A 55,468-nucleotide genomic window follows, 5' to 3' on the forward strand; every position below is an offset into this window, starting at 1 on the left:
GGGGGAGAAGGAGTGGGCGGAGGGAGAGCGGTGACGACAGAACGTCGTCACCGGAAGCTTGGGGCCAGCTAGTTAGTTTGCTTCAGTTGGAATTAATCCAGAGTGAACTATCCTGCCCCGATTCAGCGCGATGTTGGCACCTAGAACTTGAAGTTGCCCGTCAGCGCAAAGGCGCGTGGAGCGCCCGGTGTGTAACGGTAGCCGCTCTTGTTGATGGAAGCCGCGTAGTCCTTGTTGAACAGATTGGTGACGTTGAACTGCAGGTCCACCGTCTTGTTGATCGCGTAGCCGGCCATGGCGTCGGCCACCAGGTAGGCCTCGGTCCCGGTGGGTGTGCCGATCGCGCCGTCACGTCCGCGCTGCAGACCGCCCGAATAGCGCAGGCCACCGCCCACCACGAAGCCCTGCGGCAGGCGCCAGCTGGCCCAACTGGTGAAGGATTGCCGGGGCGTGTAGTTCAGGATGTTCTCGCCGCTGGCGGTGACGATCTTGCCGCTCTCGACGCTGCTGTGCATGCGGCTGTAGCCGGCCGTCACCGACAGGTTGGGCGTCAGTTCGCCGCTCACGCCCAGTTCCACGCCCTGGTTGCGCTTCTTGCCGGTCTGGAAAAAGACGCCACTCTGCTCATCCTTCTCGATTTCGTTGCTGACCTCGGTGCGGAACAGGGCGGCGGTGAGCAGCAACTTGCGATCCAGGATTTCCCATTTGCTGCCGACTTCGGCGGTGCGGGTCTTCTGCGGCGCGTAGTCGGGGTTGGATGCGCTGTCCTTGCTGGCACTGAGGTTGAAATTGGCGCCGCCCGGCGGCTGCTGCGAAGTCGCCATCAGGGCGTAGAGGCTGCTGTTGCGGGTCGGCTTGAAGACGCCGGCCAGCTTCCAGTTCAGCAGCTTGCCGGAGGTCTTGAGTTCGCTGGGGCCGTTCTGGTTGAGGTTGAAGAAGCGGGTGCGATAGTGATCTTCGCGCAGGCCGACGGTGACGGAGAAGCGTTCATCGAACTTGACGGTGTCCAGCAGGTACAGCGAGGCAGTGTCGGTTTCGCCCTTGTTGCGGCCGCTGACGTTGATCCTGAGCTTGCTGTCGTCGAAACGCGGATCGGGCGCATACAGGTTGGCGTCCGGGCGCGGGCCGCCGCTGGCGGTGAAGGAAAGCGCATCCTGGCGTTCGCTGCTCAGTTCCAGTCCGCCCACCAGGGTGTGCTGCAGGGGGCCGGTAGCGAGCTCCGTGCTCACATGGGTCTGGTTGCTGAGGATGTGATTGGCCTGATCGCGCCGGTTGATCAGCTGGCGGCCCAGTAGCCAGGTGGAACGGTCGTTGATCGACGGCGTCTTCAGACCGGTGTCGAAGCGGCTGCTCTTCGCGCCCGTGGCGAGGAAGGAACTGAGGCGATAGTCCTGGTCGGTGCGGGCATAGCGGGTGCTGTTCTGCAGCTTCAGTCGGGGTGAGAAGTCATGCTCCACGCGCAGCGTGTACATGTCGGCGTTGACGCGGTCATAGTCGTCGATATGGCCGTAGAAGTTGCGCGGATTGACCTTGGGCGCCTGGCTCAGGAAGGGGCGCGCCGGGTCGGGCGAGCTGTAGCCGGGCAGGCCGATGGTGGAGACGCCGCCATCGGGGCGGTTGTCCTGCTGCATGTGGAGGTAGTTCAGGAAGATGCGGGTCGGGCCGTTCAGGCCCCAGGCCAGCGAGGGCGCGATGCCGTCGCGGCTGCTGTGGACTTCATGGCGACCCGGTACGCCGCTGTTCTGCTTCATCACATTCAGGCGCAGCGCCAGGCCGCGGTCGTTGTCCAGCACCCGGTTCCAGTCGACCGTGGCGCGCTTCTGGTTCCAGCTGCCGTAGGTGGCGGAGGCGCTCACCGCATCGGCCAGTTCGGGCTGCTTGGTGATCAGGTTGATGGAGCCGGTCGGCGAGCCACGCCCGTTGTCGGTGCCGGCCGGGCCTTTCAATACTTCCACCTGCTGCAGGTTGAAGACATCGCGCGAGATGGCGCCCAGGTCGCGCACGTTGTCCACGAAGATCGCGCCGGAGGCATCGAAGCCGCGCATGTAGACCGTGTCGCCGGTGCTGGTGCTGCCGTTCTCGCCGAGGAAGAACGTACCCACACCGGGCGTGTTGCGCAGCGCCTCGGTGAGCGAGGTGGCGCCTTGCTGTTCCATCAGCGGGCGCTTGATGATCTGCAGGGTTTGCGGGGTATCGACCAGCGGCTGGGTGTATTTGGGGGAGGCCGAACGCTCGGCCTTATAGGGCGATTCCCGGACGGCATCGACCTGCAGACCAGGTAGCTGGCTGCCGCCGGCCTGGGCATGGGCAGCCACGGCGGGCAGCAGCAGGGCGCCGGCGACGGCGGCGCGCAGGCGGGTAGGGGGGGGGGTGGGGTGTTTGCGACTCTTGATCAGGCTCATGTCAGGTTCCGAGAGAAGGGTTGCGAAATCTCTTGGCTGGCGATGAGGGGCGTGCGGGCGAGGCAGGCGTCGACGCCGCTCCTGCGCGCTTGCCGACGTGTGGCTGGCGATCAGATATCAGGGATGTCCGGCCGCTGGCTGGGAGACCTCATGGGTCATGGCAAGCCGGAACGGGCGAGTATAGGAAGCGGGGAGGGAAAAGGAACTCCTGCAAATTTCGATTTTTTGCAGGAGTTTTTGCGGGGTTTCTTGCTTGGCGAGATGAGATTGCCAGCTTCGTTTTTTGCAATCAGATTCGTCTGAAAGCACGAAGAAAATCCTGACGCGCCATGGCGATCAGAAGTGGTATTCCACCCGCACCATCGGCGTCTTGGCCAGCGAGCCGGGGACATTGGAGGGATTACCGAACTTGTTGCGCCAGTACTGGTATTCCAGCCCCAGGCGCAGGCTGTTCTTGCCCATGCCCAGGCGGCTGCCGAGGTCATACATCAACTGGGTATCGATGTTGAATTCGGGGGCGGTGGCGCCGCCGAATTCATTCCTGCCTTTGGCGGCGATGTAGTTCAGGTAGCCTTCGAAGCCCCAGCCGGAACTGCCCAGCGGGATGCCCCAGGCCAGGTTCAGCATGGGGTGCGTGTCATAGCTGTAGCGGCTGCTGATGCCCTTGGGCTGGTTGCTCTCGAACAGGGCCAGCAGGCTCACGTTGAGAAAACCGGGGACATCCATCATCAGGGTCGGGCCGATGACCCACATGCGCTTCTTGGAGGCGTAGCTGTTGTCGTTCTTGGTATTCCAGTCCAGGCCCAGGGTCAGGCCGACGCCGCGTGCCGGGCCGAAAGCCAGATCGCGGCCGCTGATCTTGCCCAGGTCCAGGGTGTGGCGGTAGGTGAGATAGGCTTCCTGGGCATTGTCGTCCTTGCGGTCGGACATCAGCAGGTCGATGTTGAGGAAGTTGGTGCCGTACCGGTAGCCGCTGCTGTGGGTGAAGTTGAGGATGTTCTTGCTGATGTCCTGGTTGTTGTAGGGTTCGGCAAAGCGGGTGCCGTAGCGATAGCCGATGGCATTGTCGGACCAGTCGGCGGCGTGGGCGGCGGTGGCCGACAGCGCCAGGAAACAGGCCAGTGAGGTGCGCCGGGGCAGGAATGGGATGGGCATGAAGTCTCCTCCAGTAAGTGGATAAAATTTTTATAGAGATATTGTCGTCGTGAGGTACGGCACCGGCATGGATGGGCCGGCAGGCCGGTCTGGCAGGGCGCTCCTGTTGGGAGCGTTGGCATGGCGGCGGGGTGGATCGGCGCTGCGGCCTGCATCGGGTGTCTTCCCCGATTTGGCGGCGGCAGCGCGGTAAGGCATTATGTCCGCTGCATCGATGGCGGGTATAAGCGCACTCGTATAGGCATCGCCGCCGGTCGGTATATCATCGGCCGGCATCGCAACATCCAATCAGACAGGGAAAGGACAGCAACATGGGCAAACTGAGCACGCACGTGCTGGATATCACCAGGGGCAAGCCCGGCGCGGGCGTGAAGCTGGTGCTGTATGCGGTCGAGGAGGGACGCAAGACCCTGCTCAGGCAGGCCGTCACCAACAGCGATGGCCGCTGCGACGAACCGCTGCTGGCCGGCGACGCACTCAAGGTCGGCAAGTATGAACTGGTGTTTGCGGCCGGCGATTACTTCGCCGCCCAGGGCGTGGAGCTGCCGCAACCGCGCTTCGTCGATGAGGTGGTGATCGCCTTTGGCATTGCTGACGTGACGCAGAACTATCATGTGCCGCTGGTGGTGTCGCCGTGGGCGTATTCGACTTATCGCGGGAGTTGATCGGCACAAGCTGATGCATCAATGCGGTCGATAAAAAATCCGGTCTTCGCAAGAAGCCGGATTTTTTGTTGGGCGCGTGGTTCCGAGGGAGACCAGCGCGCCGAGAGCGCGGAAATCAGAACTCGTTCTGCAATTTCTTGTAGCCCAGCACCAGTTCATTGTTGGTGCGTGCCACGTCTTCCGAGAATTCCGATGCCGCCACCGTCACGCGGGGGATGGTGGAGAGGTCGGTCTTGGGACCGATGCGTTCGGTGGAGGGGACGTAGAAACCCGGCGGCAGGTCGCAGCCATCGACCACGGCGTTGTGACGCACCACGCAGCCGGCACCGATGCTGCAATTGAACAGCACGCTGTTGAAGCCGATGAAGGCATCGTCGCCCACCGTACAGGGGCCATGCACGATGGCACGGTGGGCGATGGAGGTGCGCTCGCCGATGGTGACGGCCGCACCCGATTTGGAGTGGATCACCACGCCATCCTGGATGTTGGAGTGGGCGCCGATGATGATGGGCTCCATTTCACCATGGGCATCGACCTCGTCGGCGCGGATCACGGCGTAGGGACCGATGAAGACATTCTCATGCACGATCACCTTGCCGCACAGGATGGCGGTGTGGTCGACATAGGCGGATTCGTGGACTTGGGGCCGGTGGCCGGATGGGTTGCGGCGAAGCATGGATCGGTTTCTCCTGGGGATGCGGTGGTGCGGGGCGCCGGCGCAGTCGGGGACAGAGGCATGCGCGGCGACGCGTTCAAGCGGGGAGCGATCATACCCTGTTTGTTTCGGTCCGCCCACCGCCTCACGGGGCAGGACTTGTCCTGCGGCATCGGACGCAATATAATTGATAATCATTCTCAAATAATAATCAATCCTGTCGGGCCATCACCCGCGCCAAATGCAAGGGCGAACGGCAGCTGTTTGCGCAGCACGCTGATGCTCGTTTTTGATGTCCATGCTCCGCTTGCCCACCTACACAACATCACTCGAAAGGAATTCCTTCATGAAGCGTTTGGCGATCGTCTCCGGCCTGTTCACCTCCCTGTTGCTGGCCCTGCCGGCGGGGGCGCACCAGGTCTGGCTGCAGCAGGACGGCAAGCAGGCGAAACTGTATTTCGGCGAATTCGGCGACAACCTGCGCGAAGTCTCGCCCGGGCTGCTGGACAAGTTCGTCTCGCCCAGCGCAGTGCTGATCGGCCCGCAGGGCGACCGTACCCTGGAACTGAGCAAGGCGGCCAATGCCTTCAATCTGTCGGCCAGCGCCGGCAAGGGCGAATCCATCGTGGCCGAGGATGCCCACTACCCGGTCTTCGAGAACAAGCACGCCACCCCGCCCACCCGCACTGCCTGGACCCCGGCAGCACGTCTGGTGACTTCCCAGCAGGCCCAGGAGCCGCGCCTGGCGCTGGACATCGTCCCCACCGGCAAGCCCGGCCAGTTCAAGGTCAGCTACAAGAACGCCGCGCTGCCCAAGGCCAAGGTCGGTCTGGTGACGCCCTCGGGCTGGATGAAGGAAGCCCATTCCGACGCCGAAGGCCTGGTGCAGTTCGACCTGCCCTGGCAGGGGGTGTACGTTGCCGAGGTGCACCACACCGACAAGACCGCAGGTGAACGCGACGGCAAGCCCTATGACATCGCCAGCTTCGTGACCACCCTGTCGCTGGTCCAGCCCAAGGGCCTGAAGGCCTTGCCGGCGGCACCTGCGGCCACGCCCAACAAGTAAGCCGGGCGTCCTCCTTCCATGGCAAGCATGAAACCGATTTCTTCCAGCGGCCCGGCCTTGCGTGGCCCGACCTTGCGCTATCGCCTGGCCGTGTTCTCCCGCGCCTTGGCCGCCGTCGGTGGCGGTTATGGGGTCAGCACGCTCAGTACGATGGTGTTGGCGCGCCTGCTGCCGATGGCGCCGGCCGACGCGGTGATGACGGCGACCATGCTGTCCTTCGCCATCTTCACCTGCGCCGTGATCTGGGTCTTTGCCGCGCGTAGCGCTGCGCAGTCCTGGCTGGGGCTGGCGCTGCCGGCGCTGTTGCTGGCCTTGGTGGCCTGGCTGACCGGAATCAGGAGCGTGCTGCCGTGAGGGAGGGGTTCCGACAATCGATGGCCTGGCTGCATACCTGGTGCGGTTTGCTGGTGTGCTGGGTGCTGCTGCTGGTGTTTGCCGGCGGCACGGCCAGTTATTACAAGGAAGAGATCAGCCTGTGGATGATGCCGGAGCTGCACGGCACCCGTTCGGCACCGGTGCCGCAGGCCCAGGCCATCGAGCATGCGGTGGCCTATCTGCAGCAGAAGGCGCCCCGGGCCGAGCGCTGGTTCATCACCCTGCCGGCCGAGCGCAGCGTGGCCATGCGGGTGGGTTGGGTGGCGCCGGCTGGCGATGGCATGGGCGGCCAGGGCGGCAGCGCGCGCAGCCGCTTCAAGAGCGAGCGCATCGACGCCGCCACCGGCCAGCCACTGGCGCAGGTGCGCGAGACGCGGGGTGGCGAGTTCCTGTACCGCCTGCATTTCGACCTGCACTACATGCCGGTGCAATGGGCGCGCTGGATCGTGAGCATCTGCGCGCTGTTCATGCTGGTGGCCATCATCAGCGGGGTGATCACGCACAAGCGCATCTTCAAGGATTTCTTCACCTTCCGCCCTCACAAGGGGCAGCGCTCCTGGCTCGACGCCCACAATGCCACGGCGGTGCTGGCGCTGCCGTTCCATCTGATGATCACCTATACCGGGCTGGTCACACTGATGTTCATGATCATGCCCTGGGGCGTGCAGAGCGCCTATCGCGACAAGGGCGGCGAGACCGCCTTCTTCGAGACCGTGTTCCCCGGCACCGCCGGTCGCGTCAAGCCGGCCGGGGTAGCGGCGCCGCTCACCGCGCTGGCACCGCTGGCGGCCCAGGCGCAGCAGCACTGGCAGGGCGCGCCACTGGCCGTGCTGGTGGTCAACAACCCGGGCGACGCCAAGGCCACCGTGGTCATCACGCGGCAGAAGATGAGCACGCTTTCCTCCCTGCAACCGGGGCTGATGTACCAGGGCGTCACGGGTGAACGGCTGGCCGCCTACGGCGACGATCCCAGTGCCACCGCCGTCACCCGGGGCGCACTGTATGGCCTGCATCTGGCGCATTTCGCCGATCCGTGGTTGCGGGCGCTGTTCTTCCTGTGCGGCCTGTCGGGCTACCTGATGGTGGCCAGCGGCGCCTTGCTGTGGGCGGTCAAGACGCGCCAGAAAGAGGCCAAGGCCATCGCCGGCGGCGCACGCGCCAGCATCGGCCTGCGACTGGTGGAGGCGCTCAACATCGGCGCCATCGCCGGCCTGCCGATCGCCTTGGCCAGCTACTTCTGGGCCAACCGCCTGCTGCCGCTGGAGTTGCACCAGCGCGCGCAGATGGAAATCAACCTCTTCTTCGCTGCCTGGGCGGTGGCGGCGGTGCTGGCGCAAGTGCGACCGGACCTGCGCATGTGGCGCCTGCAACTGGGGCTGGGTGCGGCACTGTTCATCGGTCTCCCGCTGCTCAACGTGTTCACCACGCAATCTCACCTGGGGGTGACGTTGTTGCTGGGCCGTGGTCCCTGGCCCGTGGCGGGGTTCGATCTCACCGTGCTGGCGCTGGGGATTGCCCTGGCAATGGCAGAACGGGTACTGGCGCGGCGCCAGCGCAAGCGCCAGGATGGCCTGCAGGCCGCGCCGGTCAAGTCCAGGGTCGAGCGCGATCCCGTGGAGGAAACAGCATGACGGCCTTCGGATTCCTGCTCGCGCTGGGCCTGGCCTACTGCGCCTGGAGCGCCCTGGCACTGGCCATGGACCGGCACTATGCCGAGCTGCACGGACGCGGCGCCGAGCCCGCACCGCCGGTGCGTCGTCGCCTGCGGCAACTGGGTGTGCTGGGTCTGGTGGCGAGCCTGGCGGTGACGATGCGCATGCAAGGCTGGAGCGTGGGGATGGTGGCTGGCCTGGGGGTGTTGACCCTGTCGGCGCTGCTGCAGGTACTGGCCCTGACCTACTGGCCTACCCGCGGACCGGCGTTGACGCGGGCGGTCCTGTTTGGGCTGCCGGTCCTGCTGCTGTTGTGGGTGATGGAAAATCTGTTTTGATGTGCTGCCCGGGACGGTGCTCCCACGCAGGTGTGGAGCGTATTGCGCGCAGCCGGTTTGATTTGGATTAAGGGTCGGCTTGCCAAATTCGGGTCCAATCTCAACTCCTCTCTGTTGTATTTGCGGGCTGCGGCAATATGTCGCAGCCCTTTTTTTTCGCCATGCGCTGTTGCTAAGGTCTTGTGCGGAAAGGACATTTGCGTCGCCCGTACAGCTTCTTTCCGGCCGGCAGCATGGCACTGGTGCCGCAGCAGGCGGGCTGCGTGATAGATTCCGGCGATGAAAAAAAGGGGAGTGCGAACGCCGAGGCGGTCGCGGGTGCGACTGCGCGTACTACCCCGACAATCAGATCGACCTCGCCATGAACTCACCACACCTTCGCCCTGCCCGGTCACGCCTGCAGCGCCATCCACTGATGCTGGCCATCCTCTGCGCCTGGAGCAGTACCGCCCTGGCCCAGCAAGCCGACGGCGACAACGCGGGCCTGCCCACCGTCGAGGTGCGCGGCAGTGGCTCGGTGGCCGAACGCAAGCAATTGCCGCAGACCAGTTCCAGTGTCACCGCCGACACCGCCGCCGAGAGCATCAACGTCACCGACAGTTCCGATGCCTTGAAATACCTGCCCAGCCTGTCGGTGCGCAAGCGCTACATCGGTGATACGCAGTCGCCGCTGGCCACCCGCACCACCGGCGTGAATGCCAGTGCGCGCAGTCTCATCTATGCCGACGGCATCCTGCTCTCGGCCTTGGTGAACAACAACAACGGCAACGGTTCGCCCCGCTGGTTCATGGTGGCGCCGGAAGAGATCGCCCGCATCGATGTGATGTATGGCCCCTTCGCTGCCGAGTATCCGGGCAACTCCTACGGTGCCGTCACCGAGATCACCACCCGCATGCCGGAGCAGTTCGAGGCCAGTATCAAGGCGCAATATGCGCAGCAGGATTTCAGCCACTACGGCGCCTCCGGCACCTATCGCGCCCAGGAATACAACGTCGGGCTGGGCGATCGCAGCGGCGCGCTGGCGTGGCGCTTCTCGGTCAATCATCTGGACAGCTATTCGCAGCCGGTGACCTATGTCACCGCCACCAGCGCGCCGGCCGGCACCAGCGGCGCCGTGCCCACGCAAGACCGCACCGGCAAGAACCTCTACATCCTGGGGGCGTCCGGCCTGACCCACACGGTGCAGGACACGGCGCACCTGAAGCTCTCCTACGATCTCACGTCCACGCTCACGGCGACCTATACGCTGGGCTTCTGGCAAAACCAGGCCAACGCCAATCCGCAGACCTTCCTGCGCAATGCTGCCGGGGCGCCCGCGTACACCAGCGGATTTTCCAGCAATGACGTGGACCAGCAACAATGGATGCAGGGACTGGAACTGCGCAGCAAGACCGGTGGCCAATGGGATTGGCAACTGGCGGCCTCCACCCTGTCGGCCTCGCGTGACCTGACCCGCACCTCCACCGCGACCTTCCCCGCTGGCCAGAGCGGTGGCGCCGGCACCATTGCCGATGCCAGCGGCACCGGCTGGAGCACGCTCGATGCCAAGGGCATCTGGCGCCCCGAAGGCAGTGCGCAGGTGATCAGCTTCGGCGGCCACTACGACCGTTACACCCTTGCCACGCCCACCTGGAACACCAGCAACTGGATCAGCGGCGGCAATGCCGCACTGTTTTCCGATTCGCGTGGCAAGACCGAGACCTCGGCGCTGTGGGCGCAGGATGTCTGGCGCTTCGCACCGGCCTGGAAAGCCACGCTGGGTGCGCGGTATGAATGGTGGCGTGCCTTCGATGGCTACAATTATTCGACCTCGGGCAGCACCGGTTTCGGGTTCAATCAGCCGCAGATCAACCACAGCGGTCTCTCACCCAAGGCCTCGCTGGCCTGGGCCTTTGCCGACGACTGGCTGGCCACGCTGTCGCTCGGTCGCGCCCTGCGCTTCCCGACCGTGGGTGAGCTTTACCAGAACGTCCAGCAGGGCAGCATCTATCTGCAGGCCAATCCCAATCTCAAGCCCGAGAAGGTCTGGTCCAGTGAACTGGCCATCGAAAAGCAGCTGCAACAGGGGCTGGGCAAGTGGCGCGTATCGCTATTCGAAGAGCGGGTGGCCGATGCCCTGATCTCGCAGACCTCGACCATCGGCAGTGGCGTGGCCTCCTTTACGCAGAACGTCGACCGCACCCGCCAGCGCGGCATCGAAGCGGCCTTCGAGCGCAACAACCTGCTGCTGCGCGGCTTTTCCCTCAATGGCAGCCTGACCTGGGTCGATGCCCGGATCCTGGAAAACAAGGGCTACGTCGCCACCACCCCGGGCGCCAGTTCGGTGGGCAAGCGCACGCCCTATGTCCCCGAGTGGCGCGCCACGCTGGTGGCCAGCTACCAGCCTGACGACCGCTGGACCTATACGCTGGCCGGGCGTTACAGCGGCCGCGTCTACGCCACGGTGGACAATACCGACATCAACACCCATACCTATCAGGGTTTCGATGGTTATACCGTCTTCGATGCCCGGGTGCGGTATCGCTTCGACCAGCACTGGAGCGGGGCCTTGGGGGTGGATAACCTGACCAACCGGGACTATTTCCTGTTCCACCCGTTCCCGCAGCGCACGGTCTTTGCCGAGCTCAAGTATGACTTCTGAGGGGAGGCGTATGGCTGTGTACGGGATCTGCTGCGGGCTAGGGCGGGGCCGATGTCTTTATTGGCCGGCTGGCGACCCGGGGGACAGGCTGTCTGGGGAGGGAGCGGGGCCGGCCCAAGGGCTACCGGCCACCGCTTGAGCGGGCTTCGCGCTTCAGTTGCCGCGGGCCTTGTCGATGGTTTCGCGAGCAGCGTCCATCAGGGCGGCCGGTTCGGGGGCATTGGATTCCAGGTAGGAGTTTTCCAGTGTCACCGAAAGATTGCTCATCTTCTCCGATAACTCTGCCAATGCCACGCTGAGCTCACACATCAGGGCCGAGATGTTTTTGGGGGACTGCGTCATGCCGTTTTCCTTTCAGATGTCGCACCATGACCGCTGTGCAAAACCCGGGGCAGGTTCATCGCGCATGCAGGCTGGTACGTACCAATCGATTACGTCGTGAGCTTCGGCTATTCTAAGTCAAGCCGAATGCTGGTACGACCACCGACCTGAATAAAAGTGCGACAAAAGTGCCGGCCAGGTGCAGGCTTGTTGTGCTGCGGACATGGAGTTTTCTTCAGCGTTGCTACAACGGCATGCGAACGTTCAGGCGCCTTGCCCTGCTGAGATGCCAGATGCCGGCTCGCCCCCGGAGTCAGGGGGAGGGGCCTGCAGCAGCATGATTTCCTCGACGAAACCGGCAAACGCCCTGGCCTTGGCCGTGGCCATGCGCCCGGTGGGAAACACCGCCCATAGCGCGATCTCGGGCAGCGACCAGTCAGGCAGCAGGCGCTGCACGCTGCCATCGGCCAGTTCGGGCGCGAACATCCAGTCGGAGGCGATGGTTAGCCCGATGCCGGCCAGCACTCCCGCCCGGATTCCCTCGGCGGCATTGAAGCGTACTCGTCCACTTACCAATACCGACACTTCGCTGCCTTCCCGCGTGAAGGTCCAGACATTGCTCAATTGGCTGAAGACCAATGTTTCGTGGGCCGACAGGTCGGCCGGTACCCGTGGGGCGTCAATCTGCTTCAGGTAACTGGCACTGGCCAGCACGGAACGCCGGCTGGTGGCCAGCTTGCGCGCGACCACGCCAGAGTCGGCCAGGCTGCCCATGCGCAGCGAGACGTCGATGCCTTCGGCGATCAGGTCGATGGTGCGGTCGTCCAGAATCACATCGACCTCCAGCCCGGGATGGCGTGCCAGGAAATGCGGCAGGTGGGGAATCACGAACAGTCGCGCGAAGGTCGGCGCGGCAGAAATGCGCAGCCGCCCGAACAGGCCGGCACCGGCGCCCCGGGCGGCCAGTTCGGCTTCGTCGGCTTCCTGGATCGCCAGGCGGGCACGCTCGTAGAAACGCAGTCCGGCTTCGGTTGGCGTGAGTCCATGGGTGGAGCGCAGCAGCAACTTGACCTGCAGCTTGTCTTCCAGCTGCGCCACGGTCTTGGAGACGGCCGGTTGCCCCACGCCCAGTACCCGCGCCGCGCCGGAAAAGGATCCAGCCTCCACTACCCGCACAAAACTGGTCATTGCCTGCAAGCGATCCATATGCCACCCATTCCTGTTTGGAATGAGCATTATAGCCGGCAGCTATCTGCCATTCCTGTCGATGGGGGAACAGAATGCATTCCATCGGCTGGCGCACAAACCACCGGTCGCCACACTGCAAGACCCACTCAACCCCAGCAACAGGAAACAGGAGCTTCATCATGACTTTGCAAGACCGACTCGACGCATTCAAGGCTGACTTCGTGGCCGGCAAGCCGCCCTATAACGTGCCGCCCGCCGTGATCGCCACCATGCAGCGCGCCACCGACGAACTGATCGCCTCGGGCGCGGCGCAACGCGCGCTCAAGGCCGGTGACCGCGCACCCGATTTCGTCCTGCCCGACCCCGAGGGCAAGCCGGTGTCGTCCACCGAACTGCTGGCCAGGGGGCCGCTGGTGCTGAGCTTCTACCGCGGCGTCTGGTGCCCCTACTGCAACATGGAGTTGCAGGCGCTGCAGGAGGCACTGCCGGCCATGCGCGAACTGGGTGCCAGCCTGGTGGCGATCTCGCCGCAGTTGCCGGCCAACAGCCGCAAGGCAGTGCGTCAGAATGCGCTGGAATTCCCCATCCTGTCGGATAGCCACAATGAAGTGGCGGCCGCCTTCGGCCTGCGCTTCACCTTGCCTGACTACCTGGTGCAGCTCTATCAGTCGCTCAAGAACGACCTGCCGGCCTTCAATGGCGACCCGGGCTGGACCCTGCCGATGCCGGCGCGCTATGTGATTGGTCGCGATGGGGTCATCGTCTACGCCGAAGTCAATCCCGACTACACGCGTCGCCCCGATCCCGCCGACATGCTGCCGGCCATTCGCCAGGCTGCTCTCTGAGCTGAGGACAGTGTCAGTGCCGGGCCAGCACGACCAGGCCCGGCACCGCTTGCTGCATTTCCACGCGCAGGCTTTCTTCGCGGATCAGCAGCGGCTGCAGGCCGGCAGTGCGCAGGCAGCCTTCGAGGTAGGCGCGCTGGTGGCGGAAGCGACCACTGGCGTGGAGATGGTAGGGCGCGGCCTGTTCGCTGTCGGCCAGTTCCACGGTGAGGAACAGGTGTCCGCCCTGGCGCAGCGATTGCGCGGCGGCGCTGAAGAAAGCGTCCAGCTGACCGCAGTAGATCAGCACATCGCACGCCACGACGAGGTCGTAGTGTCGTGCATGCGCGTTCATCCATTCGCTCACTTCTGCCTGTGCCAGATGGGCATAGTTGTGATGCCGGGCGGCGTGGCCCAGCATGTTGGGCGACAGGTCTATCCCTTCCAGCCGGCCCGCATAGGGCGCCAGTACCGGTGCGCACAGGCCCGTGCCACAGCCGGCGTCCAGTACGTCGAGCGCTGCCTGCGGTGGTGGCAGCTCGGCCTGCAATACCGTGGCCAATACCTGCGGGCCACGATATTCCAGATGCGATACGAGGTTGCTGTCGAAGTGATCGGCATAGTCATCGAAGCGACGCACGATGTAGTCACGCGGCACCGTCTCGCTGGGCAGGCCGGCATAGGCCGCATGCATGTGGGTGGCGATGGGATGGCCGGGTTCTTCCAGCAGCCACTGGCGGCAGACCTCGGCCGCCTGCTGCGGCTGCCCGAGGAAGTAGTGGGAAATGGCCAGCAGCTCGTGAGACTTGCCTTCATGCGGTGGCAAGACATAGGCCATGCACTGGTAGCGCGAACTGAGCATGCGCTCCCCGGCCTGGCCGTACAGTTCTGCCAGCTGGTGCATGGCGGGCGCCAGTTGCGGATCGTTGGCCAGGGCCCGTTCACAGGCGCCGATGGCCTCCTCGTTCTTGCCCTGGGCGCGCAGGGCGGCACCCAGGTTGTTCCATAGCTGCGCGTTGTCCGGACGCAGGGCGAGGGCGTCGTCGTAGGACCTTGCCGCCGCTGCGAACTGCTGGCAGGCGAACAGCACATTGCCCAGGTCGTTGCACCAGTCGGCATCGGGCGCTGCCAGGTCGGCGGCCTGATGCATCAGGGCCAGGCCTTCATCATGCTGGCCGCGCTGGTGCAGCAATACCCCCAGGTAGTGCAGTGCCGCCGCGTGGTGTTCGTCGAGCTCCAGCAGCAGGCGATAGTCGTCTTCGGCATCGTCCAGGCGGCCGGCGGCGTGATGGGCGAATGCGGACGTGAAGCTTTGTTCGACCATGTCTTGCAGTGCGTTTGAATGTGCCATGTGGGGGGCTCTTTATCGGGATAGCAGGATCGGGGTCGGGCCGGCATTGGCGGAGCTGCCGTGCGGCAGCGGATCGGCGTCTACGGTCGGTGAGGCCAGCGTGAAGGCGGCCACCGATTTGGTCAGGGCGACCGCCTGGGCAGTCAGGGCGTGGGCCGCCGCTGAGGTCTGTTCCACCAGTGCGGCGTTCTGTTGAGTGGCCCGGTCCATGTCCGCCAGGGTGAGGCTGACCTGATCGATGCCTTCGGCCTGTTCGCGGGTCGCGGTGGCGATGTCATGGACGGTGCTCATGACGTGACCAAACGACACCACGATCTGTCCGATGGCCTGGTCGGCCTGCCTGACCTGATCGGCCGCCTGGCTCACCGAGCCGATCGAGTCGGCAATCAGTTCCTTGACTTCGCGCGCCGCTTCGGCGCTGCGCAGCGCCAATGAGCGTACTTCCGCGGCAACCACCGCGAAGCCGCGCCCCTGGCTGCCGGCGCGGGCTGCTTCGACCGCCGCGTTCAGGGCCAGGATGTTGGTCTGGAAGGCGATGCCATCGATCACGCTGACAATGTCTGAAATGCGTCCTGCGCTGGCGGTGACCTGGGCCATGGCGCCGGCGATGCCGCCCATGACCTGGCCACCACGCTGGGCGTCGTGGGCGGCGGTAGCGGCCAGGGCGTTGGTGCGTTCGGCGTTCTGGGCGTTGTTGCCGACGGCTGCCGACAACTGCCGCAGCGTGGCGGCAGTCTTTTCCAGCGCAGTGGCCTGTGCTTCGGTGCGTTGCGCCAGTTCACCATTGCCTTGCGCGATGTCGCGCGCGCCCTGATGCACATCACGGGTGGCATCGCGGATGTTGACGACGGTGGCGCCGAGTCCCTGTTGCATGCGTGCCAGCGCCGCCAGCAGCACGCCGATCTCGTTGCGGGAGATGCCCTGTACCGGATGGCCGAGATTGCCGTCGGCGATGCGGTCGAAATGCTGTGCAGCCTGCCTCAGCGGCTTGAGCACCAGTCGCCCGAACAGCCACCAGCACAGGCCGGCGAGCAACAACGAGCAAGCCAGCATCGCGACGGCCAGGTAGGTGGTCGTTGCGATACGTCGCTCGGCGGCCAGGCGCAGATCGTCACGCACGGTTTCGGCCTGGGCGATCACCTCGCGCAGGGTGGCGGCAAATTCACGGTCGGCGGCTTCCGCACTGACGGTCGCAGCCGCATAGTCGTCCAGCGAGACGTCATAGAGCGCGACCTCGCGCAGGCCGAGGACCTTGGTATAGGCCTCGTAGGCCTGGTTCACGCGGACGACCTGGGCGTCGGCCATCGCCTCGGCCGGCAGTGTCTTGCGGTAGCCCTCGAAGGCCTTGCGGGCCGCCTGCAAGGCGGCCGAGGCACGCCGGGTGTAGTCGTTGGACTTGATCTGGTCGTCCTTGACCAGATTGATGTAGGCGTTGTCCATGTTGATCAGGGTCGACAGGAACAGCCGCTCGGTATCGTGCAGGGGCTGGATGCGCTGGTCCGACAGCACGATCAGGGCGGTGGTGGCCTGGGCCGCCGCCCGTGCGCCTTGCCAGGCGATGCCCACTGCGATCCACAAGGCCAGGGAGAAAATACCCACCACCAGCAGCAATGCGCTGCGTAAGCTCAGTCTTGCCAGCATGTTCGGCTCCTGCGCTGTTCAACGCAGACCGAGGCGATGGTCCAGCGACCAGGTGCCGCCACCGCGTGCCACCAGCAGCAGGAGCAGGCCAGCCCAGGACAGGTGCGTCGGCCAGGCATCCGGATAGACAAAGATCTCGATGACCGCCGTCATGCCCAGCAGGGCCAGCGCGGCGCCGCGCGTGAACAGGCCCAGCACCAGCAGCAGCGGGAACAGGTGTTCCGCATAGGCAGCCAGGTGTGCAGCGAGATCGGGCGGCACCAGCGGCAGCCGGTATTCCTCCTGGAACAGGACGTAGGTGCTGTCCTTGATGGTCAGCCAGCCGCTGACCTTGGTGCGGCCGGAGAGAAAGAAGATCGCCGCGATCGCCACCCGTGCCACCAGGGCCAGCAGGGTGTCGCTGATGAGACCCTGGGCGAGTCCTGCGGCGCGGTTCCAGAGCGTGGGGCGGACTTGGTCGACCGTGGTGGCCGGCAGGGCGGTGCGATGTTGCATGGTGTTCTCCGTCAATTGAAGGTGAATGCGGTAAAGGCGCCGGCCAGCAGCAGCCGGCCCAGCAGGGCGGCGACATCCAGATCAGGTTCCTGCGTCAGGGCCAGCGCGGCAGCCTGGGTGACGGGCTGGCCATCGCGGCAGGCGTCCAGGAAGCGGCATGCCCCGTGGCTGATTGCCTGCCATTGCACCTCGGCCTGCGGCCGGGTGAAGAGTGCGGCTTCGCCGTGCCAGTCGATATCACCCGGATCGATCGCGGGGTCGGTGCGATTGGCCGACCAGATGGTGGTGACCGGATGCTGCGCATCGTGGTGCCAGCGCGTGGCGGCATGCGGCACCAGGCACACGTCCTGGCCCGCCACCAGCGCGCTTTGCAGGGCGGTGCTCTCCACCATGGGCTGGTCGGCTGCCAGGTGGGCTTCGGTCCAGCAGCGGTCCAGCATGGCCACGCCGGGCAGGTAGGGCAGTCCATCGGCGGCGGGCAGGGCCGCCAGGAAGGCGGCAAAGCCTTCGCCATAGGCGATCAGGCTGGCCTGCCGGGGTAGGTGGTCGCGGGCATAGGCCAACGCGGCGGCGTGCATCCAGTCGCTGCCGACCAGCCGCTGCACGGCCGGGTAGTTGGCCGCCAGGGCGTCCACGCAGCCCTTGAAGACGGTATTGCGGTAGACCGCGAAGGCCGGCTGGCGCAGCAGGGCGGCGACGGTGGCGTCGTCGCAGCGGTCCTCCAGGAGGGCTTGCAGGAAGGCCGGGTAGTAGTGGACCTCGTCCATGGTGAGCTCGCTCATGCCGCCTGCTCCTGGTCTGCCTGTGCAACGCTGGCCAGCAGATCGGCGGCCATGGCGCGCTCTTGCAGCAACTGCTCGAAGGCCGGCACATTGCCGTCGCGTTCGATCAGGGTGGGGCGCGGGCCGATGCGCGTGATCAGGTGCTGGTACAACGCCCAGACCACCGGCGCCACCGGCGCGTCGTGCGAGTCCACCAGCAGCCCGGGCAGGCTGGCATCGGCACTATGGCCGGCGAGGTGGATTTCATGGATATCGACTGCGGGCAGTTGGTCCAGGTAGGCGCGGGCATCGATGCCCAGGTTGCAGGCGCTGACATGGACGTTGTTGACATCGATCAGCAGGGCGCAACCGGTACGGCGGACCAGTTCCTGCAGGAATTCCGGCTCGCTCCAGGCGTGCTGTTCCATGTGCAGGTAATGTGAAGGATTCTCCAGGGCGATGCGGCGCTTGAGCGCATCCTGCGTGCGGTTGATGTTGGCCGCCACGCGTGCCAGCGTGGTGCTGGTGCGGGGCACCGGCAGCAGGTCGGGCAGATAGTGACCGGCGATGCGCGACCAGGCCAGATGCTCCGAGACCAGCACCGGTTCCACCCGGTCGATCAGTTGCGCCAGTCGGCGCAGGTGATCGGGGTCGGGCGCATCGGGACCGGCCAGCGACAAGGACACACCATGCAAGGCCAGGGGATGGCGTTCGCGGATGGCCTGCAGCCAGGCCAGGCGGGGGCCGCCGTCCATCAGGTAGTTCTCCGGATGGACTTCGAACCACAGGCCTGCCTGCCCGCAGGCCAGCGCCGCATCGAAATGCTGGGGCTTCAGACCGAGTCCGGCCGAGATGGTGTGTGTGGTCATGACCGCCTCGCTTACATCGGCTTGAGCGAACCCATGCCGTGCGGGGTCTTGATGGAGGTGCAGGTACCGGCCGGCACGTTCTTCCAGGCATTGCCCTGGTAGTCCATCTTGGCGGTGCCGGCGCAGGTGGTGCCTTCACCGGCCTTGCAGTCGTTCTGGCCGGCCATGGAGACGCCATAGCACTTCTCGACGGCGGTCTTGTTCATCGGTTGCTTGTCTTGCGCCATGGCCACGCCGGATGCGAGGGTGGCGAGGGTCAGGGCGGCGGTGGCGACGATACGTGCGTTCATGGTGGACTCCTTGAAATGGGAAAGTGAAAAAAGTGATAGCGACCGGTGCAGTCCGCTGGCGGGGGATGCCGTGGCTGCCGATCTGATGGTTAATTCGCCGCTAGTCGGGCGCCGGTTACAGCCGTCGCAAAATTTTTCGGATAAATATTTTTTGCACGGCCTGTAACCGGGGGCAGGGTTCAGACGAATACATAGGAGAGCGCCTGGAGCGCGTACCTGCTCGCACGAGCCAGAAGGGGATGCAATGAAAACGATGGAACTGGTCAATATGCTGGCCGCCGGCACGGAGGAACAGGCCGCTGGCGGCCGACCTGTGATGCTGCGCCATGTCACGGCGCGCATGGCTGTGGCGCTGGGGCTGGGACTGCTGGGGGCGCTGTTGCTGCTGGCGGTCCTGTATGGGGTACGCAGCGATGTGCGGCAGTTGTTGCAGGCGCCCTTGTTCTGGATGAAGGTGTCCTTCCCGCTGGCGGCCCTGGTCGCTGGACAGATGGCGGCGGCACGGCTGGCGCGGCCAGGTGTGCGCATCGGCCCGGGACCAGCGGCCGCATTGCTGTTGCCGCCGCTGGTGCTGTGGCTGGCCGGTGGTAGCTGGCTGGCGCTGGCACCGTCCTCGCAACGACTGGAACTCTTGCTGGGCAGCAGCTGGGAAGTCTGTTCCCTCAACGTGGCCTTGCTGTCGCTGCCTACGCTGGCCACCATGCTGTGGTTCATGCGCGGCCTGGCACCCACCCGGCTGCATGCGGCCGGCGCGGTGGCCGGGCTGGTGGCGGGCGCACAGGGCGTGCTAGTCTATTCACTTTATTGCGTGGAGATGGCACCGCCGTTCTGGGGTGTCTGGTACGTGCTGGGGGTGGCGCTGCCGACGCTGGCCGGTGCCTGGTCCGGTCCCTGGCTGCTTCGTTGGTGATCTGGCGGCTCTTCCATGACTGAAAGCCTATTCATGTTTGCTCATGCCGCACCGGCCTTGCCGGATGACCGGGCCGTCCGACCGGGCCAGCCATTGACCGGCAAGGAACCCTCGCACCCCACCGAAGAACGTCTGCGTGCCTTGCTGCTGGCCGGGCTGGATGGCGATGCCGTGGCCTACCGGGATTTCCTCTCGGAACTCAGCGGGCGGCTGCGGGCCTTCCTGCGCAAGCGCCTGCAGAACATGCAGGATGAAGTCGAGGACGTGGTCCAGGAAACCCTGTTGGCGGTGCACAACGCCCGTCATACCTATCGCTCCGATCAGCCGCTGACGGCCTGGGTACATGCCATCGCGCGCTACAAGCTGATGGATTTCCTGCGTGCCCGGTCGCGCCGGGAAGCCTTCAACGACCCGCTGGACGAAGAACACGACCTGCTGGCCACCTGCGACGATGAGCCGGCCCAGGCCCGGCGCGATGTCGGTGCGCTGCTGGAGGAATTGCCCGAGAAACAGCGCCTGCCGATCCTGCATGTGAAGCTGGAAGGCCTGTCGGTGGCCGAGACGGCGCAACTGACGGGGATGTCGGAGTCGGCTGTGAAGGTCGGCATCCACCGTGGCCTCAAGGCGCTGGCCCTCAAGATCAGGGAGAAATTGCAAGCATGAAGACCGATGAACTCATTTCCATGATGGCCAGCGGGGTGGCGCCCGTGGACCGCCGGTTGCCGCTGCGGCAGATGGTGCAGGCACTGACGCTGGGCGCGGTGTTGTCGCTGCTGCTGATGCTGAAGGTCTACGGCCTGCGGCCTGACCTGGGCGTGATGCTGGGTGTGCCAATGTTCTGGATCAAGCTGGCCTTCCCGAGCGCACTGGCCATGGGAGCCATGCTGGTGCTGTGGCGCCTGATGCGTCCGGGCCTGCGGGTGGGCGCCGCCTGGGCTGGCATCGCCTTGCCCAGCCTGGCGATCTGGGCCGGTGGCGCGCTGGTGCTGCTGGCCAGTCCGGCGGCGCAACGTCTGCCATTGCTCATGGGCAGCACCTGGCGTAGTTGTCCTTTCAATATCGCGCTGCTGTCGGTGCCGCTGTTCATCGGCATCTTCTGGGCTGTGCGCGGCATGGCACCGACCCGCCTGCGCCTGACCGGCGCCGTGGCCGGGCTGCTGGCGGGGGCGGTGGCGACCATGGTGTATTGCCTGCATTGCCCTGAGATGGAGGCGCCTTTCTGGGGCGTGTGGTATTTCCTGGGCATATTGGTGCCGGCGTTTGCCGGTCTGTTGCTGGGGCCGCGGCTGTTGCGCTGGTAGGTTGGAAAACAAGCTGAAGAACAAGTTGAAAAGCAAGCCGGAAAAACGGAGAAACCAGGAACATGCGACTTTCAGACCTGTGGCGACGCGCCACTCCCAAGACCCCGGCACGTCACGCTGCCGACGACGCGCCCCTGCTGACCAGCCTGTTCCTGCTGGCCTGGGCGGTGGAGGCGCGCGATCCCTACACCGGCGGGCATCTGTGGCGGGTGGCGCGGCTGTCGCGGCTGCTGGCCGAAGCGGCCGGGCTGGACCGGGCGCAGGTGGCGCGCATCACCATCGGCGCCTTCCTGCATGACCTGGGCAAGATCGGCATTCCCGATGCGGTACTGGGCAAGAAATCCAAGTTGGACGATGCCGAATACGCGGTCATCAAGACCCACCCGGAAATCGGTCATCGCATGCTGGCCGGGCATCCCCTGGCGGCGCTGGCCGAGGATGCGGTACTGCTGCACCATGAAACGCCGGACGGTCGGGGCTACCCCTTCGGACGACGTGGCGAGGAGATTCCGCTGGCGGCCCGTATCGTGGGTATCTGCGACGCCTTCGATGCCATGACCAGCACCCGGCCCTATCGCAGCGGCATGCCCATTGCGCGGGCCATGGAGATCATCCAGGGTGAGCTGGGCCGACAGTTCGACGCGACCCTGGGGACGCTGTTCATCGGCCTGCAACAGCATCCCGAGCTGGTGCATATCGTCGGTCATAGCGATGAGGGTATCCCCCTGCAGCGCTGCGTGTCGTGCGGTCCGGTGGTGGTGCGTCCGCGCCACGCGGTGGCGGGCGATACCTTGTACTGCCCGGCCTGCCACAGTGAATACACCATTGCTGCCCACGACCAGGGACTGGTCGCCACCGGCAGGCAGGATACGGCCCGTGCCCTGGCGGTGGCGCCTGACAGCGCACTGATCGGGCGGCTGGTTGGCGAAAACCTGGCGGCCATCGCCTGACGCCGATATGAAAAAGCCCGCGCTGGGCGCGGGCTGATCGTACACCGTGCGCCAGGCGCCGGGGTTCAGAAGGTCTCCCAATCCCCCTCATCTTCACCGGCCGGCAGGCGCGAAGGCGACTTGCCGCCTGCCGCCTTGGACGCGGGTGCCTCGGCCTTGGCGGTAGCCGGCTTGGCTGCAGCTGCCTTCGGTGCAGCCGCCTTAGGCGCGGCCGGCCTGGGCGCCGAAGCCTTGGGGGCGGGCACTGCTGGTCGGGCTGCAGCCGGTTTGGGAGGTGTCGCCGCCGATGTCGGTGCGGCCGGACGTACCGGCGCCCTGGGAGTGACCGGCGCTGTCTGCGCCGCGCGGGCATGGCTGCCGTCGATGTGGAAGCCGCCCACCAGACCGGCCAGGGTCGCAGCCTGATCCTGCAGCGACTGGGCAGCCGCCGCCGCCTGTTCCACCAGCGCAGCATTCTGCTGGGTGCCTTCGTCCATCTGGGTGATGGCGCGACCCACCTCGGCGATGCCGGCGCTCTGTTCCTGGCTGGCCGAGCTGATCTCGCCCACGATATCGGTCACACGGCGGACGCTGGCCACCACTTCGGTCATGGTAGCGCCAGCCTGTTCGACCAGCTTGCTGCCGGTGTCGACCTTGGAGACCGAGTCATCGATCAATGCCTTGATTTCCTTGGCGGCGGAGGCCGAGCGCTGGGCCAGGGAACGCACCTCCGAGGCCACCACCGCAAAGCCGCGCCCCTGTTCGCCGGCACGGGCTGCTTCCACCGCCGCGTTCAGGGCCAGGATATTGGTCTGGAAGGCGATGCCGTCGATCACGCCGATGATGTCGGCGATCTTGCGCGAACTGTCGGTGATGCCTTCCATGGTCTGCACCACCTGGCTGACCACGCTGCCACCCTGGATCGCCACGTCCGAGGCCGATTCGGCCAACTGGTTGGCCTGGCGCGCGTTGTCGGCATTCTGCTTGACGGTGGCCGTCAATTCTTCCATGGCCGAGGCGGTTTCTTCCAGCGAGCCGGCTTGCTGTTCGGTGCGGCCCGACAGGTCCAGGTTGCCGCTGGCGATTTCCTGCGAGGCGGTGGCAATCGTATCGGCCGAGGTCTTGATGTTGGTGATGGTATTGAGCAGCGAGTCACGCATGCTGCGCACCGCAAACAGCAGGCTGCTGCTGTCACCCGGCGCGGTCTCGATGTTGGGGGTGAGGTCGCCCTGGGCGATGCGGTTGGCCACGTCGGCCGCCTTGGCCGGATCGCCACCGATGGTGCGCAGGATGCCACGGTTGATCACGATCACCAGGGCCACCAGCGCGGCGGCGACTACTGCAAACAGGATCACCATCTGCCACAGGCTGCGCATGAAGGCGGCGTTGATGTCATCCATGTAGGCGCCGGTGGTCAGGTTCCAGTCCCAGGGCTGGTAGGCGATCACGAAGGAGGTCTTGGCCACCGGTTCGGCTGCCCCGACCTTGGGCCACAGATAGTGGACGAAGCCGCCATTGGGCTGGCTGCCGGCCTTGGTGATCTCGACGAACAGGTTGTTGCCGGCCGGGTCCTTGAAGTTGCTCAGGTCCTTGCCATCCAGTTCGGTCTTGATCGGGTGCATCACGATGATCTGGGCCGAGGTGGAAATCGAGAAGTAGCCATCACTGCCATAGCGCAGGCTCTTGATGGCCGCCTTGGCGCGCTTTTGCGCTTCTTCCTTGGTCATGGTGCCGCCCTCGGCCAGGGCGCCGTAGCCCTTGACCAGCGACAGTGCGGTCTGGCCGATGTTGGTCAGGTCGGCCTTGCGTTCCTCCAGGCGGACCTGGCGCACCATGAAGGCGCTGAAGACGGAAATGGCCAGAAGTGCGATGAGGCTCAGTACGAGCGGCAGCCAAAGTTTCTTGCTGAAGGACAACTGGCCCATGATGTAGATCTCCCATTGGTTGGTGGAGGCTCCCCGGCATCCTTGCGCCGGAGCGATTGCGCCGGGACGCCGGTCCCGGACGCATCACTTTGTGTGAGCGATGTAAGAACAATGACACGCTGAAACTCACCCGGGCGGCGAAACCGCGGCAGCCTGGGTGACGTTGTCACTTTACCGTTTGATGACAAGGGCGAAGGCGCGAACAGGAGGCGGAAGGGTGGTCACTTCATGGGCTGACGGCAGCGCGCAGGCGATACCAGGCCTGGCCTATCCATTCACGCAGGGCGTAGCTGGCCATCTGCAGGTGGCTGGCGCCGGGCAGGTAATCGGTCACGCGCGCGCGTGCCGGCACCAGGAACAGCGTGGCTGCAGCCTTGGCCTGCAGCCCGGTGCGGGCGAAGGCGCGCATGGCACGCGGCATGTGGATGCTGTCGGTGACGACGATGACGCGCTCGATACCATCCGCCTTGAGCATGGCCGCCGACAGGGTGGCGTTGTCGGCGGTGGTGTCGGCATGGCGCTCCTGCCAGCGCACGGGCACGCCGAAATCGCGCTGCAGCACCCGTGCCATCAGTTCGGCCTCGCTCTGTGGCGAGCCGTCCGGACTGCCCCCGGTGACCAGGATGGGCAGGCCGCTCTGGCGATGCAGGGCGGCGCCGTATTGCAGCCGCTTCATGCCGATCGGCGTGGCGTCGTCCAGTCCGCCATATTCCGGCGCCTGGTCGATCCGGCCCGAACCGAGGATGACGATGGCCTGGGCATCCCCCACCGTCGCCAGCGGCGGGTACTGGTTTTCCAGCGGGGCGATCAGGCACAGGGCGCCTATCCGGGTGCTGAGCACCAGCAGGCTGGCCACCCCCAGCAGCAGCAGCGCCGCGCCGGCGCGCGGTGCGCGGCGCCGCCACAGCCAGCCGGCCAGGCACAGCAGCAGGGGGGAGACCGGTGGCAGCAGCAGGCTGCTGGCCACGGCGGAGAGCAGGACGGAAAAGGACATGGGCGGCACGCAAAGCAGGATGAGCGCGCATTGTGCGGCATTGTGCAGCCCCGCGTCACGTGTGTTGCCGTCGCTGAAAATGCACAATTTGCCTCGCAGCACGTAATCCCTGAAAATGCGGGATCGCTACAGGAAAGGGCATACGCCCGGGGAACGCCGTGATACGACTCGTCTTGTTGTTGCTGGGAGCGGATTTCATCCGCCGCAATTGGCATGCATTGGCTGTGGCCGGCCTGGCCTGGGGCACCATCGGCGTATCGCTGATGATCGATGCCCTGGACGGCGTGCTCAATTTTCCGCTGACCCTGTTCGGCTACCTGCTGTTGCTGGAGAGCCTGGTCACGCTGTGGGTGGCCAACAGCGGCATGGGGGCGCAGAAGACCCTGCGCTACGTCAAGGGGACCCTGTTCCTGCTGATCGCCATCCTGGTCATCACCCAGCACCAGGCCAGCAACATGGCGCTGGCCATGCTGTTCGGGATCGCCTTCACCATCGGTGGCTCGCTGCAGATCACCTCGGCACTGGTGGTCCGTTTCCCGCGCTGGCGTACTGCCATGCTGGGCGGACTGGTGCAGATCGTGCTGGCAATCTTCTTCTTCCAGCCCTATCCCACCCACTACAAGGGGACCGTGCCTTACTGCCTGGCGCTGGGCCTGATCTTCGGTGGCTGGAACATGATCTGGCTGGCCCTGCGCAGCCGCATGCTGCCGCAGCAGGCCTCGGCCGACGTGCTGGTGGAGCGCAACAGCGGCGACGACCGGCCCTTCGACGCCGGGCTGCATGACGGTGCGGCCGACCTGCAATCGCGCCTGCGTCCGGCTTCTTCCGAGGCCACAGAGGCCACGCGGGCCACCGTGGCTGCGCCCCTGACCGTGCACGTCTGGACGCCGACCGGCAGTGCCAAGGGGCCGGCGCGACGACAGCCGGTGATCGATCGCTACATCGCCGCGGTCGACCTCAATGGCGTCATCTCCACCGGCCACGCGGCGCTGGAGATACAGCCCGATCTCTACATCAGCCTGTATCCGGCCGAAGAGATCGATCGCTCGCCGGACCAGTTCGCGCGCCTGTTGCGGGCCACCGCCGAGAACGACGTCAAGGGCCGCTACCTGACCGACTACGCCAGCGAAGCGGCGGCCTGGTGCGAATCGACCGAGAAGATCGTCTTCCGCGACTATCGCCGTGCTTCGCTGGATCGCTTCTGGCAGCACTACCGCCGCACCGAAATCTACAACCTGACCCACCGCAATTGCTCCAGCACCGTGGCCAATGCCCTGGAGGCGGCGCTGGAGGGCGTCATGGGCGGTCGCGACCGTCACTGGTTCAATGCGGTGCGGATGATGTTCACCCCCGAGATATGGGTCGCCAGCCAGATCCGCAAGCGCGCCGTGACCATGGCCTGGACCCCGGGCATGGTGCTGGACTATGCCCGCGCCCTGCGCGCCGTGGTGCACCCGCGCCCGCTGTCGTGGGCTGCGTCGCTGCAACTGGCGCTGCGCCAGAGCCGCCGCCTGCGCCAGGGCTGGCGTGCGCGCCGTCGCTACGCCGAGCACGAAAACCCCGGTTCCGGGCAATCATGAGCGCGCTCGCGCCCGTGCAGGAACACTGGATCGATGCCGCCGACGGCACCCGGCTGTTCTGCCGCGACTGGCTGGTACCGGGCGCCACGGCGGCCGTGCAGATGGTGCATGGGCTGGGCGAACATGGCGGGCGCTATGCGGCGCTGGCGCAGTTGTTCAACGAGGCGGGCATGTCGGTACGCATCTGCGACCATCGCGGTCACGGGAATTCCGGCGGCCGCCAGGGCAGCCTGATCCAGGCGGACGACCTGCTGCGCGATCTCAAGCAAAGCTTCGATGATTTCAGCCGCCGCACCCAGTGCACGCCGCTGCTGTTCGGCCACAGCATGGGGGGACTGGTGGCGGCGCGCTTCGCCACCGGTGGCTATAGCCCGGTGCGCGCGCTGGCGCTGTCGTCCCCGGCGCTGGCATTGGACCTGAGCGGCTGGCAAAGGCTGCTGCTGCAGGTCTCTTCGGCCATCGCCCCTGGCCTGGCGTTGCCCACGGCCTTGCCGGCCAGCCGCATTTCGCACGATCCGCACCAGGTCCTGGCCTACCGCCGGGACCCGCTCAACCACGGCAAGATCGCCCCGCGCATGCTCAATTTCATGCTGGATGCGATGCACCAGGTGGCCCGTGATGCGGCCCAGTTCACCCGGCCGGTGCTGTTGCAGGTGGCGGGCGATGATGCCTTCGTCGCTCCGCGTGGCAGCCGCGCCTTTTTCGAGGCCTTGCCGGGGGTGCGGAAGACCCTGCACTGGTATGGCGCCGCCTATCACGAGATTTTCAACGAGGAGGTGGGGCTGCGTGAGCAGGTCATGCACGATTTGCGTGTCTGGTTGGCGCAGTTGCCGGCAGCCGACTGAGTATCGCGGCGGATGCGCTGCCTGAAGCGAGTAGGGGCAGGCTGTCCGAGGCAGGAGAATTAACCTGGAATTACGTCTGTAAAGCGTCGCAGCCAGCCCGATGAGGCGTCGGCGCGACGCTTTTTTTCGCTCAGGGCTGGCCGCTGGGAACGTTGCTGAACTGGCAGCGACTATCGAACCCGACGAAACCTGGCGCGCAGGCGCAGCCTTGCACGGCCAGCAGCAGGGAGGAGGCGGCTAGGAGGGAGGCGAGACGCTTCATGCTTCACTTTCGTTCCGTTGGCAAAGCTTGCGAGTGTAATGGGCTGCGAGCACTTTGCAAGTGAGCCGACGGGACCGCGTCGGCTGTTGGAAAGTCCCGGGGAAACCATTTTCGAGGGGGCGGAAGATATCAGCAATGATGATAATGGTGCGGATTCACCCCAAAAAAGGGCGTGAATGCACAAGGCGAAGGCAAAAAGAAAAAGCGGCTTGTCAGCGTTGCAACGCGACAATCACCGCTTTTCAGACTGCTGCTTACGTGAGCGCCAGCCCCGCAAGGGAGCTGACGTCAATCCGGCCAGGAGCGCTGCTTACTTGACCGAAATCAGGTAGCGCGCGACCATGGCGCCGATGAGCAGGGTGTACGGGAGGATGTCGGCGACGATGTTCATGGTGAGCTCCGTGAGGAAAAATTGATCTGTTGCATTGCAATATATGCGCTTCGCCGAGTCCCTTCCACTTTTGAATCCCAATACCAGTTATCTCTTTTGTGAATAACTTACCCCCTTTGCGCAACCTGGGGCAGGTTTCTGTTAATTTTTCTTTTTAAATCAATGGCTTAGTATTTTTATTGGCTTCCCATGGAAAAAGCCCCTGGCGCACGGTGTGTCTTCCGTACGACAGGGGCTTCAATGAAGAGGCCGGCGCAGGCCAAGGCCTGGCGCCCGTCTGGGTGCTTCTTACTTGAGCAGCTGGATATTCAGACCGCGCAGTTCGGTCGTGATCTGGACCTTGTAGGCGCCGCCTTGCGCGACCTGGACCGTCAGCCGGTCCTGCGGATTGGGACCGGCCGTGGTCAGGGTATGGACCCGCTTGATGCTGAAGTCGTAGCTGCCCGGCTTGAGCCAGATCGACAGATGTTCGCCGCCGGTGATCTGGGCCAGGACCACGTCGTTGATCGACAACTCCAGCATCTCGTTGTTGAGCAGTCCGGCGACCCGGCTGAATTCGATCTGCGACAGGCCGGCGGCCTGCTGGGTCATGCTCTTGATGTAGACGCGCGAAGCCGGGATGTCGCCGGAGGCGGTACGTTCCACCGGCGATGCGCAGGCCGCCAGGGCAAGTGCGATGGTAAGGCTAGCAGCAAGGGCTTTGATCATATTCCTCTTCCTCATATAGGGTCGTTATTGGCGTTTGGTTCAGGCGCACCGGGCAGACGATAGCATGGCGGCCTGCGGGTCCAGTTGCAGCAGGTGGTGTTCGATGGCGAAGACGTGAGCATCGTCGGCGCCCAGCTCGCGCAGTGCCTGGGCCAGTTTCAGCAGGTACTCGCTGTTGCGGCCGCTCGGCCCGACGGCACGGGCAATCTGGCGTGCGATATCGGATTCGCTGGCCGGGCCGGCAAAGGCCTGGTTGTCTTCGGCGGCGATGTAGATCAGTCCCTCGGTCTGCTGCCCGTCGTCGAAGAACATCGGCGTGGCCAGTCGCAGGTAGCCGTTTTTTTCGCGGTGATCCAGATGGGCGAAGACTTCCGGCGTGATCAGGTAGGCCATGCCGGCACAGACAGCGCCCTCCTGCGCGATGAGCGTGACCACGCGTCCCGGTGCCTCGGGTGTGCCGCGGTGATCGTGCGAGCCCTGCCAGAAGCGGCGCGCCCAGCCCCTGATGTAGGCCGGACGCCGTTCCAGGTAGGGAAAGTCGGCCTTGAAGATGATGGAGCCGTAACCGAACAGCCAGACACTGGCGTGGTCATCGAAGTGGCTCATCTGACGGTTGAGGGCGATGGTATTGACGGACATGGGAGCGGATTGCGGTGCCGCGCCTGGCGGCCGAAGCTTGCCATTATAGAGGCGAATGCGGGCGAAATCTTTCCTCTGGGATCTGTCGCGCTGCCTCCTTTTGCGCATAAAATGGCGCCTATTGGCAGCGGGCGGGGGCTCGCGCCGCTTTGCGCCCGGCCCGGCATGTGTGCGCCGCCAGGGTGCATCCGAATCTTCAGGGGAACATCATGCGTGTCGTTGTCATGCTGCTGACGCTGGTCGTCGGTGTAGTGCTGGCCGGTTGCGAAAAGACCGATTTCGAAAAGAAGTCCGAATCCGATGCCAATTCGCGTCGGATCTTCAATCTGAAGAAGGAGTCTTCCAAGCAATAAGGCGGCAACAGACACATTGCCGGTCGCGCCCGCTCGGCGCGCACAAACAAAAACAGCAGGCCTGAGCCTGCTGTTTTTGTTTCGGCAGCCGGTAAGGACCGGTCACCGAGGTATCGGTGGTATCAGTGGTATCAGTGGTGGGCTGATGCAGCCTTTGGCGTACGCAGAGCCTCGACGCATTCGCGTACCAGTGCCGGTCCCTGGTAGATCAGGCCGGTGTAGAGCTGGACCAGCGAGGCACCAGCCTCGATCTTGGCGCGCGCATCGGCGCCACTGAAGATGCCGCCCACGCCGATGATGGGCAGGGCATCGCCCACTTCGGCCTTGAGGCCACGGATCACCTGGTTCGACAGTTCCAGCACCGGTTTGCCCGACAGGCCGCCGGCTTCCTCACCATGCGGCATGCCCTGTACGGCGTCGCGGGTGATGGTGGTATTGGTGGCGATGACGCCATCGATCTGGTGGCGCAGCAGTGCATCGGCGACGTTCTTGACCTGTTCCATGTCCATGTCCGGTGCGATCTTCAGGGCTACCGGCACATAGCGCCCGTGGCGGTCGGCCAGGCGACGCTGGGCCGATTTCAGTTGCGACAGCAAGGCATCCAGCTCCGAGGCACCCTGCAACTGGCGCAGGTTCTTGGTATTGGGCGAAGAGATGTTGACGGTCACGTAGCTGGCATAGGGATAGACCTTTTCCAGGCAATGCACGTAATCTTCCGCAGCACGCTCGATGGGGGTGTCGGCGTTCTTGCCGATGTTCAGGCCCAGCACGCCCTGGCCCTCCTGGTAGAAACGCGAGGCTTGCACATTGCTCACGAAGGCATCCACGCCGCCATTGTTGAATCCCATGCGGTTGATCACCGCGTTGGCATCCGGCAGGCGGAACATGCGCGGCAGCGGATTGCCCGGCTGCGCGCGCGGCGTGACCGTGCCCACTTCGATGAAGCCGAAGCCCAGTGCCGCCAGGCCGTCAATATAGGCACCGTCCTTGTCCAGCCCGGCTGCCATGCCCACCGGGTTGGGGAAGGTGATGCCCATTACGGTACGTGGGTCGGCGGCCGGTCGGCGGGTGATGAAGTCGGTCAGGCTGTAATGCGCAGCACAGCGCAGCGCCGGCAGCACCAGGTGGTGCGCGGTTTCGGGTTCCAGGGAAAAGAGCAGCGGACGCGTGAGCGCGTAGAGGAATTTGTCGGACACGATGGGAAGAGGGCGGATGGCGATGAAAAAGTGCCGCTATTTTAACGCGCCGGCCCGTCAATTCCCGTAATCAGGCGCTCTTCATGCGCGATTTTGCCGCCGCAAGCACCTGTTTGCGGACTTTGCGCCACACCGGGGTCAGCCTTCCAGTGGCTGCCATTGCCCGTCCTGCAGCGCCTCCAGCGGCTGGTAGTTGGTCTTGTAGGCCATCTTCGGGCTTTCCTTGATCCAGTAGCCCAGGTAGACATAGGGCATGTCCAGTTGGCGCGCCTGTTCGATCTGCCACAGGATGTTGTAGGTGCCGAATGAAGCGGAGGGCATATCCGGATCGAAGAAAGTGTAGACCGATGACAGTCCATCATTGAGCACGTCGATGATGCTGACCATGCGCAAGGTGCCATCGGCTTCCCGGAACTCGACCAGGCGGGTATTGACCTTGCTCTGCAGCAGGAACTGCGCATACTGGTCGCGGCTGTCCTGGTCCATGCCGCCGCCGGCATGACGGGCGCACTGGTAGCGCAGGTAGAGTTCGTAGTGCTCGTGGGCATAGGTCAGGTTGGTGACCAGCGTCTGCAAGCCGCGATTGCGCTGCCAGGCGCGGCGTTGCGTGCGGTTGCGCTGGAAATCGGCCACCCGGATGCGCACCGGCGTGCAGGCGGTGCAGCCGTCGCAATAAGGACGATAGGTGAAGATGCCACTGCGGCGGAAACCTGTCTTGACCAGCTCGGAATAGACATCCGCATTGATCAGGTGCGACGGCGTAGCCACTTGCGAGCGGGCCTGCTGGTCATCGAGATAGCTGCATGGATAGGGCGCGGTTGCATAGAACTGCAACGTGGAGAACGGCAAGTCTTTGAGATGCGTCATGTGCGTCCTGTCCTGTCTTGCGGGAGGCGGCGGCGGAGTGGCGGCAGCCGGCCGGTCCGTGGAGTCAGGTTCCAATTTACACTATTTTGCCGGCTACAGTGAACAGCTGTGACCGGTTCAATCGCGTCGCGCAGCGGGGATGCCGCTCTCCAGCAGGTTCAGCGGCGCCCAACCGCGAATCTGCGGCCACTGGATGGCAGCCTGCAGGTGATGCAGGAAGTCGCTGCGGGCGATCGGGCGTGCGCCCAGAGAGGCCAGATGTGAAGTTTCCTGCTGGCAGTCGATCATGTCCACGCCGTGGCTGCGCAGGAAGAACACCAGATGCGCCAGCGCTACCTTGGAGGCATCGCTGACCCGGGCGAACATCGATTCACCATAGAACATCCGTCCGATGGATACGCCATAGGCCCCGCCGACCAGTTCACCATTGAGCCAGACTTCGGAAGAGTGGGCGTAGCCGGCGCGGTGCAGGCCGGTGTAACCCTGCATGATCTCCGGCGAAATCCAGGTTCCCTGCTCATGTCGTCGCGGTCCCGCGCAACCCTGCATGACTTGTTCAAAGGCCGTGTCGAAGCTGACCTGCCACAGTCCGTCGCCGTGCCGGCTGCGTTCGATGCGGCGCAGGGTCTTCTTGAGGCTGTCAGAGACCACGAAGCGATCGCTATATAACACCATGCGCGGGTCGGTACTCCACCAGAGGATGGGCTGGCCCTCCGAGAACCAGGGGAAGATGCCGTGGCGATAGGCTTCCAGCAGCCGTTGCGGCGACAGGTCGGCGCCCGCTGCCAGCAGGCCCGGCGGATCGGCCAGGGCGCGCGAGACATCGGGGAAGGGGGTATCCGGATCCAGCCAGGCGATCATCCGCTTGCTCCTGCGGATCAGATCATGCGGCGGCGGATGTCTTCGGTGTGCAGCGTGAAGCTGCCTTCACCGCTGCGCAGCTTCTTCAGGTCGGCAAAGAATGCGCGCAGGGTGAACTCCACCGTCGGGAAGGCGATGTCCTGCCAGGGAATCTGCTCTTCTGTATAGAGGTCGACTTCCAGGCTTTCGACACCGGCCTGATAATCCAGGTCCAGCAGGGTAGCGCGATAGAACAGGTGTACCTGGTGCACATGCGGCACGTTCACCAGGGAGAACAGTTCATGCAGCTGGATATTGGCGCCAGCTTCCTCTTCGGTCTCCCGGCACGCGGCGTCTTCGGTGGTCTCATCGTTTTCCATGAAACCCGCCGGCAGTGTCCAGTAACCCAGGCGTGGTTCGATGGCGCGCTTGCACAGCAGCACCCGGACTTCGCCATCTTGTTCCCAGACCGGGATCGAGCCGACGACCATCTTGGGATTCTGATAATGGATCGCCCCGCAATTGCCGCAGACATAGCGCAGGCGCGTGTCATCGGGAGGAATCTGCTGGGATACTGTCTGACCGCATTCGGAACAGAATTTCATAGAGGCTCGGTTCTGGTGTCTGTATATATAGGTATGTATAGCGCCGGCAGCGGCATCCCGTGGCATCGGCCCCGCCCCGGGCGGCCTACTGGAACTGCTGCGGGAGGAGTGCCAATGCGGTTAGGAGTGTATCACTCTAAAAAGATTGCAGAAAATGTTTGCATTCCCATTTCACCTGCCCTATAATTGTTTTCTTCAGACGCGGGGTGGAGCAGTCTGGCAGCTCGTCGGGCTCATAACCCGAAGGTCGTAGGTTCAAATCCTGCCCCCGCAACCAAATACCAGAAAGCCGTTATCAGCGAAAGCCGATAGCGGTTTTTTGCTTTTCGGGCGGTGTGCTCACCAAGTGAGCCACCTTATGCATCGGATCAAAGCATAAAAAACTCACTTATCCGGTGGCTACAAAATTCGTCTCAGGTCAGCACCGTCTGACAAGGAAAGTTCACAGAGAAAAATCCTGTTGCTGGAGGAAAGTGTAATTCAGAGGCGATTGCGTGAGCCAGCCGTGGGAGTTGCCAATTTGAGAAATTTTCTCTGACTAAAAAAATTGCCATATACTCACAAAAATTTACAAAGAAAGGTGGGTATGGATCCAATAGCATCAATCAAAGCGCGAGTAGGTTATTTCATAGACAAGAGGCGGGTAGTGGAGACTCCAGGTGGCAAGCAGAGGGAGTTTCTTGATAAGGCTTTCTCTGTTTTTTATCCCTCGTCGTGGAATTATTGGTCTTACCCGGATCTGACCTACAGCGCTGCCAATGGATTCCCTTCGCAAATGTTGACGCTTTCGTCGACCATTTTGGCAGAGACTGATCAAGAGCCGGTGGGTGCTCCAGAGTTTGGACAGGGAGTCGACGATAGCAAGCTTGGCGTCCTGCTGGATCAATACGGATCTGATAAATACAACCATGACTATACGAAAGTCTATGCTCGCCTGTTGCACGAAATGGGTGAAGACGCAGCTTTATCGATCCTTGAGGTTGGTCTCGGGACCAACGATCCGGATTTCATTTCATCGATGACGGCCGCGGGAAAGCCGGGAGCATCTGTTCGTGCTTTCAGGGACTACCTGCCGAACGCTTTCGTGTACGGCGCAGACCTCGACGATAAGATCCTCTTTTCAGAAGACCGGATCCAAACTTCACGCGTGGACCAGACCGATGCGAGCAGCTTTGAAGCAATGTGGAGCAATTTCGGGCGCCCAGCGCTCGATCTGGTAATTGACGACGGGCTCCACTCTACAGAGGCGAATATCAATACTTTCCACTTTGCTACTAAAGCACTCAAGTCCGGTGGGTATATGGTCGTTGAGGACATTCCGGAGCGCACGATCCCCGTTTGGCAGTTGTTGAGCCGCACCCTGGGAGATAAAAAGGGAACGTTGGTGAAGGCGAATTACGCATACATGTACGTGTGGAAAAAACCGTGATGTAATTCATAAACAAGCTGCGGCATGTGGCTTTTTTTTTAGCCCGCCCAGTGCGGGCTTTTTCACTTGGGGGCTCAATGCCAGAACCAACAATCAGCACAGCAATGGGGGAGTGCCGTGGCTGAGGGACACACTGCATTCAATCCGGTGATTCCCATTTAATGTACAGACATGGATTTCTGGCAGATCAGATTTCGCGTTTGTTTCTTTCAGCGAGATTCTCTTTCCCGTGCTAAGACGTCCCGCACTCGGCCATGGCGCAATCACACTTCAGCGGGGTATGTACGGATTGACTGGGAAAAAATCGGATGGAACAGTCGGAGGCAGTACCCCATGCGCGTAGCGTGTCGCAAGAAATCCGAGAGCAAGCACAATCGGAACCCATAGAATCGCACGACGGACATGGCGCGTGTGGAGAGCAACTACCGATACGCCGATGGGCAAAATCGTCATCTGGTAACGCGGTTGAACATAGGCTGAAGCCGACATCAGTACAAACAAGCCCAGCCATATGACAGATAGAATTTGTGCCAGCGCCCAAGCGTCAAGTTGTTGGGTGACGTTCGTATCGGCCTTCATCGTCGAAACGAGCGTGAAGATGGCACAGATGCAGGCCACCAGATTAAGAAACCCGAAAATGGTGTAACTCACTCCGATCCAATAGATAGAGCCGCTCTGCTGAGTGAGCATCGGGAATAATGCAAGACTGGTGGCATTCAACACGAGGTGCCGTCCCCATTGCACAAAGACCTTGAGGATATCAAGCCATGTGGTGGCGCTGATAGCCCCGCCGGCCGCTTCGTCATGTGGAAGAAGGTTTGCCACGCTCAGATTTCGTCGAACAAATGGTAACCACTCCGCTAGCGAATGCGAGAATATAGCCGCACCTGCAGAGATCGCTAGGCATATAAAAATTACTTTCGCGGGCAGCGGAAGCCGCCATCTTGGGATGTGGCCGAGGTAGTACACGAAGACGAAGATCATCAGTAACATGCCATAGCCATCCCGGAAAAAGGTGGTGAGGCCTGCTATCAGGGTGCTTTTCCAGAACCAACCCTTAGTTTTTTTCGTCAGGTTAAATGCCAACAGCAATGTCAACAGGAGAAGGGGGAGTTCCTTATTCGGCCCGGCCATATTCAGCAGAAAGAACGGGTTGCCGAGTAGGCCTAGCATAGCTACTGTAAGGCTGCCTCCATCAGAAAGCCGATCAACTATTAATCGCTTGTATATGAGCGCTGACCCTATGAAAAGGAGAGCGTTAATTGTTAAGTAAAACGACGGACTTATGCGATAGCCAGGGGCATAAAGCAGCATCAATCCGCCGAGGTCATAGCGTCTGATGTACAGAAATGTGTTGAGGTCATAGACTTCGCTTAATGAATGAGCGAGTGCGGAGACATCGGTCACAGCTATGCCTAGATGAAGCGCTTCGGTGAAGTGGACTTGGGTAAACAACCCCACAGCCAAACCTATAATTAGATACAACCCCGTGCCGGACCAAAAGATCTGAGCTGATGTTCGTTCAGGGAAGGGCATTGGTGTTTTACGTAATTAATTTATGGCTTTGGCCACTATCATTCTGGGTTTACGAACGAAAACCCAGATCAGTCCTGCTATCAGCTGTACGCACGCGCCAAGCAGCCAACCGGCGCCCCCTGCGACGATGCCTATGTGAGGGGCTGCGAGAGTAATGAATACAGTAACAACGATGATATTGCACGCATTGATGCACATTACGTAGCGCCCGTCTCCAAAAACGAGGATCTGCTGGTAAAAAATCTGGTAGGCGGAATTAGCCGCGATGGAGAGAAGAATCAGTTGCAGCGGGAGGGTGCCCATACTGACGATTATGGGGGAGCGAATCCAGAGATGAAGCAACCAGCCCGCGGCTGCCGCTGCTATTAGACAGGGCAATATATTGGTTGCTATGACCGCTAGAACTAATGTGTGTAGAGATTTTGTTTCACCGACTGGCAGCTCCTTCGCAAGACGGGGATAGAGTGCACTGACGACAGGTGATTGGAACTGAAGAAAGGCGAGCCCAAGGCCTGCTACCGCTGCATATCGACCGTAGTTGTCGATCGACACCATTCCTGGCAAGAGCAATTTGTCCAACTGAGAGACCAATATCCCTAAAACCACCCCAAGAGAGAGGGTCGCAGTAGAGCGCGCGGTTGCATATAGTTCAGAGAAGGTGAGCCTGGATGGATGTTGGGGTAGGTCGGTCGCAATTAGTTTGCGGTTGCATACCCATTCAATTGCTGCACCAGCCGAGAATGCGATCAAATAAGACTTGGCACTGGGTGACCAACAGAGCAGCATCAATAAAGCGCCGCCATGCTTGAGGCTTGCAAAAACGACTTGGCTTATATTGGACCGGTGCTGCTCCTGCGTCCCATTCCAGTAACCTAGATGAACTGTGTTCCAGAATTGAAAGAAAAACAATACGAAAGCCAGTCGCAGTGTGAACTCCAAGTCTGATGGCTCTATGCTGTCCAGCTTTAACCAGGTGGACGCGAGCCACGGAACAGCAATTTGGCCAAGGCCAAGTACTAGGCCAGCTAGAAAAAGATATATTCGAGAAAATTTCGCGAATGTATGGGCACATAACTTTGCAGAGGCGCCAGCGCGTGCAATATCCCTCGGAACGATTTGGGCTAGTCCCGCATCGACCAGAGTGAGAAAACCTTGAAGGGTCATACAGAAGGCAACTACACCCCACTGCCCCGACGGAAGGTACTTTACATATACTGGGATTAGCAAAATGCTAAGAGCTGCCCTGCATATAATGCCACCATAATTAAAGGCGGCATTTCGAAACAAGACTTTTTGCTCTGGTGTGATACGCTGGATATTAATTTTTATCTCTGTCAAGAAACCTACAAAGGGAAGAATCTAGCGAATTATTCTCATATTACGAGAATTTATGCGAACCGTCAGGATGGCAAGATTAGGGTCGGTGATTGTGATTTGGATGAGACGATGCACGATCAAGATAATTCCATGCAGAGCGCAGATCTATGAGAGCCGACGAAGAAATTTAGTCATAGGAATGACTGAGACGGCCTAAATACATCGTGGCGCTTCAGAAAAACGACATGCTGCTGGTCGCAACAATCTGTCGTAATGGTGGTCGAGGGACGGCGCTTGCTCGCAACTGCTGGTCTTGTTTCAGTCTATCCTGGAGAGTAGGTAACAACTAAAGCCCCCTGCAACCAGATACCAAGAAGCCGTTATCAGCGAAAGCCGATAGCGGTTTTTGCTTTTCGGACGGTGTGCTCACCTAGAGCTGCCTTATGCATCAGGTCAAAGCCCACGCTTGTATTCCAAACGCTGCGGCGGCTTTCTATTCCCTTTTGGTGTACCCCTCGAACTGACCCTGATCCAGTTCGAGGGGCACGTCACCTTTTCAAATAAAATATTGGCGCCGAAGATAGAAATTATCCAGAAGTCGCTGTTCAGCAGGATGTGTACATCGCCAAACGCACTACCGCGTTGGTACTTATAGTCAAGGACTATGCGCAAAATTATTGTTATCGCAGCGATGCTGGCATGTACGTCGAGTGCACAGGCTAATATCTTGGACAACATGGATACCTGGCTGTTAGCCTCTGATATCGGCTAATACTTGGTATTGATGGTCAAATTGATGGTCAAGTCGGCCGGCCTGCCAGTTCGGGAAAAATTCCGTTGAATAAGCTTTATCACAGGAGAACGGCATGATCGAAAGAACTCTTCACCAAGCCATTGAGCCCTCGCACATGACTGGGCAATTCTGCGGAATGATTGAGCTCCTCGGGCGAGGAATCGGCATACTCTGAACTGCCACGTCGCCGAAATATATTTGCGTCAGCAATTTCCTGGTCTGCCTCGGCTGGCGCCTCTGAAGGGCCAGTGGCCCGACTCCGGCACAAGCTCAGAAAAGCCGCCTCCCATCCAGTTCGTCACCCGTCTGAGAGGCATCGCGTTCGTGTTAGGATTTGCCCCCAACCTTCATTCTTCACGAAAGAGAGATGTCCATGTCGGAACAGGATCCCTGGATCACACGCGCCGAAGAGCTCAAGACACAGATGGAAGCGCTCCTGGTGGCGCAGCTCGAGGAATACGAACAGATGACCGTCAAGCTCGAACAGTGGAAGCAGAATCCCGGTGGTTCGTGGTTGACCCAAGCCGATTACCAGCCTTGGCAGGAGGCTCTCAGGAAGCTGGAAGCAGCGCAGCGTGACTTCGATGCGCACATCAGTTCGCGAGTGAAGAAGTAGGCGGCATTCAGCGAATCAGGTCGGGCCGTCCAGGCTGGCTGTCGCTGAACCTCGCGCCGTGACGATGTGTCGTCACGGCGTTTTCATTTCCGCGCCGGCCCGGCCCGGCTCAGGACTCTGGGCTCAAGACTCGATGGCGTCGTCGCCCCTGGCAATGCAGACAGGGGCGGTGCGCCGGCGGCGCCGCTTGCTCCAGCGGCGGGCGCGGTCAACCACGACTTCCATGTATTGCTGGCTGGTCTCGGGTTTGAGCAGGTATTCGACGGCGCCGGCTTCGATCAGGTCCGGCATCTCGGGGGGGTAATCGCTGTCCGGGAAGACGACGATAGGGACGGCGCGGGTTGCCCGGCCCGATTTCATCGCCAGGATGAAATCCAGTCCGTTGTTCTCCATCATGCCCGGGTCGAGGAAGATCATGCCCGGCAATTCATTGTCACCGTCCTGTCGGCGGCTCTGCAACAGGCGCTCGATGGCGGCATCCGCTTCGTCATACCACTGCAGCACGCAATGGAAATTGTTGCGCCAGAGCGCAAAGCGCGCCAGCTCTACTGCTTCGCCGTTCGACTCTATCATCAGTATGATCGGCGGTTTCATGGTCTCGTCCTTCTCTGCAAGTGACCCTGATCACCATTGCTGCACCAAGGAATCATCGTCGCCTCTGCGGGCGTTTCTCTTGGCGTCTAACTTCAACTGCAGTCTGACAAAGATGACTGGAAACTCATATCATGATTTTCCTGATGAGGCGGCTCAGTCGCTGCGATGACGTTCCCCTTATCGCCGATCGATTCCCGTGTGACAGGAATGCTGGCGTGGCCGGGATGCATGCCAACGCCGCAATTGCGGTGTAAGCTGTCCGCTTTGAGCAGGGACGCACCCGCTGGAGCGGACAGAGCCAATCCCGTAGTCCGGGAAGTGAGGTGCGCTGGTAAATTCCGGGCTCCGGGCAGCAGGGCGCCGGCCCAGTGGCGGCCCATGGTGGCACGGGGCTTGCTGCACTCCAGGCGGAACCCGGAGGCCGCTTGTCCTTCCTGCAGGCAGCCCGGTGTTCCGGATTTGAACAGGCAAAACATCATCATGAACGCAGCATTGAAAACAGCCGCTTCGGAACCGACGAAGCAGACGCTGGATATTCTCAAGACTCTCATCGGTTTCAATACCATCAGCCGTGAATCCAACCTGGGCCTGATCGAATGGGTTCGCGATTACCTGGAACGCCATGGCGCCGTCACCCGTTTGACCTATGACGCCGAGCGGCGCAAGGCCAACCTCTTCGCCACCATCGGTGATGCCGGACCAGGCCGCTTCGGGACCGTCTTTTCCGGGCATACCGATGTGGTGCCGGTCAAGGGGCAGAACTGGGACACCGACCCCTTCGTGGCGCATGTCGCGGATGGCAAGTTGTTCGGTCGCGGTGCGTGCGACATGAAGGGTTTCATCGCTGTCTGTCTGGCGCGCCTGCCATCCATCGAGCAAGGCCGCCTGCACACACCCTTGCACTTTTCATTCTCATACGATGAAGAGGTGGGCTGCCTGGGGGTACGCGAGCTGCTGGCTGACCTGCAGCAGAATGACATCAAGCCCACCGGGGTGATCATCGGTGAGCCGACCATGATGCAACCGGTCATTGCCCACAAGGGCAAGCGCTCCTACCGCTGCTGCGTGCATGGTCACGCGGCGCATTCGTCCTGCCCGCACCTGGGCATCAACAGCATCGACTACGCCGCGATGATGCAGTTGAAGATTCGTGAAATTGCCCTGCGGGTGCGCAACTCCGAGGTGCAGGACTACGACTTCGACGTGCCGTATTCCTCCATCGTCACCACCCTGTCCAACGGGGGCAATGCGCCCAACATCATCCCTGATAAGGCCGAGTTCGTCTTCGAACACCGCTTCCTGCCGGGGATTGATCCGGCCGAGGTCTTCGATGAAGTGAAGCGTTACGCCGAACGGGAAGTGCTGCCGCAGATGCACATCGAGGGTGCGCAAGGGCGCATCGAGTTCGAGACCCTGACCGCCTATCCCGGCATGAGTACGCCGGCCGATGATCCTCTGGTGACCTCGGCGCTGCGCATCCTGGGCAGCGAGCGGGCGCGCAAGGTGGGCTTTGGCACCGAGGGTGGCCTGTTTGGCCAGGCCGGGATGCCGGCGGTGATCTGCGGGCCGGGCGACATCGTGCATGCTCACAAGCCCAATGAATTCGTCACGCTGGAGCAACTGGCGCGTTGCGAAAGCTTCTTCGATAACTTCATCGCTTCAGCTCATCTGGCGCCTGTCTGAACTATCTCACATGGCTGAAAAAAGGCGCTTGACCCTTCGGGGCAAGCGCCTTTTTTGCGTAGAACGCGAGGCTCAGGTCACAGCGCGCACGCGCTTGTCCAGAGAGGCGGAAAAAGCCACCGTCGCCAGACCCAGCAAGGCGAAGACCGAGCCGATCAGCGGCAGGTCGGTCAGCGGCAGGCCGGCCGAAATCGCCAGGCCGCCCACCCATGCGCCGGTGGCATTGCCCAGGTTGAAGGCACCCTGGTTCAGGGTCGAGGCCAGATTGGGCGCGCCGCGGGCGGTATCGAGCACCCGGATCTGTGCGCCCGGCACCACCGCGAAGGCAAATGCGCCCCAGGCAAACATGGTGACCAGCGTGGGCCACTTGTAATGGCTGGTGAAGGAGAACAATCCCAGCACGATGGCGATGCACAGGAACACGGCGCACATGACCGGCATCAGCTTCCAGTCGGCCAGCTTGCCGCCGACCAGCCCGCCGACGGTGATGCCGGCGCCGAACAGCAGCAGCACCCAGCTCTCCTGTTGCGTGGTGAAACCGGTCACGTCCAGCAGGATGTAGGCGATATAGGTAATGACGCTGAACATGCTGATCGAGGCCAGTGTCGAGGTCAGTAGCGACAGCTGCACGCGGGCGTCAATGATGGAGCGGAATTCCTGGAAGATATTGCCCCCCTGCATGGCGATCTTGCGGGGCAGCATGGCCCACAGCATGATGGCGGCCAGTACGCCGATGCCAGTCACCACGCCGAAGGTGGAACGCCATCCGGCCGCGTGACCGAAGGCCGTTCCCAGCGGTACGCCCAGGATATTGGCCACGGTCAGACCGGTAAACATCAGTGCCACCGCCTGCGCCCGCTTCTGCGGCGAGACCAGTTCGGCCGCCACCACCGAGCCGATGCCGAAGAACGCCGCGTGGCAGAAGGCCGTGACCACTCGGGCCACCATCAGGAAGGCATAGTTGGGGGCCATCGCGCACAGCACATTGCCCAGGATGAACAGGCACATCAATCCCACCAGCGCCTGCTTGCGCGGCCACTTGGCCGTGAGGATGGCCAGGATGGGCGCACCGGCCGCCACACCCAGGGCATAGCCGGACACCAGCATGCCGGCTGCGGGCGCCGATACGCCCAGGTCGCGTGCCACGTCGGGCAACAGGCCCATGATGACGAATTCGGTGGTGCCGATGCCGAAGGCGGCAACAGCAAGGGCAAACAGGGGCCAGTTCATGCGCAGTCCAGGTGGGAGGGGTGAAGGAAGGGCGCAACGTGGAGGTCGCGCAAAGCCGCCAGTTTACCGTCCTATGGGATCGCCTGCAGGACTCAGGCCGGATCGGCCGCCAGAGGGCGGGCGAACCAGCTCTTCAGCGCCGACATCAGTGCTCCGTAGGCAGGCAGGAAGAACAGCAGGCTGATGGCGATCTTGAAACCGTAATCGACCAGCGCGATCTCCACCCAGTGCGTGGCCATGAAGGGATCGCTGCTGCGCCAGAAGGCGATGGAGAAGAAGGCGATGGTATCGCTGGCATTGCCGAAGATCATCGACACCGACGGTGCCAGCCACCAGTGGCGCGAGGCGCGCAGGCGGTTGAAGACCTGTACGTCCAGCACCTGGCCCAGCACGTAGGCCATGAAGCTGGCCGCCGCGATGCGCGCCACGAACAGGTTGAAGTGCGCCAGCGCGCCGAAACCCTGCCACTGGCCCATGTAGAACAGCGCCGAGATGCCGTAGGAAATGAACAGGGCAGGCAGCATCACCGCGAAGATGATGCGACGCGCCAGCGCCGCCCCGAAGAAACGCACGGTCAGGTCGGTGGCCAGAAAGATGAAGGGAAAGCTGAACGCGCCCCAGGTGGTGTGCAGCCCGAAGATGGACACCGGCAGTTGCACGAGGTAATTGCTGGAGGTGATCACCAGCAGGTGGAACAGCGAAAGGCAGGTCAGCACGGCCGCGTAGCGGCGCAAGTCGAGAGTCGTCATCAGAACCTTTTTGATGAATGGGGGTGAGGGAACCCATGGAACAGAGGCCTGGTCGCCCTGAAGTAGAAACGGTGGCACCAGACACGGAAGGGGCAAGATTCTAGCATAGTGCGGCCACACCCTGCCGGTCTGGCCGCGTGACGGGGGCATTGAGGTACACTTCTGCGCTTTTGGGTAGGTGTCATGAACAGCAACAAGGCAACCCTGATCGGACTGAGCGCGGTCGTTCTGTGGAGCGCCATTGTCGGCCTGATCCGTGGCGTGAGCGACCACCTGGGCGCGACCGGCGGGGCGGCAGCGATCTATACGGTGGCCTCGGTGATCCTGCTGGTGTCGGTGGGTTTTCCGCGCCTGTCGAACTTTCCGCGCAAATACCTGCTGTGGGGCAGCGTGCTGTTCGTGGCCTATGAGTTGTGCCTGTCGCTGTCGATCGGTTATGCCCATAGCGGACGCCAAGCCATCGAGGTGGGGATGGTCAATTACCTGTGGCCGACCTTCACCATGATCGCCGCCATCCTGTTCGGCCGGCAGCGTGCCAGCCTGCTGGTGGTACCGGGCTTCCTTCTTTCCATGCTGGGCATCTGCTGGGTATTGGGCGGCGACCAGGGGCTGGACATGGCCGGCATGCTGGTCAACATCCAGCACAACCCGCTCAGTTATGGGCTGGCCTTCGCCGGTGCCATCATCTGGGCTGCCTATTGCACAGTGACGACCCGGATCGCCGGCGGCCAGAACGGCGTGACCCCGTTTTTCATGCTGGTGGCACTTGCCCTGTGGGGTAAGTTCCTGCTGGGTGGTCACGCCGGCGAGCTGTCGTTCAGCCTGCCGGCGCTGGTCTACCTGCTGCTGGCGGCGGCCGCCATGGGACTGGGCTATGCGGCGTGGAACGTCGGCATCCTGCACGGCAAGGTGACGGTGCTGGCGGGCGCGTCCTATTTCATTCCGGTGTTGTCGTCGGCGCTATCGGCGCTGCTGTTGCGGGCACCGCTGCCGGCCTCGTTCTGGGTCGGCGCGGCGCTGGTGTGTGCCGGTTCCATCCTGTGCTGGCGGGCCACGCGCAGCCAGGCTGGCGTGGCCGAGCACTGACGGCGGGGATCAGAACTTGTAGCTCACGCCGACCCGGATGACCGGATACAGGTTGTAGCCATGCACCTTGTCGCTGAGTTCGGCGTTTTCCGCCGCGACATCGGTGGCCAGGCGGGCGCACAGGGCAGCGCTGGCGTTGCAGCCCGAGTTGCTGACCGAGGTCGATGCATTGCCCTGGAACATGACCCCCAGATCAGCCGTAACGCCCCAGCCGCGGTTGGGCGCCACGGCATTGCCGTAGCCCAGGCCCAGGTAGGGCGCAAACTTCTTGAAATCGATGCGACCATCGACCTGGCCGGCCTGGGACGCCGTATAGACATTGCCGTTGATGGTGTAGATGCCGTTGGCCTTGGGCTTGCCGGTGGCGTCGATCTTGTTGCCGTTGTAGATCACGCCGCCCGACAGACGAAATCCATTGTCGAACGGGAACCAGTCCAGCAAGGCATCGAAGGTGCGCAGCTTGGCACGGGCGTCGTAATTGACGTCATTGGTGCTGGAGTTGAACGAGTAATCGAAGTAGTTGACACCGAAGCGCGCATTGAGCTGCTGGGTGAGCGGGACGCTCAGGTGGACGCCCACGCCGGTGGTGCCGATGTCGCCGCTGAGGCCGATGTTGGCGGCATGAACACTGCCCAGGCTGGCGGCGCCCAGGCCGATGAGGCAAGCGCAGGAAAGATGAAGACGGTGCACGAAGAATCCCCCGGAATGATAGACAAGTGATGGTTCAGGCAGACGCAGACCTGACCATCGCAGCCTATGGGCGAGGGGGAGAGGGTGTAAAGCGCGACAGTGCCGAAAAGCAACAAAAGGGAAGCGCGGACAAACGGTCGCGTTCCCTTTACGCCACAGTGGGGGGCTCGCTTCACCCAGGTCTCATGTCGCTTTGTCAGCCCGGCCGCCGGGCGCCGTTGACCGCCAGATAGATCGCATACAACGAGGTCGTGGCGGTAATGAACAGGCGATTGTGGCGCGGCCCGCCGAAGCAGACGTTGGACACCACCTCCGGCACCCTGATCTTGCCCAGCAGGCGGGCATCCGGCGCATAGCAATGCACGCCGTCGCCGGCGCTGGTCCAGACATTGCCCAGTGCATCGATCCGGAAGCCGTCGGCCAGGCCGGGCGTGATCGTGGCGAAGACCTGCCCGCCGCTGAGCTGGCCATCGTCACCGACCTGGAAGACGCGGATATGGTGGGGCCCGTCGGCGCGATGGGTGCGGCCGGTGTCGGCGATGTAGAGCCGTTTTTCATCCGGCGAAAAGGCCAGTCCGTTGGGGCGCTCGAAATCATGGCTGACCAGCGTCAACGCACCGCTCTGGCCGTCGATGCGATAGACGTGGCAGCCACCGATTTCACTATCGGCCTTGTGGCCTTCGTAATCGCTGTCGATGCCGTAGGCCGGGTCAGTGAACCAGATCGAACCATCCGACCTGACCACCACGTCGTTGGGTGAATTGAGACGCTTGCCCTGCCAGTGCGAAGCCAGCACCGTGCGGCGACCATCGTGCTCGGTGCGCACCACGGCGCGCGCGCCATGCAGGCAGCCTACGATGCGGCCCTCACGGTCCAGGGTATTGCCATTGTTGTAGTCGGAGGGCTGGCGGAACACGCCGGCCCCCGCGCCCTCCGACCAGCGCAGCAGGCGATTGTTGGGAATGTCGCTCCAGATCAGTTCATCGGTGGCCGGCAGATAGACCGGGCCCTCGGTCCAGCGACTGCCGCCGTGCAGGCAATCCAGCCGGGCGCTGGGAACGATCAGGCCGGAAAAGCGGGGATCGCAATGTTCGTAGGGGTGGGCCGGCAGGCTCGATGGTATGCCGGAAGAGCTCGGGGAAGAGGTGGGCGAAGGGGTGGGCGAAGGGGTGGTCATGGAGTCTCCTTGATCTGTGCCATATCGTGGTTGCAGGGCGATCATGATGCTGGGCAGGATGATAACTCGTAGCCGTACCGCGTCAGAAAGCGCGGGGAGACGCAGGACCTGGCCAGCCCTTTGATGCATATCAATGTGGTCCGCGTATGAAGTGACTATCCTGCAAGCTCCACTCAATACCAGCTCGCCCGGTGGGCTCGCGGCCCAGCGCATGTGCGCGCCGCGTCAGTCCGGCGCGGCGGCCGGCCAGGAGCATCGCATGCAAGTCGCCCATCCGTCCACCCTGCATCCTTCCGCCAGTCTCGCCGGCATGAACAAGAGCGTGCTGCGCAAAATGGACCAGCGTGGCCCGCGTTACACGTCCTATCCCACGGCCGATCGTTTTTCCAACGACTTCGCCGTGACCGACTACCTGCATGCGGTCTCCGACCGTCGCAGCATGAGCGCCTGGCGCGCCCTGTCGCTCTACCTGCATATTCCGTTCTGCGACACCATCTGCTACTACTGCGCCTGCAACAAGATCGTCACCAAGAACCGCTCCAAGGCCGCGCTCTACCTGAGCTACCTCAAGCGCGAGATCAGCATGCAGGGCTCGCTGTTCTCGGGCATGAACCAGGTCGAGCAACTGCATTTCGGCGGCGGCACGCCGACCTATCTCTCGGACGAACAGATGGCGGACCTGATGGATCACATCCGTCATTGCTTCGCTCTGGCACCTGATCACGTGGGCGAATACTCGATCGAAATCGATCCCCGCACCGTGTCGGTGGAACGCATCCACAAGCTGCGCCAGCAGGGCTTCAATCGTGTCAGCCTGGGCGTGCAGGATTTCGACCCGGAAGTGCAACTGGCGGTCAACCGCGTGCAATCCGAGGAACAGACGCTGCAGATCATCCAGGCGGCGCGTGACGCCGGCTTCCGTTCGATCAGCATCGACCTGATCTACGGCCTGCCCAGGCAGAACGTGATGTCGATGTCGCGCACGCTGGCCAAGGTCATCGCCGCCAGTCCTGACCGCATTGCCGTCTACAACTACGCGCACATGCCGCAGCTGTTCAAGACCCAGCGTCAGATCAAGGAGGACGAACTGCCCAGCGCCGACAGCAAGCTCGACATGCTGTCCCTGTGCATCCGCCAGCTGACGGCGGCCGGTTATGTCTACATCGGCATGGACCACTTCGCCAAGCCGACCGACGACCTGGCCATCGCCCAGCAGCAGGGCCGTTTGCACCGCAACTTCCAGGGTTATTCCACCCATTCCGAAACCGATCTGGTGGCCTGCGGCGTCTCGGCCATCAGCGCCGTCGGCGGCAGCTACAGCCAGAATGAAAAGACGCTTGATGGCTACTACGCCCGCCTGGAAAACTCGACCCTGCCCATCGCCCGTGGCATCCAGCTGGGCATGGACGATGTGCTGCGCCGCCTGATCATCCAGCGCCTGATGTGCAACTTCGAGCTGTCGATCAATTCGCTGGAAATCGCCTATCCCATCGTCTTCCGCGAATACTTCGCGACCGAGATGGAGCAACTGAAGCAGATGGAAGAAGACGGCCTGATCAAGATCGAACCCGAATGGATCACCGTCGAGCCCAAGGGCCGTCTCCTGATCCGCAATATCTGCATGGTCTTCGACCGCTACCTGACGCAGGAGCGCGAGAAGGCTGCGATCCAGAACAAGGACGCGCCGCAGCGCTATTCCCAGACGGTCTGAGTGGAGCTGAAGTGAACCTGCTACCGATCTTCCTGGTGGGCCTGATGGGTAGCGTGCATTGCATCGGCATGTGCGGCGGCATCGTCGGTGCGCTCAGTTCTGCGGGCCCTGGCCGGACGGCGCCCGTGCGCGCACCGGCCATGTTGTCGGTCTCGGCGTCGGCCCCGGGGCTGGTGCCGGATCAATCGGGCCGTCTTCGTCGCGTCATTCCCCTTCATGTGGCAGGTGGTAGCAATGGCACCGTTCCGGTCTTCACGCAGGACCTGGTACGCGTGTTGAGCTACAACCTCGGTCGCCTGTCCAGTTACGCGCTGGCGGGCGCCATGGCCGGCGGCATCGCGGCCGGCCTCTTGCGTGGCGCCGACGTGCTCGGCTGGCTGGCCCCGGCACAGACAGTGGCCTATGTGATGACCAATATCATCCTGGTGCTGCTCGGGCTGTACCTGAGCCAATGGTGGTCGGGCATGACCCGCATCGAACAGTTGGGCAGCGGCCTGTGGGCGCGCCTGCGTCCGCATGCGGCGAGCCTGGTGCCGGTCGATACACCCGTCAAGGCCTTGCTGCTCGGCAGCCTGTGGGGCTGGTTGCCCTGCGGGATGGTCTACAGCGCCTTGCTGACCGCCCTGATGGCCGGTAGCGCCGTGCAGGGGGCGCTGACCATGCTGGCCTTCGGCGCCGGCACGCTGCCGGTGCTGTTGGCGGCGGGCCTGTCGGGCGCGCGTCTGCGCCAACTGGCCGCACAGCCCGCGGTGCGACGTGCCGCCGGCGTGATCGTGCTGGCCTTCGGAATACTGGGTTTGCTGCGTGCCGCCGAGATCGGTGGGATGGGCATTGCCCGTGGCTGGATCGATGTGTTCTGCATCACTCCGAACCATGGAGGTTGAGCATGAACGGCAACAGTAATGGTGATGGGAGCGGGGAGGGAGAACTGTGTTTCCACTGCGGCCAGCCGGTGCCGGCCGGGGCGTCCTGGCCGCTGAAGATCGGTGGCCAGATGCACGCGCTGTGCTGCGTGGGTTGCCAGAGCGTGGCCCGTCTGATCGTCGACAGCGGGTGTGAAGATTTCTACCTGCGTCGTACCGTACCCTCGGCACGCGTCAATCCTGAACAGTTGCTGCCACCCGAGCTGGCGCTGGTAGACCTGCCCCTGCAGGCGCAGCATCACGATGCTCCCGACACCGACGACCAGTCCGAAGAACTGGTGCTCTCCATCGACGGCCTGCGCTGTTCGGCCTGCGTCTGGCTGATCGAAAAATACCTGGCGCGCCTGCCCGGCATCCGCATGGCCGAGATGAACGTCGCCAGCGCCCGCCTGCATATCCGCCGTGATCCGGCCCTGTGTCCCACCTCCGTCATCCTGCGCGGTCTGCGTGGCCTGGGCTACACCGCCTATCCCTTCGATCCCTTGCGCCAGGGTGAGCAGGCCAGGCGCGCCTCGCGTCGCCTGTTCCGGCAATTGTTCATCGCCGGGCTGTCGATGATGCAAGTCATGATGTACGCAGTGCCGGTCTATATGACCCATGAAGGCATCGATCCCGACATGATGTCGCTGATGCGCTGGGCCAGTCTCTTCCTCACCATCCCTGCTGTGTTCTATTCGGCCCTGCCTTTCTTCACCGGGGCCTGGGCCGGCCTGCGTGCGCGTGCACCCGGCATGGATCTGCCGGTGGCCATCGGCATTGCCGCCGCCTTCGCCGGCAGTGCCATCGCCACCTGGCGCGGCGAGGGAGAAATCTGGTTCGACAGCGTGAGCATGTTCATCTTCCTGCTGCTGGCCAGCCGCTATCTGGAGACCGCGGCGCGGCGCCGTTCGGCCTCGGCGCTGGAGCGCATGCAGCAGGCCTTCCCGGCCTCGGCCCTGGTGCTGGCCGGCTATCCGCAGCAACGCGACACCACGCTGGTGGCGGCTGCGCAACTGCAACCGGGCGATGTCATCCTGGCCCGACCGGGCGACACCATTGCCGCAGACGCCAGCCTGCTCGAAGGCGAGACCGAACTGGACCTGGCGCTATTGTCCGGCGAGAGCCGGCCGCAAGCCTTCCAGCCCGGCCAGGAGGCGCCCGGTGGCGCCGTCAACCTGAGCCAGCCGGTCCTGCTGCGGGTGGTGCGTACTACCCGCGACAGCACCCTGGCCGCCCTCACGCGACTGGCCGAACAGGCCGGGCAGGGCAAGCCGGCTTTGGCGCAGTGGGCCGACCTGGTGGCTTCCCGCTTCGTGGTCGCCCTGCTGCTGCTGGCGGCGGTGACCTTCCTGGCCTGGCATCTGATCGATCCCTCGCGCGCCTGGACGACGGCCATAGCGGTGCTGGTGGTGTCCTGCCCCTGCGCGCTGTCGCTGGCCACGCCCTCGGCACTGGCGGCGGCGACCGACCGGCTGCTGCGTGAAGGCACGCTGGTGGTGCGCGGCAACGTGCTGGAGGCCCTGCATCGGGCCGATACCATCGTCTTCGACAAGACCGGCACGCTGACCCAGGGGCGACCGCAACTCACCGCCTTCTGGAGTGAAGCGCCGCAGTCGCGGATGTTGGCGATGGCCGCCGCCATGGAGCGTGGCAGCCTGCATCCGCTGGCGCGCGCGCTGGTGCAGGTAGCGGTGGAGAAAAAGGTTCCGCCGGTCGACATCGGTGCGCTGGAATCGGTGACCGGCGCCGGCATGCAATGCGAGATCGATGGGGTGGTCCATCGCATCGGCACGCGCCGCTTTGTCGCCGAGATTGCTGGCGACGCCCTGCCCGGCGCCCTGAATCAGCCGGCCGCACCCGGTGCTGGCGCGGTGTACCTGGGCAGCAGCGCGGGCTGGTTGGCGCGCTTCGATCTGGCCGATGCACTGCGCCCCGATGCCGTGGCCACCGTGGCCGCATTCCGCAGGCTCGGGTTGCGCACCATTCTTCTCAGCGGCGACCAGCCCGAGGTGTGCGCCGCCGTCGCCGCCGCTACCGGCATCACCGACGTGGTCGCCGGGTGCAGCCCGCAAGGCAAGCTGGACTACGTGCGCCAACTGCAGCAGGGCGGGGCGGTGCTCGCCATCGTCGGCGATGGCATCAACGATGCCGCCATGCTGCGCGCCGGCGATGTCTCCTTCGCCATGGGCAAGGGCGCCGCGCTGGCGCAGATCAGCGCCGATGCCGTCATCATGAGCGACCGCCTGCAGGCCGTGGCCGATTGTGCGGGCATGGCGCAGCGGACCATGCGCATCGTGCGGCAGAACCTGGTGTGGGCCAGCGTCTACAATTTCCTGGCCATTCCGGCCGCCGCCTTCGGCCTGCTCGATCCATGGATGTCGGCGGTGGGCATGTCGCTCAGTTCCTTGCTGGTGGTGGGCAATGCCTTGCGTCTGAGCCGGCGCGCGCACGGATCCGGACGTGCCGCCGCCGAGGCGTCCAGGGACGCGGCGGCGGCCGCCCCGGCGCTGGCAGGAGGCGTCTGATGGAGGCACTCTACCTGCTCATCCCGCTGAGCACCTTGCTGGTGTTTGTGGCGATCTGGATCTTCTTCCGTGCCTCCGACAGTGGTCAGTTCGATGACCTGGAAGGTCCGGCCATGCGCATTCTTCATGACGATGATGCCGTCCCCGGCAAGGATGTCCCGGATGCGTCCTGAGCGTCTCTGTCGGACCTTCCCCTAAGGGTTGATTTGCGCCTTTTCCTGCGTTTTTCCTGCGTTTTTTCTGTTGTTTATCCGCCTTTGTTTTCATGCTTCTCCCTGCTTTGATACACGTCAATGCTGCAGGGGAACTCGGCCCGTAAGCTCGCGTTGATCAGTACTCAACATAGTGGGGAGAGTTTCGTGAGCAAAGAAAATAGCTACAACTACAAGGTTGTGCGCCAGTTCAGCGTGGCGACCATCCTGTGGGGCGTAGTCGGCATGCTGGTCGGCGTGTTCATCGCCGCCCAGCTGGCATGGCCCGAATTGAACATGGGGATTCCCTGGCTGAGCTTCGGCCGGCTACGTCCCCTGCATACCAACGCAGTCATCTTTGCCTTCGGCGGCAGTGCGCTGATGGCAACCTCGTATTACGTCGTGCAGCGTACCTGCCAGGTACGACTGTTCTCCGACTTCCTGGCCGCCTTCACCTTCTGGGGCTGGCAGGTGGTCATCGTCGGTGCGGCGGTCTCGCTGCCGCTGGGCTTCACCCGCGGCAAGGAATACGCCGAGCTGGAATGGCCCCTGACCATCCTCATCGCCGTGGTGTGGGTCGCCTACGCGGTGGTGTTCTTCGGCACCATCGTCAAGCGCAAGGTGCAGCACATCTATGTGGCCAACTGGTTCTATGGTGCCTTCATCATCGCCGTGGCCATCCTGCACATCGTCAACGGCATGACCATGCCGGCGACCATGACCAAGTCCTACTCCATGTACAGCGGCGCACAGGACGCCATGATCCAGTGGTGGTACGGGCACAATGCGGTGGGCTTCTTCCTGACTGCCGGCTTCCTGGGCATGATGTATTACTTCATCCCCAAGCAGGTCAACCGTCCGGTCTATTCCTACCGCCTGTCGATCGTGCACTTCTGGGCGCTGATCTTCACCTACATGTGGGCCGGTCCGCACCATCTGCACTACACCGCACTGCCTGACTGGACCCAGTCGCTGGGCATGGTGTTCTCGCTGATCCTGCTGGCACCGTCCTGGGGCGGCATGATCAACGGCATGATGACCATGTCGGGCGCCTGGAGCCAGTTGCGCACCGATCCCATCCTGAAGTTCCTGGTGGTCTCGCTGTCCTTCTACGGCATGTCCACCTTCGAAGGTCCGATGATGGCCATCAAGACCGTCAATGCCCTGTCCCACTACACCGACTGGACCATCGGCCACGTGCACTCCGGCGCCCTGGGCTGGGTCGGCTTCGTCACCATGGGTGCGATGTACTACCTGATTCCGCGTCTGTCTGGCAAGACCCAGATGTGGAGCAAGGACCTCATCGAAATCCACTTCTGGGTCGCCACCATCGGCATCGTCCTCTACATCGCCGCGATGTGGATCGCCGGTGTGATGCAGGGCCTGATGTGGCGCGCCGTCAACAGCGACGGCACCCTGACCTACACCTTCGTGGAAAGCGTCAAGGCGACCTATCCGTACTACGTCATCCGTCTGATGGGTGGATTGATGTACCTGTCCGGCATGCTGGTGATGGCTTACAACACGTGGCGCACGATGCGCGGCACCGAACTGGCCGTCGCACCGATTCCTGCCGTGACCAACGCTGCGCACTGATTTGGGGGAAATATGAAGTTTTCGCATGAATGGATCGAGAAGAACCCCTGGCTGCTGATCGGCCTGGTGCTGCTGGTGGTGAGCGTCGGCGGTCTGGCCGAGATCGTGCCGCTGTTCTTCCAGAAATCGACCACCGAGCCGATCGCCGGCCTGAAGCCCTACTCGGCACTGCGCCTGGCGGGCCGCGACGTGTACATCCGCGAGGGTTGCTACAACTGCCACTCGCAGATGATCCGTCCGCTGCGCGCCGAGACCGAGCGCTATGGCCACTATTCCGTGGCGGGCGAATCGGTCTACGACCACCCCTTCCAGTGGGGTTCCAAGCGTACCGGTCCTGACCTGGCACGCGTGGGCAGCCGCTACAGCGATGAATGGCATCGTGCCCACCTGCACAACCCGCGTGACGTGGTGCCGGAGTCCAACATGCCGGCCTACCCGTGGCTGGAACAGACCAAGCTGGACAACTACGACATCGTCTCGCGCATGAAGGCCTTGAAGCGCATCGGCGACCCGTACACCGAAGAAGACATCAAGAACGCCCCGGCCGAGCTGGTCGGCAAGACCGAGCAGGATGCGCTGATCGCCTACCTGCAGGGCCTGGGCATCCTGATCAAGGCGGAGAGATAAGACCATGATTGAAATGATTACCGATCCACGCAGCCTGATCACGCTGATCAGTTTCATCACCTTTGCCGGCATCCTGTGGTGGACCTATGTCGGTCACAAGCCCGCCGATTTCACGCAAGCCGAGATGATTCCGTTTGCCGATGGCGATATCGGCCAGCCGGCTTCGGAAGGCGTCGACAAGGAGGTGCGCCATGGCTGATTTCACCAATGGTTTCTGGAATATCTGGATCATCGTCCTGACCGTGCTGGGTATTGCCGGTTGCGCGCTGCTGCTGTGGCAGCAGTCCAACTGGAAGGTCAAGAAGGGCGACCAGCCGGTCGCCGGTTCCACCACCGGCCACGTCTGGGATGAAGACCTGAGCGAACTGAACAACCCCCTGCCGCGCTGGTGGATGTGGCTGTTCTACCTGACCATCTTCTTCTCGGTCGGTTACCTGATCGCCTATCCTGGTCTGGGCAATCTGCCCGGTACCCTGGGCTGGCGTTCCACTGGCGAGCACGATGCCGACGTCAAGGCTGCCGAGGCCAAGTACGGTCCGCTGTTCGAGGGCTTCATGAAGCAGGACCTGAAAGAAGTCGCCGCCAACCCGCAAGCCCATGCCATCGGCGAGCGCCTGTTCTTGACCTACTGCGCGCAGTGCCACGGTTCGGATGCCCGCGGCAACAAGGGCTTCCCCAACCTGACCGACAACGACTGGCTGCATGGCGGCACCCCAGAGATCATCAAGGAAACCATCCTCAAGGGTCGCCATGGCGTGATGCCTCCGATGGGGGCGGCAGTGGGCAGCGACAAGGACGTCGACAACGTGGCCAACTATGTGTTGAGCCTGTCCGATTCAGCCCATGACCCGATCAAGGCCGAACTGGGCAAATCCAAGTTCTCCGCCTGCATGGCCTGCCACGGCCCCGGCGGCAAGGGCAACCAGGCCCTGGGCGCACCCAACCTGTCGGACAAGATCTGGCTCTATGGTGGCAGCATCGACACCATCAAGGAAACCATCAACAAGGGCCGCGACAACACCATGCCGTCGTTTGGCGAGTTCCTCGGTGAACCCAAGGTGCATGTGCTGGCCGCCTATGTGTGGAGCTTGTCCAACAAGCCCAGCAATGCAGCCGCCAAGTAAGCCGTCTTGACGACGTGACGTCATCCGCCGCCGGGACTGACGCAGACAAAGATCTGCGCGCTCCCGGCGGTTTCGTGAAAGGCGCTTCTCACCACAGTCTGGAAGCGCACAGAGAGTGAAAGCAGATCAGGCAATACCATGGACAAGGCCGTGATGAAACCCAGGCAGGACAAGGAGGGGGACCTGCCGCCCCAGAGCGCCGACAGCAAGGACGGCAAGGATGAATACGCCGTCATACGGATGTATGCCGCGCGTGAACCGATCTACCCGCGAGAGATTCAGGGACGTTTTGCCAGCCTGCGCTGGCTTTGCGTGTTCCTGACACAGTTGGTGTTCTACGGGCTGCCGTGGATCAACTGGAACGAGCGTCAGGCGGTGCTGTTCGACCTGGCTTCCCGCAAATTCTACCTGTTCGGCCTGGTGCTCTGGCCACAGGACTTCATCTGGCTGGCCGCCTTGCTGATCATTTGCGCGTTCAGCCTGTTCCTCTTCACGGCCGTGGCCGGTCGCGTCTGGTGTGGTTATGCCTGCCCGCAGACGGTCTACACCGAAATCTTCCTGTGGATCGAACGTCGCATCGAAGGCAATCGCAGCGCCCGCATGCGCCTGGACCGCCAGGGCTGGTCGTTCGACAAGCTGTGGCGCAAGTCGGCCAAGCATCTGGCCTGGGGCGCGGTGGCCCTGTGGACCGGCATCAGCTTTGTCGGCTATTTCTCGCCGGTCCGTGATTTGCTGCCGGAGATCGGCAGCCTGGCACTGGGCCCGTGGGAGATGTTCTGGATCGGGTTCTACGGCTTCGCCACCTATGGCAACGCCGGCTGGATGCGCGAGCAGGTCTGCAAGTACATGTGTCCCTAT

General features: G+C 62.9%; 54 protein-coding genes and 1 tRNA gene (1 of these 55 cut by a window edge). 28 read left to right on the forward strand and 27 right to left on the reverse strand.

Going from position 1 to position 55,468, the window contains the following annotated elements:
- Nucleotides 1-140 precede the first annotated feature (140 nt).
- Entirely contained in the window at nucleotides 141-2,402 is a 2,262-nt protein-coding gene (locus I5R65_RS23155) for a catecholate siderophore receptor Fiu (RefSeq protein WP_196872330.1), read from the reverse strand.
- 336 nt (nucleotides 2,403-2,738) lie between these two features.
- Complete coding sequence (locus I5R65_RS23160) at nucleotides 2,739-3,557, reverse strand: outer envelope protein (protein ID WP_180671115.1); 819 nt, start codon at nucleotides 3,555-3,557, stop codon at nucleotides 2,739-2,741.
- A gap of 311 nt (nucleotides 3,558-3,868) precedes the next feature.
- Between I5R65_RS23160 and uraH the strand changes: the two genes are divergently transcribed.
- Nucleotides 3,869-4,222 carry a hydroxyisourate hydrolase gene (gene uraH / locus I5R65_RS23165; RefSeq protein ID WP_180671116.1) on the forward strand — a complete coding sequence of 118 codons (354 nt, stop codon included), beginning with the start codon at nucleotides 3,869-3,871 and terminating at the stop codon, nucleotides 4,220-4,222.
- A 115-nt stretch (nucleotides 4,223-4,337) separates the two neighbouring features.
- Here uraH and I5R65_RS23170 read toward each other — a convergent pair whose 3' ends face one another.
- Nucleotides 4,338-4,898 carry a carbonate dehydratase gene (locus tag I5R65_RS23170; RefSeq protein WP_180671117.1) on the reverse strand — a complete coding sequence of 187 codons (561 nt, stop codon included), beginning with the start codon at nucleotides 4,896-4,898 and terminating at the stop codon, nucleotides 4,338-4,340.
- Between the two features lie 325 nt (nucleotides 4,899-5,223).
- On the opposite strand from I5R65_RS23170, the gene I5R65_RS23175 reads away from it, so the two are divergent.
- The 5 genes from I5R65_RS23175 (at nucleotide 5,224) to I5R65_RS23195 (ending at nucleotide 10,949) form a co-directional block, all read left to right on the forward strand.
- Entirely contained in the window at nucleotides 5,224-5,943 is a 720-nt protein-coding gene (locus I5R65_RS23175) for a cobalt ABC transporter substrate-binding protein (RefSeq protein ID WP_180671118.1), read from the forward strand.
- 27 nt (nucleotides 5,944-5,970) lie between these two features.
- Nucleotides 5,971-6,297 (forward strand): DUF3649 domain-containing protein, encoded by a 327-nt coding sequence (locus I5R65_RS23180; RefSeq protein WP_180671119.1) that lies wholly within the window; start codon nucleotides 5,971-5,973, stop codon nucleotides 6,295-6,297.
- Nucleotides 6,294-7,949 (forward strand): PepSY-associated TM helix domain-containing protein, encoded by a 1,656-nt coding sequence (locus I5R65_RS23185; RefSeq protein ID WP_370461027.1) that lies wholly within the window; start codon nucleotides 6,294-6,296, stop codon nucleotides 7,947-7,949. The genes I5R65_RS23180 and I5R65_RS23185 overlap by 4 nt, the downstream gene beginning before the upstream one ends.
- Nucleotides 7,946-8,308: a DUF3325 domain-containing protein gene (locus I5R65_RS23190; protein WP_180671120.1), complete on the forward strand. Its 363-nt coding sequence runs from the start codon at nucleotides 7,946-7,948 to the stop codon at nucleotides 8,306-8,308. Before I5R65_RS23185 ends, I5R65_RS23190 begins: the two co-directional genes overlap by 4 nt.
- A 361-nt stretch (nucleotides 8,309-8,669) precedes the next feature.
- Nucleotides 8,670-10,949 (forward strand): TonB-dependent receptor, encoded by a 2,280-nt coding sequence (locus tag I5R65_RS23195; protein ID WP_180671121.1) that lies wholly within the window; start codon nucleotides 8,670-8,672, stop codon nucleotides 10,947-10,949.
- A gap of 153 nt (nucleotides 10,950-11,102) precedes the next feature.
- On the opposite strand, the gene I5R65_RS23200 is transcribed toward I5R65_RS23195, so the two are convergent.
- Nucleotides 11,103-11,291 carry a hypothetical protein gene (locus I5R65_RS23200; protein ID WP_180671122.1) on the reverse strand — a complete coding sequence of 63 codons (189 nt, stop codon included), beginning with the start codon at nucleotides 11,289-11,291 and terminating at the stop codon, nucleotides 11,103-11,105.
- A gap of 243 nt (nucleotides 11,292-11,534) precedes the next feature.
- Nucleotides 11,535-12,476, reverse strand: a complete 942-nt coding sequence (locus tag I5R65_RS23205; protein WP_180671123.1) for a LysR family transcriptional regulator — start codon at nucleotides 12,474-12,476, stop codon at nucleotides 11,535-11,537.
- Between the two features lie 161 nt (nucleotides 12,477-12,637).
- On the opposite strand from I5R65_RS23205, the gene I5R65_RS23210 reads away from it, so the two are divergent.
- Complete coding sequence (locus I5R65_RS23210; RefSeq protein WP_180671124.1) at nucleotides 12,638-13,303, forward strand: peroxiredoxin-like family protein; 666 nt, start codon at nucleotides 12,638-12,640, stop codon at nucleotides 13,301-13,303.
- A 13-nt stretch (nucleotides 13,304-13,316) separates the two neighbouring features.
- Here the strand turns inward: I5R65_RS23210 and I5R65_RS23215 are convergent, their stop codons facing one another.
- The 6 genes from I5R65_RS23215 to I5R65_RS23240 are packed head-to-tail and all read right to left on the reverse strand — an operon-like array spanning nucleotide 13,317 to nucleotide 18,689.
- Entirely contained in the window at nucleotides 13,317-14,633 is a 1,317-nt protein-coding gene (locus tag I5R65_RS23215) for a tetratricopeptide repeat protein (protein WP_180671125.1), read from the reverse strand.
- 12 nt (nucleotides 14,634-14,645) lie between these two features.
- Complete coding sequence (locus tag I5R65_RS23220; protein ID WP_180671126.1) at nucleotides 14,646-16,274, reverse strand: methyl-accepting chemotaxis protein; 1,629 nt, start codon at nucleotides 16,272-16,274, stop codon at nucleotides 14,646-14,648.
- A gap of 18 nt (nucleotides 16,275-16,292) precedes the next feature.
- The gene (locus I5R65_RS23225) at nucleotides 16,293-16,769 is read right to left on the reverse strand and encodes a DoxX family protein (RefSeq protein ID WP_180671127.1); all 477 of its coding nucleotides are present in this window, start codon (nucleotides 16,767-16,769) and stop codon (nucleotides 16,293-16,295) included.
- 11 nt (nucleotides 16,770-16,780) lie between these two features.
- Nucleotides 16,781-17,551 (reverse strand): DNA-binding domain-containing protein, encoded by a 771-nt coding sequence (locus I5R65_RS23230; protein ID WP_180671128.1) that lies wholly within the window; start codon nucleotides 17,549-17,551, stop codon nucleotides 16,781-16,783.
- On the reverse strand, nucleotides 17,548-18,399 hold the full coding sequence (locus I5R65_RS23235) for a DUF692 domain-containing protein (RefSeq protein ID WP_180671129.1): 852 nt from the start codon (nucleotides 18,397-18,399) through the stop codon (nucleotides 17,548-17,550). Before I5R65_RS23235 ends, I5R65_RS23230 begins: the two co-directional genes overlap by 4 nt.
- 11 nt (nucleotides 18,400-18,410) lie before the next feature.
- Nucleotides 18,411-18,689: a DUF2282 domain-containing protein gene (locus tag I5R65_RS23240; protein WP_006465594.1), complete on the reverse strand. Its 279-nt coding sequence runs from the start codon at nucleotides 18,687-18,689 to the stop codon at nucleotides 18,411-18,413.
- Between the two features lie 244 nt (nucleotides 18,690-18,933).
- Here I5R65_RS23240 and I5R65_RS23245 point away from each other — a divergent pair, with 244 nt between their 5' ends.
- The 4 genes from I5R65_RS23245 (at nucleotide 18,934) to I5R65_RS23260 (ending at nucleotide 21,850) form a co-directional block, all read left to right on the forward strand.
- Complete coding sequence (locus I5R65_RS23245; RefSeq protein WP_231395302.1) at nucleotides 18,934-19,599, forward strand: DUF1109 domain-containing protein; 666 nt, start codon at nucleotides 18,934-18,936, stop codon at nucleotides 19,597-19,599.
- Nucleotides 19,600-19,614: 15 nt separating this feature from the next.
- The gene (locus I5R65_RS23250; protein ID WP_180671130.1) at nucleotides 19,615-20,262 is read left to right on the forward strand and encodes a sigma-70 family RNA polymerase sigma factor; all 648 of its coding nucleotides are present in this window, start codon (nucleotides 19,615-19,617) and stop codon (nucleotides 20,260-20,262) included.
- Nucleotides 20,259-20,900: a DUF1109 domain-containing protein gene (locus I5R65_RS23255; RefSeq protein ID WP_180671131.1), complete on the forward strand. Its 642-nt coding sequence runs from the start codon at nucleotides 20,259-20,261 to the stop codon at nucleotides 20,898-20,900. The genes I5R65_RS23250 and I5R65_RS23255 overlap by 4 nt, the downstream gene beginning before the upstream one ends.
- Before the next feature lie 62 nt (nucleotides 20,901-20,962).
- Nucleotides 20,963-21,850 (forward strand): HD-GYP domain-containing protein, encoded by an 888-nt coding sequence (locus I5R65_RS23260; RefSeq protein WP_180671132.1) that lies wholly within the window; start codon nucleotides 20,963-20,965, stop codon nucleotides 21,848-21,850.
- Nucleotides 21,851-21,915: 65 nt separating this feature from the next.
- Here the strand turns inward: I5R65_RS23260 and I5R65_RS23265 are convergent, their stop codons facing one another.
- Nucleotides 21,916-23,754: a methyl-accepting chemotaxis protein gene (locus tag I5R65_RS23265; RefSeq protein ID WP_180671133.1), complete on the reverse strand. Its 1,839-nt coding sequence runs from the start codon at nucleotides 23,752-23,754 to the stop codon at nucleotides 21,916-21,918.
- Between the two features lie 226 nt (nucleotides 23,755-23,980).
- Nucleotides 23,981-24,748, reverse strand: coding sequence for a YdcF family protein (locus I5R65_RS23270; protein ID WP_180671134.1), 768 nt, complete (start codon nucleotides 24,746-24,748; stop codon nucleotides 23,981-23,983).
- 158 nt (nucleotides 24,749-24,906) lie between these two features.
- Between I5R65_RS23270 and I5R65_RS23275 the strand changes: the two genes are divergently transcribed.
- Nucleotides 24,907-26,328, forward strand: a complete 1,422-nt coding sequence (locus I5R65_RS23275; protein ID WP_196872331.1) for a DUF308 domain-containing protein — start codon at nucleotides 24,907-24,909, stop codon at nucleotides 26,326-26,328.
- Nucleotides 26,325-27,173, forward strand: coding sequence for an alpha/beta hydrolase (locus tag I5R65_RS23280; RefSeq protein WP_180671135.1), 849 nt, complete (start codon nucleotides 26,325-26,327; stop codon nucleotides 27,171-27,173). Before I5R65_RS23275 ends, I5R65_RS23280 begins: the two co-directional genes overlap by 4 nt.
- Nucleotides 27,174-27,303: 130 nt before the next feature.
- Here I5R65_RS23280 and I5R65_RS24400 read toward each other — a convergent pair whose 3' ends face one another.
- The 3 genes from I5R65_RS24400 to I5R65_RS23290 form a co-directional block, all read right to left on the reverse strand.
- Nucleotides 27,304-27,435 carry a hypothetical protein gene (locus tag I5R65_RS24400; RefSeq protein ID WP_006464152.1) on the reverse strand — a complete coding sequence of 44 codons (132 nt, stop codon included), beginning with the start codon at nucleotides 27,433-27,435 and terminating at the stop codon, nucleotides 27,304-27,306.
- 679 nt (nucleotides 27,436-28,114) lie between these two features.
- On the reverse strand, nucleotides 28,115-28,534 hold the full coding sequence (locus tag I5R65_RS23285) for an NAD-GH domain containing protein (RefSeq protein WP_180671136.1): 420 nt from the start codon (nucleotides 28,532-28,534) through the stop codon (nucleotides 28,115-28,117).
- A gap of 39 nt (nucleotides 28,535-28,573) precedes the next feature.
- Nucleotides 28,574-29,173, reverse strand: coding sequence for a gamma-glutamylcyclotransferase (locus I5R65_RS23290; protein WP_180671137.1), 600 nt, complete (start codon nucleotides 29,171-29,173; stop codon nucleotides 28,574-28,576).
- 209 nt (nucleotides 29,174-29,382) lie between these two features.
- Between I5R65_RS23290 and I5R65_RS23295 the strand changes: the two genes are divergently transcribed.
- Complete coding sequence (locus I5R65_RS23295) at nucleotides 29,383-29,526, forward strand: hypothetical protein (RefSeq protein WP_180671138.1); 144 nt, start codon at nucleotides 29,383-29,385, stop codon at nucleotides 29,524-29,526.
- Nucleotides 29,527-29,657: 131 nt separating this feature from the next.
- On the opposite strand, the gene I5R65_RS23300 is transcribed toward I5R65_RS23295, so the two are convergent.
- The 4 genes from I5R65_RS23300 to I5R65_RS23315 all read right to left on the reverse strand — a co-directional run bounded on the left by I5R65_RS23300 (nucleotide 29,658) and on the right by I5R65_RS23315 (nucleotide 33,034).
- Nucleotides 29,658-30,722 carry a quinone-dependent dihydroorotate dehydrogenase gene (locus I5R65_RS23300; protein WP_180671139.1) on the reverse strand — a complete coding sequence of 355 codons (1,065 nt, stop codon included), beginning with the start codon at nucleotides 30,720-30,722 and terminating at the stop codon, nucleotides 29,658-29,660.
- Between the two features lie 138 nt (nucleotides 30,723-30,860).
- Nucleotides 30,861-31,589, reverse strand: a complete 729-nt coding sequence (locus I5R65_RS23305) for an arginyltransferase (RefSeq protein ID WP_180671140.1) — start codon at nucleotides 31,587-31,589, stop codon at nucleotides 30,861-30,863.
- Between the two features lie 117 nt (nucleotides 31,590-31,706).
- The gene (aat, locus tag I5R65_RS23310) at nucleotides 31,707-32,450 is read right to left on the reverse strand and encodes a leucyl/phenylalanyl-tRNA--protein transferase (RefSeq protein WP_180671141.1); all 744 of its coding nucleotides are present in this window, start codon (nucleotides 32,448-32,450) and stop codon (nucleotides 31,707-31,709) included.
- A 17-nt stretch (nucleotides 32,451-32,467) separates the two neighbouring features.
- Nucleotides 32,468-33,034, reverse strand: coding sequence for an NUDIX hydrolase (locus I5R65_RS23315; RefSeq protein WP_180671142.1), 567 nt, complete (start codon nucleotides 33,032-33,034; stop codon nucleotides 32,468-32,470).
- A 200-nt stretch (nucleotides 33,035-33,234) separates the two neighbouring features.
- On the opposite strand from I5R65_RS23315, the gene I5R65_RS23320 reads away from it, so the two are divergent.
- Nucleotides 33,235-33,311 (forward strand) — tRNA-Met (locus tag I5R65_RS23320).
- Between the two features lie 309 nt (nucleotides 33,312-33,620).
- On the forward strand, nucleotides 33,621-34,463 hold the full coding sequence (locus I5R65_RS23325) for a hypothetical protein (RefSeq protein WP_180671143.1): 843 nt from the start codon (nucleotides 33,621-33,623) through the stop codon (nucleotides 34,461-34,463).
- 270 nt (nucleotides 34,464-34,733) lie between these two features.
- On the opposite strand, the gene I5R65_RS23330 is transcribed toward I5R65_RS23325, so the two are convergent.
- Nucleotides 34,734-35,918, reverse strand: a complete 1,185-nt coding sequence (locus I5R65_RS23330; protein ID WP_196872332.1) for a hypothetical protein — start codon at nucleotides 35,916-35,918, stop codon at nucleotides 34,734-34,736.
- A 96-nt stretch (nucleotides 35,919-36,014) separates the two neighbouring features.
- The gene (locus I5R65_RS23335; protein WP_196872333.1) at nucleotides 36,015-36,938 is read right to left on the reverse strand and encodes a lipopolysaccharide biosynthesis protein; all 924 of its coding nucleotides are present in this window, start codon (nucleotides 36,936-36,938) and stop codon (nucleotides 36,015-36,017) included.
- Nucleotides 36,939-38,482: 1,544 nt separating this feature from the next.
- Here I5R65_RS23335 and I5R65_RS23340 point away from each other — a divergent pair.
- Complete coding sequence (locus tag I5R65_RS23340) at nucleotides 38,483-38,725, forward strand: hypothetical protein (protein WP_180671146.1); 243 nt, start codon at nucleotides 38,483-38,485, stop codon at nucleotides 38,723-38,725.
- 123 nt (nucleotides 38,726-38,848) lie between these two features.
- Here I5R65_RS23340 and I5R65_RS23345 read toward each other — a convergent pair whose 3' ends face one another.
- Nucleotides 38,849-39,319: a response regulator gene (locus I5R65_RS23345; protein WP_180671147.1), complete on the reverse strand. Its 471-nt coding sequence runs from the start codon at nucleotides 39,317-39,319 to the stop codon at nucleotides 38,849-38,851.
- A 480-nt stretch (nucleotides 39,320-39,799) separates the two neighbouring features.
- Between I5R65_RS23345 and argE the strand changes: the two genes are divergently transcribed.
- Complete coding sequence (gene argE / locus I5R65_RS23350) at nucleotides 39,800-41,002, forward strand: acetylornithine deacetylase (protein ID WP_180671148.1); 1,203 nt, start codon at nucleotides 39,800-39,802, stop codon at nucleotides 41,000-41,002.
- A 72-nt stretch (nucleotides 41,003-41,074) separates the two neighbouring features.
- On the opposite strand, the gene I5R65_RS23355 is transcribed toward argE, so the two are convergent.
- Together I5R65_RS23355 and I5R65_RS23360 are read right to left on the reverse strand one after the other, a co-directional pair.
- Nucleotides 41,075-42,232 (reverse strand): MFS transporter, encoded by a 1,158-nt coding sequence (locus I5R65_RS23355; protein WP_180671149.1) that lies wholly within the window; start codon nucleotides 42,230-42,232, stop codon nucleotides 41,075-41,077.
- A 92-nt stretch (nucleotides 42,233-42,324) separates the two neighbouring features.
- The gene (locus I5R65_RS23360) at nucleotides 42,325-42,981 is read right to left on the reverse strand and encodes a 7-cyano-7-deazaguanine/7-aminomethyl-7-deazaguanine transporter (protein WP_180671150.1); all 657 of its coding nucleotides are present in this window, start codon (nucleotides 42,979-42,981) and stop codon (nucleotides 42,325-42,327) included.
- 183 nt (nucleotides 42,982-43,164) lie between these two features.
- Here I5R65_RS23360 and yddG point away from each other — a divergent pair, with 183 nt between their 5' ends.
- Entirely contained in the window at nucleotides 43,165-44,067 is a 903-nt protein-coding gene (gene yddG / locus I5R65_RS23365) for an aromatic amino acid DMT transporter YddG (protein WP_180671151.1), read from the forward strand.
- Between the two features lie 9 nt (nucleotides 44,068-44,076).
- On the opposite strand, the gene I5R65_RS23370 is transcribed toward yddG, so the two are convergent.
- Both I5R65_RS23370 and I5R65_RS23375 read right to left on the reverse strand, forming a co-directional pair.
- On the reverse strand, nucleotides 44,077-44,757 hold the full coding sequence (locus I5R65_RS23370) for a hypothetical protein (RefSeq protein WP_370461031.1): 681 nt from the start codon (nucleotides 44,755-44,757) through the stop codon (nucleotides 44,077-44,079).
- Nucleotides 44,758-44,953: 196 nt separating this feature from the next.
- Nucleotides 44,954-45,934 carry an SMP-30/gluconolactonase/LRE family protein gene (locus tag I5R65_RS23375; RefSeq protein ID WP_231395303.1) on the reverse strand — a complete coding sequence of 327 codons (981 nt, stop codon included), beginning with the start codon at nucleotides 45,932-45,934 and terminating at the stop codon, nucleotides 44,954-44,956.
- Nucleotides 45,935-46,193: 259 nt separating this feature from the next.
- On the opposite strand from I5R65_RS23375, the gene hemN reads away from it, so the two are divergent.
- The 9 genes from hemN to ccoG form a co-directional block, all read left to right on the forward strand.
- The gene (gene hemN / locus I5R65_RS23380; RefSeq protein ID WP_180671175.1) at nucleotides 46,194-47,645 is read left to right on the forward strand and encodes an oxygen-independent coproporphyrinogen III oxidase; all 1,452 of its coding nucleotides are present in this window, start codon (nucleotides 46,194-46,196) and stop codon (nucleotides 47,643-47,645) included.
- An 11-nt stretch (nucleotides 47,646-47,656) separates the two neighbouring features.
- The gene (locus tag I5R65_RS23385; protein ID WP_180671152.1) at nucleotides 47,657-48,529 is read left to right on the forward strand and encodes a sulfite exporter TauE/SafE family protein; all 873 of its coding nucleotides are present in this window, start codon (nucleotides 47,657-47,659) and stop codon (nucleotides 48,527-48,529) included.
- Between the two features lie 2 nt (nucleotides 48,530-48,531).
- Nucleotides 48,532-51,072, forward strand: a complete 2,541-nt coding sequence (locus I5R65_RS23390; RefSeq protein ID WP_180671153.1) for a heavy metal translocating P-type ATPase — start codon at nucleotides 48,532-48,534, stop codon at nucleotides 51,070-51,072.
- Entirely contained in the window at nucleotides 51,072-51,245 is a 174-nt protein-coding gene (gene ccoS / locus I5R65_RS23395) for a cbb3-type cytochrome oxidase assembly protein CcoS (RefSeq protein WP_180671154.1), read from the forward strand. The genes I5R65_RS23390 and ccoS overlap by 1 nt, the downstream gene beginning before the upstream one ends.
- 186 nt (nucleotides 51,246-51,431) lie before the next feature.
- Nucleotides 51,432-52,859 carry a cytochrome-c oxidase, cbb3-type subunit I gene (ccoN, locus tag I5R65_RS23400; protein WP_006464223.1) on the forward strand — a complete coding sequence of 476 codons (1,428 nt, stop codon included), beginning with the start codon at nucleotides 51,432-51,434 and terminating at the stop codon, nucleotides 52,857-52,859.
- Nucleotides 52,860-52,871: 12 nt separating this feature from the next.
- A complete protein-coding gene (gene ccoO, locus I5R65_RS23405) occupies nucleotides 52,872-53,486 on the forward strand; it encodes a cytochrome-c oxidase, cbb3-type subunit II (RefSeq protein WP_006464224.1) in 615 nt (204 codons plus the stop codon).
- Nucleotides 53,487-53,490: 4 nt separating this feature from the next.
- Nucleotides 53,491-53,685 carry a CcoQ/FixQ family Cbb3-type cytochrome c oxidase assembly chaperone gene (locus tag I5R65_RS23410; protein WP_180671155.1) on the forward strand — a complete coding sequence of 65 codons (195 nt, stop codon included), beginning with the start codon at nucleotides 53,491-53,493 and terminating at the stop codon, nucleotides 53,683-53,685.
- Entirely contained in the window at nucleotides 53,678-54,610 is a 933-nt protein-coding gene (gene ccoP, locus I5R65_RS23415; protein ID WP_180671156.1) for a cytochrome-c oxidase, cbb3-type subunit III, read from the forward strand. The genes I5R65_RS23410 and ccoP overlap by 8 nt, the downstream gene beginning before the upstream one ends.
- Before the next feature lie 138 nt (nucleotides 54,611-54,748).
- A protein-coding gene (gene ccoG, locus I5R65_RS23420; RefSeq protein WP_180671157.1) for a cytochrome c oxidase accessory protein CcoG crosses the window boundary here: on the forward strand, nucleotides 54,749-55,468 show its beginning. 753 nt of this gene lie beyond the right edge of the window; the window shows 720 of its 1,473 coding nt (coding positions 1-720); its start codon is at nucleotides 54,749-54,751; its stop codon lies beyond the right edge, outside the window.

This window comes from Herbaspirillum sp. AP02 (assembly GCF_015767275.1).
In the GTDB taxonomy this organism is placed as follows: Bacteria; Pseudomonadota; Gammaproteobacteria; order Burkholderiales; family Burkholderiaceae_D; genus Herbaspirillum.

Coding starts and splice junctions, on each gene's coding strand:
- I5R65_RS23175 (WP_180671118.1), top strand. CDS start 5,224: ATGAAGCGTTTGGCGATCGTCTCCGGCCTGTTCACCTCCCTGTTGCTG.
- I5R65_RS23260 (WP_180671132.1), top strand. CDS start 20,963: ATGCGACTTTCAGACCTGTGGCGACGCGCCACTCCCAAGACCCCGGCA.
- ccoS (WP_180671154.1), top strand. CDS start 51,072: ATGGAGGCACTCTACCTGCTCATCCCGCTGAGCACCTTGCTGGTGTTT.
- I5R65_RS23265 (WP_180671133.1), bottom strand. CDS start 23,754: ATGGGCCAGTTGTCCTTCAGCAAGAAACTTTGGCTGCCGCTCGTACTG.
- I5R65_RS23315 (WP_180671142.1), bottom strand. CDS start 33,034: ATGAAATTCTGTTCCGAATGCGGTCAGACAGTATCCCAGCAGATTCCT.
- I5R65_RS23210 (WP_180671124.1), top strand. CDS start 12,638: ATGACTTTGCAAGACCGACTCGACGCATTCAAGGCTGACTTCGTGGCC.
- I5R65_RS23195 (WP_180671121.1), top strand. CDS start 8,670: ATGAACTCACCACACCTTCGCCCTGCCCGGTCACGCCTGCAGCGCCAT.
- I5R65_RS23255 (WP_180671131.1), top strand. CDS start 20,259: ATGAAGACCGATGAACTCATTTCCATGATGGCCAGCGGGGTGGCGCCC.
- I5R65_RS23290 (WP_180671137.1), bottom strand. CDS start 29,173: ATGTCCGTCAATACCATCGCCCTCAACCGTCAGATGAGCCACTTCGAT.
- ccoP (WP_180671156.1), top strand. CDS start 53,678: ATGGCTGATTTCACCAATGGTTTCTGGAATATCTGGATCATCGTCCTG.
- I5R65_RS23305 (WP_180671140.1), bottom strand. CDS start 31,589: ATGACGCATCTCAAAGACTTGCCGTTCTCCACGTTGCAGTTCTATGCA.
- I5R65_RS23345 (WP_180671147.1), bottom strand. CDS start 39,319: ATGAAACCGCCGATCATACTGATGATAGAGTCGAACGGCGAAGCAGTA.
- uraH (WP_180671116.1), top strand. CDS start 3,869: ATGGGCAAACTGAGCACGCACGTGCTGGATATCACCAGGGGCAAGCCC.
- I5R65_RS23170 (WP_180671117.1), bottom strand. CDS start 4,898: ATGCTTCGCCGCAACCCATCCGGCCACCGGCCCCAAGTCCACGAATCC.
- I5R65_RS24400 (WP_006464152.1), bottom strand. CDS start 27,435: ATGAAGCGTCTCGCCTCCCTCCTAGCCGCCTCCTCCCTGCTGCTGGCC.
- I5R65_RS23270 (WP_180671134.1), bottom strand. CDS start 24,748: ATGTCCTTTTCCGTCCTGCTCTCCGCCGTGGCCAGCAGCCTGCTGCTG.
- hemN (WP_180671175.1), top strand. CDS start 46,194: ATGCAAGTCGCCCATCCGTCCACCCTGCATCCTTCCGCCAGTCTCGCC.
- I5R65_RS23285 (WP_180671136.1), bottom strand. CDS start 28,534: ATGATCAAAGCCCTTGCTGCTAGCCTTACCATCGCACTTGCCCTGGCG.
- I5R65_RS23180 (WP_180671119.1), top strand. CDS start 5,971: ATGAAACCGATTTCTTCCAGCGGCCCGGCCTTGCGTGGCCCGACCTTG.
- I5R65_RS23155 (WP_196872330.1), bottom strand. CDS start 2,402: ATGAGCCTGATCAAGAGTCGCAAACACCCCACCCCCCCCCCTACCCGC.
- I5R65_RS23235 (WP_180671129.1), bottom strand. CDS start 18,399: ATGACCACACACACCATCTCGGCCGGACTCGGTCTGAAGCCCCAGCAT.
- I5R65_RS23410 (WP_180671155.1), top strand. CDS start 53,491: ATGATTGAAATGATTACCGATCCACGCAGCCTGATCACGCTGATCAGT.
- I5R65_RS23240 (WP_006465594.1), bottom strand. CDS start 18,689: ATGAACGCACGTATCGTCGCCACCGCCGCCCTGACCCTCGCCACCCTC.
- ccoO (WP_006464224.1), top strand. CDS start 52,872: ATGAAGTTTTCGCATGAATGGATCGAGAAGAACCCCTGGCTGCTGATC.
- I5R65_RS23295 (WP_180671138.1), top strand. CDS start 29,383: ATGCGTGTCGTTGTCATGCTGCTGACGCTGGTCGTCGGTGTAGTGCTG.
- I5R65_RS23340 (WP_180671146.1), top strand. CDS start 38,483: ATGTCGGAACAGGATCCCTGGATCACACGCGCCGAAGAGCTCAAGACA.
- I5R65_RS23225 (WP_180671127.1), bottom strand. CDS start 16,769: ATGCAACATCGCACCGCCCTGCCGGCCACCACGGTCGACCAAGTCCGC.
- yddG (WP_180671151.1), top strand. CDS start 43,165: ATGAACAGCAACAAGGCAACCCTGATCGGACTGAGCGCGGTCGTTCTG.
- I5R65_RS23325 (WP_180671143.1), top strand. CDS start 33,621: ATGGATCCAATAGCATCAATCAAAGCGCGAGTAGGTTATTTCATAGAC.
- I5R65_RS23215 (WP_180671125.1), bottom strand. CDS start 14,633: ATGGCACATTCAAACGCACTGCAAGACATGGTCGAACAAAGCTTCACG.
- I5R65_RS23200 (WP_180671122.1), bottom strand. CDS start 11,291: ATGACGCAGTCCCCCAAAAACATCTCGGCCCTGATGTGTGAGCTCAGC.
- I5R65_RS23190 (WP_180671120.1), top strand. CDS start 7,946: ATGACGGCCTTCGGATTCCTGCTCGCGCTGGGCCTGGCCTACTGCGCC.
- argE (WP_180671148.1), top strand. CDS start 39,800: ATGAACGCAGCATTGAAAACAGCCGCTTCGGAACCGACGAAGCAGACG.
- I5R65_RS23250 (WP_180671130.1), top strand. CDS start 19,615: ATGACTGAAAGCCTATTCATGTTTGCTCATGCCGCACCGGCCTTGCCG.
- I5R65_RS23355 (WP_180671149.1), bottom strand. CDS start 42,232: ATGAACTGGCCCCTGTTTGCCCTTGCTGTTGCCGCCTTCGGCATCGGC.
- I5R65_RS23205 (WP_180671123.1), bottom strand. CDS start 12,476: ATGGATCGCTTGCAGGCAATGACCAGTTTTGTGCGGGTAGTGGAGGCT.
- I5R65_RS23375 (WP_231395303.1), bottom strand. CDS start 45,934: ATGACCACCCCTTCGCCCACCCCTTCGCCCACCTCTTCCCCGAGCTCT.
- I5R65_RS23390 (WP_180671153.1), top strand. CDS start 48,532: ATGAACGGCAACAGTAATGGTGATGGGAGCGGGGAGGGAGAACTGTGT.
- I5R65_RS23280 (WP_180671135.1), top strand. CDS start 26,325: ATGAGCGCGCTCGCGCCCGTGCAGGAACACTGGATCGATGCCGCCGAC.
- I5R65_RS23230 (WP_180671128.1), bottom strand. CDS start 17,551: ATGAGCGAGCTCACCATGGACGAGGTCCACTACTACCCGGCCTTCCTG.
- I5R65_RS23245 (WP_231395302.1), top strand. CDS start 18,934: ATGAAAACGATGGAACTGGTCAATATGCTGGCCGCCGGCACGGAGGAA.
- aat (WP_180671141.1), bottom strand. CDS start 32,450: ATGATCGCCTGGCTGGATCCGGATACCCCCTTCCCCGATGTCTCGCGC.
- I5R65_RS23220 (WP_180671126.1), bottom strand. CDS start 16,274: ATGCTGGCAAGACTGAGCTTACGCAGCGCATTGCTGCTGGTGGTGGGT.
- I5R65_RS23160 (WP_180671115.1), bottom strand. CDS start 3,557: ATGCCCATCCCATTCCTGCCCCGGCGCACCTCACTGGCCTGTTTCCTG.
- I5R65_RS23360 (WP_180671150.1), bottom strand. CDS start 42,981: ATGACGACTCTCGACTTGCGCCGCTACGCGGCCGTGCTGACCTGCCTT.